The 57050-nt window shown below is 61.0% G+C and carries 55 protein-coding genes and 2 pseudogenes (1 of these 57 running past the window's edge); 28 read left to right on the forward strand and 29 right to left on the reverse strand.

Annotation, left to right across the window (positions count from 1 at the left end; all coding sequences use genetic code 11):
- Positions 1–122: pseudogene (locus tag J9889_RS08605) on the forward strand (IS630 family transposase); the annotation flags it as partial.
- A 136-nt stretch (positions 123–258) separates the two neighbouring features.
- On the forward strand, positions 259–699 hold the full coding sequence (locus J9889_RS08610) for a TM2 domain-containing protein (protein ID WP_033131364.1): 441 nt from the start codon (positions 259–261) through the stop codon (positions 697–699).
- A gap of 169 nt (positions 700–868) precedes the next feature.
- Here J9889_RS08610 and J9889_RS08615 read toward each other — a convergent pair whose 3' ends face one another.
- From J9889_RS08615 to J9889_RS08630, 4 genes are all read right to left on the reverse strand, one after another.
- Entirely contained in the window at positions 869–1834 is a 966-nt protein-coding gene (locus J9889_RS08615) for an ABC transporter permease (protein WP_010672471.1), read from the reverse strand.
- A 114-nt stretch (positions 1835–1948) separates the two neighbouring features.
- Positions 1949–3067 carry an ABC transporter permease gene (locus tag J9889_RS08620; protein ID WP_042864622.1) on the reverse strand — a complete coding sequence of 373 codons (1119 nt, stop codon included), beginning with the start codon at positions 3065–3067 and terminating at the stop codon, positions 1949–1951.
- Positions 3068–3146: 79 nt separating this feature from the next.
- Positions 3147–4724 carry an ABC transporter ATP-binding protein gene (locus tag J9889_RS08625; RefSeq protein ID WP_043153609.1) on the reverse strand — a complete coding sequence of 526 codons (1578 nt, stop codon included), beginning with the start codon at positions 4722–4724 and terminating at the stop codon, positions 3147–3149.
- Positions 4725–4821: 97 nt separating this feature from the next.
- Positions 4822–5820 carry a BMP family ABC transporter substrate-binding protein gene (locus tag J9889_RS08630; protein ID WP_041212138.1) on the reverse strand — a complete coding sequence of 333 codons (999 nt, stop codon included), beginning with the start codon at positions 5818–5820 and terminating at the stop codon, positions 4822–4824.
- 567 nt (positions 5821–6387) lie between these two features.
- On the opposite strand from J9889_RS08630, the gene J9889_RS08635 reads away from it, so the two are divergent.
- The 3 genes from J9889_RS08635 to uvrD all read left to right on the forward strand — a co-directional run bounded on the left by J9889_RS08635 (position 6388) and on the right by uvrD (position 11022).
- The gene (locus J9889_RS08635) at positions 6388–8316 is read left to right on the forward strand and encodes a hypothetical protein (RefSeq protein ID WP_210556393.1); all 1929 of its coding nucleotides are present in this window, start codon (positions 6388–6390) and stop codon (positions 8314–8316) included.
- 4 nt (positions 8317–8320) lie between these two features.
- Positions 8321–8782: a hypothetical protein gene (locus tag J9889_RS08640; protein WP_146054082.1), complete on the forward strand. Its 462-nt coding sequence runs from the start codon at positions 8321–8323 to the stop codon at positions 8780–8782.
- Between the two features lie 68 nt (positions 8783–8850).
- Positions 8851–11022: a DNA helicase II gene (gene uvrD / locus J9889_RS08645; RefSeq protein ID WP_210556395.1), complete on the forward strand. Its 2172-nt coding sequence runs from the start codon at positions 8851–8853 to the stop codon at positions 11020–11022.
- Positions 11023–11487: 465 nt separating this feature from the next.
- Here uvrD and J9889_RS08650 read toward each other — a convergent pair whose 3' ends face one another.
- From J9889_RS08650 to J9889_RS08665, 4 genes are all read right to left on the reverse strand, one after another.
- Complete coding sequence (locus J9889_RS08650) at positions 11488–11634, reverse strand: hypothetical protein (protein ID WP_158656235.1); 147 nt, start codon at positions 11632–11634, stop codon at positions 11488–11490.
- Positions 11635–12051: 417 nt separating this feature from the next.
- Positions 12052–12582 (reverse strand): transposase, encoded by a 531-nt coding sequence (locus tag J9889_RS08655; RefSeq protein WP_210556397.1) that lies wholly within the window; start codon positions 12580–12582, stop codon positions 12052–12054.
- A 235-nt stretch (positions 12583–12817) separates the two neighbouring features.
- Positions 12818–13711 (reverse strand): LysR family transcriptional regulator, encoded by an 894-nt coding sequence (locus tag J9889_RS08660; RefSeq protein ID WP_104452050.1) that lies wholly within the window; start codon positions 13709–13711, stop codon positions 12818–12820.
- Positions 13712–13988: 277 nt separating this feature from the next.
- Positions 13989–14774: a hypothetical protein gene (locus J9889_RS08665; protein ID WP_104452049.1), complete on the reverse strand. Its 786-nt coding sequence runs from the start codon at positions 14772–14774 to the stop codon at positions 13989–13991.
- 237 nt (positions 14775–15011) lie between these two features.
- On the opposite strand from J9889_RS08665, the gene J9889_RS08670 reads away from it, so the two are divergent.
- Complete coding sequence (locus J9889_RS08670) at positions 15012–15353, forward strand: SH3 domain-containing protein (protein ID WP_042864616.1); 342 nt, start codon at positions 15012–15014, stop codon at positions 15351–15353.
- Between the two features lie 104 nt (positions 15354–15457).
- Here J9889_RS08670 and ydfZ read toward each other — a convergent pair whose 3' ends face one another.
- Complete coding sequence (gene ydfZ, locus J9889_RS08675) at positions 15458–15655, reverse strand: putative selenium delivery protein YdfZ (protein ID WP_010672483.1); 198 nt, start codon at positions 15653–15655, stop codon at positions 15458–15460.
- A 290-nt stretch (positions 15656–15945) separates the two neighbouring features.
- Here ydfZ and J9889_RS08680 point away from each other — a divergent pair, with 290 nt between their 5' ends.
- Entirely contained in the window at positions 15946–16446 is a 501-nt protein-coding gene (locus tag J9889_RS08680) for a DUF1993 domain-containing protein (protein WP_039039533.1), read from the forward strand.
- 60 nt (positions 16447–16506) lie between these two features.
- On the opposite strand, the pseudogene J9889_RS08685 reads toward J9889_RS08680, so the two are convergent.
- Together J9889_RS08685 and J9889_RS08690 are read right to left on the reverse strand one after the other, a co-directional pair.
- Positions 16507–16821, reverse strand: a pseudogene (locus tag J9889_RS08685) (DUF3313 family protein); the annotation flags it as partial.
- 171 nt (positions 16822–16992) lie between these two features.
- Positions 16993–17436: an SRPBCC family protein gene (locus J9889_RS08690; protein WP_210556399.1), complete on the reverse strand. Its 444-nt coding sequence runs from the start codon at positions 17434–17436 to the stop codon at positions 16993–16995.
- Between the two features lie 198 nt (positions 17437–17634).
- Here J9889_RS08690 and J9889_RS08695 point away from each other — a divergent pair, with 198 nt between their 5' ends.
- Positions 17635–18300 (forward strand): chromophore lyase CpcT/CpeT, encoded by a 666-nt coding sequence (locus J9889_RS08695; RefSeq protein WP_182976170.1) that lies wholly within the window; start codon positions 17635–17637, stop codon positions 18298–18300.
- Positions 18301–18353: 53 nt separating this feature from the next.
- Here J9889_RS08695 and J9889_RS08700 read toward each other — a convergent pair whose 3' ends face one another.
- The 6 genes from J9889_RS08700 to J9889_RS08725 all read right to left on the reverse strand — a co-directional run bounded on the left by J9889_RS08700 (position 18354) and on the right by J9889_RS08725 (position 23539).
- Positions 18354–18992: a LysE family transporter gene (locus J9889_RS08700; protein ID WP_103244062.1), complete on the reverse strand. Its 639-nt coding sequence runs from the start codon at positions 18990–18992 to the stop codon at positions 18354–18356.
- Between the two features lie 85 nt (positions 18993–19077).
- A complete protein-coding gene (locus J9889_RS08705) occupies positions 19078–19881 on the reverse strand; it encodes an AraC family transcriptional regulator (RefSeq protein ID WP_210556401.1) in 804 nt (267 codons plus the stop codon).
- Between the two features lie 56 nt (positions 19882–19937).
- The gene (gene rarD / locus J9889_RS08710; protein WP_010672490.1) at positions 19938–20834 is read right to left on the reverse strand and encodes an EamA family transporter RarD; all 897 of its coding nucleotides are present in this window, start codon (positions 20832–20834) and stop codon (positions 19938–19940) included.
- Between the two features lie 122 nt (positions 20835–20956).
- The gene (locus J9889_RS08715; RefSeq protein WP_010672491.1) at positions 20957–21130 is read right to left on the reverse strand and encodes a hypothetical protein; all 174 of its coding nucleotides are present in this window, start codon (positions 21128–21130) and stop codon (positions 20957–20959) included.
- Positions 21131–21254: 124 nt separating this feature from the next.
- Positions 21255–22751 carry an aldehyde dehydrogenase gene (locus J9889_RS08720; protein ID WP_210556403.1) on the reverse strand — a complete coding sequence of 499 codons (1497 nt, stop codon included), beginning with the start codon at positions 22749–22751 and terminating at the stop codon, positions 21255–21257.
- Positions 22752–22996: 245 nt separating this feature from the next.
- Positions 22997–23539 carry a cupin domain-containing protein gene (locus tag J9889_RS08725; protein ID WP_041212150.1) on the reverse strand — a complete coding sequence of 181 codons (543 nt, stop codon included), beginning with the start codon at positions 23537–23539 and terminating at the stop codon, positions 22997–22999.
- A 171-nt stretch (positions 23540–23710) separates the two neighbouring features.
- Here J9889_RS08725 and J9889_RS08730 point away from each other — a divergent pair, with 171 nt between their 5' ends.
- The 6 genes from J9889_RS08730 (at position 23711) to J9889_RS08755 (ending at position 30199) form a co-directional block, all read left to right on the forward strand.
- Positions 23711–25039, forward strand: coding sequence for an aspartate aminotransferase family protein (locus tag J9889_RS08730; protein WP_210556405.1), 1329 nt, complete (start codon positions 23711–23713; stop codon positions 25037–25039).
- Positions 25040–25137: 98 nt separating this feature from the next.
- Complete coding sequence (locus tag J9889_RS08735) at positions 25138–26634, forward strand: CoA-acylating methylmalonate-semialdehyde dehydrogenase (protein ID WP_039039524.1); 1497 nt, start codon at positions 25138–25140, stop codon at positions 26632–26634.
- Between the two features lie 83 nt (positions 26635–26717).
- A complete protein-coding gene (locus J9889_RS08740; protein ID WP_042882239.1) occupies positions 26718–27446 on the forward strand; it encodes a glutamine amidotransferase in 729 nt (242 codons plus the stop codon).
- Positions 27447–27599: 153 nt separating this feature from the next.
- Positions 27600–28571: a LysR substrate-binding domain-containing protein gene (locus J9889_RS08745; protein WP_029313477.1), complete on the forward strand. Its 972-nt coding sequence runs from the start codon at positions 27600–27602 to the stop codon at positions 28569–28571.
- A 60-nt stretch (positions 28572–28631) separates the two neighbouring features.
- On the forward strand, positions 28632–29462 hold the full coding sequence (locus tag J9889_RS08750) for a PfkB family carbohydrate kinase (protein ID WP_210556407.1): 831 nt from the start codon (positions 28632–28634) through the stop codon (positions 29460–29462).
- A 284-nt stretch (positions 29463–29746) separates the two neighbouring features.
- Positions 29747–30199: an Rrf2 family transcriptional regulator gene (locus J9889_RS08755; RefSeq protein WP_010672499.1), complete on the forward strand. Its 453-nt coding sequence runs from the start codon at positions 29747–29749 to the stop codon at positions 30197–30199.
- A gap of 52 nt (positions 30200–30251) precedes the next feature.
- Here the strand turns inward: J9889_RS08755 and J9889_RS08760 are convergent, their stop codons facing one another.
- On the reverse strand, positions 30252–30764 hold the full coding sequence (locus J9889_RS08760) for a ferredoxin-type protein NapF (protein WP_210556409.1): 513 nt from the start codon (positions 30762–30764) through the stop codon (positions 30252–30254).
- Between the two features lie 137 nt (positions 30765–30901).
- On the opposite strand from J9889_RS08760, the gene J9889_RS08765 reads away from it, so the two are divergent.
- Positions 30902–31117: a hypothetical protein gene (locus tag J9889_RS08765; RefSeq protein WP_010672501.1), complete on the forward strand. Its 216-nt coding sequence runs from the start codon at positions 30902–30904 to the stop codon at positions 31115–31117.
- A complete protein-coding gene (gene rmuC, locus J9889_RS08770) occupies positions 31114–32445 on the forward strand; it encodes a DNA recombination protein RmuC (protein ID WP_049636719.1) in 1332 nt (443 codons plus the stop codon). Before J9889_RS08765 ends, rmuC begins: the two co-directional genes overlap by 4 nt.
- 82 nt (positions 32446–32527) lie before the next feature.
- Here the strand turns inward: rmuC and J9889_RS08775 are convergent, their stop codons facing one another.
- The 5 genes from J9889_RS08775 to def form a co-directional block, all read right to left on the reverse strand.
- Positions 32528–33970, reverse strand: a complete 1443-nt coding sequence (locus tag J9889_RS08775; RefSeq protein WP_010672503.1) for a TrkH family potassium uptake protein — start codon at positions 33968–33970, stop codon at positions 32528–32530.
- A 93-nt stretch (positions 33971–34063) separates the two neighbouring features.
- Positions 34064–35440 (reverse strand): Trk system potassium transporter TrkA, encoded by a 1377-nt coding sequence (gene trkA, locus J9889_RS08780; protein WP_010672504.1) that lies wholly within the window; start codon positions 35438–35440, stop codon positions 34064–34066.
- Between the two features lie 74 nt (positions 35441–35514).
- Positions 35515–36807 carry a 16S rRNA (cytosine(967)-C(5))-methyltransferase RsmB gene (gene rsmB, locus J9889_RS08785; RefSeq protein ID WP_104452042.1) on the reverse strand — a complete coding sequence of 431 codons (1293 nt, stop codon included), beginning with the start codon at positions 36805–36807 and terminating at the stop codon, positions 35515–35517.
- Positions 36808–36867: 60 nt separating this feature from the next.
- Positions 36868–37812, reverse strand: a complete 945-nt coding sequence (gene fmt / locus J9889_RS08790) for a methionyl-tRNA formyltransferase (protein ID WP_042015233.1) — start codon at positions 37810–37812, stop codon at positions 36868–36870.
- 12 nt (positions 37813–37824) lie between these two features.
- Positions 37825–38337: a peptide deformylase gene (gene def / locus J9889_RS08795; RefSeq protein ID WP_010672507.1), complete on the reverse strand. Its 513-nt coding sequence runs from the start codon at positions 38335–38337 to the stop codon at positions 37825–37827.
- Between the two features lie 108 nt (positions 38338–38445).
- Here def and J9889_RS08800 point away from each other — a divergent pair, with 108 nt between their 5' ends.
- From J9889_RS08800 to aroE, 7 genes are all read left to right on the forward strand, one after another.
- Positions 38446–39534: a LysM peptidoglycan-binding domain-containing protein gene (locus J9889_RS08800; RefSeq protein ID WP_210556411.1), complete on the forward strand. Its 1089-nt coding sequence runs from the start codon at positions 38446–38448 to the stop codon at positions 39532–39534.
- A 1-nt stretch (position 39535) separates the two neighbouring features.
- Complete coding sequence (gene dprA / locus J9889_RS08805; protein WP_069652934.1) at positions 39536–40651, forward strand: DNA-processing protein DprA; 1116 nt, start codon at positions 39536–39538, stop codon at positions 40649–40651.
- Positions 40644–41117 carry a DUF494 family protein gene (locus J9889_RS08810; RefSeq protein WP_010672510.1) on the forward strand — a complete coding sequence of 158 codons (474 nt, stop codon included), beginning with the start codon at positions 40644–40646 and terminating at the stop codon, positions 41115–41117. The genes dprA and J9889_RS08810 overlap by 8 nt, the downstream gene beginning before the upstream one ends.
- 55 nt (positions 41118–41172) lie before the next feature.
- Positions 41173–41730 carry a topoisomerase DNA-binding C4 zinc finger domain-containing protein gene (locus J9889_RS08815; protein ID WP_042015238.1) on the forward strand — a complete coding sequence of 186 codons (558 nt, stop codon included), beginning with the start codon at positions 41173–41175 and terminating at the stop codon, positions 41728–41730.
- Between the two features lie 278 nt (positions 41731–42008).
- Complete coding sequence (locus J9889_RS08820) at positions 42009–42569, forward strand: Sua5/YciO/YrdC/YwlC family protein (protein WP_160837008.1); 561 nt, start codon at positions 42009–42011, stop codon at positions 42567–42569.
- 100 nt (positions 42570–42669) lie between these two features.
- Positions 42670–43578, forward strand: a complete 909-nt coding sequence (gene hemF, locus J9889_RS08825) for an oxygen-dependent coproporphyrinogen oxidase (RefSeq protein WP_210556413.1) — start codon at positions 42670–42672, stop codon at positions 43576–43578.
- A 102-nt stretch (positions 43579–43680) separates the two neighbouring features.
- Positions 43681–44502: a shikimate dehydrogenase gene (gene aroE / locus J9889_RS08830; protein WP_069652936.1), complete on the forward strand. Its 822-nt coding sequence runs from the start codon at positions 43681–43683 to the stop codon at positions 44500–44502.
- Between the two features lie 980 nt (positions 44503–45482).
- On the opposite strand, the gene yihA is transcribed toward aroE, so the two are convergent.
- On the reverse strand, positions 45483–46136 hold the full coding sequence (yihA, locus tag J9889_RS08835) for a ribosome biogenesis GTP-binding protein YihA/YsxC (protein ID WP_119197051.1): 654 nt from the start codon (positions 46134–46136) through the stop codon (positions 45483–45485).
- Positions 46137–46279: 143 nt separating this feature from the next.
- Here yihA and J9889_RS08840 point away from each other — a divergent pair, with 143 nt between their 5' ends.
- The 4 genes from J9889_RS08840 (at position 46280) to hemN (ending at position 50131) form a co-directional block, all read left to right on the forward strand.
- Positions 46280–46897: a c-type cytochrome gene (locus tag J9889_RS08840; protein WP_042882257.1), complete on the forward strand. Its 618-nt coding sequence runs from the start codon at positions 46280–46282 to the stop codon at positions 46895–46897.
- Between the two features lie 798 nt (positions 46898–47695).
- Positions 47696–48277 (forward strand): Der GTPase-activating protein YihI, encoded by a 582-nt coding sequence (gene yihI / locus J9889_RS08845; protein WP_039039515.1) that lies wholly within the window; start codon positions 47696–47698, stop codon positions 48275–48277.
- Between the two features lie 11 nt (positions 48278–48288).
- Positions 48289–48729: a DUF2489 domain-containing protein gene (locus tag J9889_RS08850; protein ID WP_039039514.1), complete on the forward strand. Its 441-nt coding sequence runs from the start codon at positions 48289–48291 to the stop codon at positions 48727–48729.
- Positions 48730–48757: 28 nt separating this feature from the next.
- Positions 48758–50131 carry an oxygen-independent coproporphyrinogen III oxidase gene (gene hemN / locus J9889_RS08855; RefSeq protein WP_080767919.1) on the forward strand — a complete coding sequence of 458 codons (1374 nt, stop codon included), beginning with the start codon at positions 48758–48760 and terminating at the stop codon, positions 50129–50131.
- Between the two features lie 68 nt (positions 50132–50199).
- On the opposite strand, the gene add is transcribed toward hemN, so the two are convergent.
- The 5 genes from add to glnA all read right to left on the reverse strand — a co-directional run bounded on the left by add (position 50200) and on the right by glnA (position 56083).
- Positions 50200–51201: an adenosine deaminase gene (gene add / locus J9889_RS08860; protein ID WP_167826427.1), complete on the reverse strand. Its 1002-nt coding sequence runs from the start codon at positions 51199–51201 to the stop codon at positions 50200–50202.
- 141 nt (positions 51202–51342) lie between these two features.
- Complete coding sequence (gene glnG / locus J9889_RS08865) at positions 51343–52761, reverse strand: nitrogen regulation protein NR(I) (protein ID WP_010672523.1); 1419 nt, start codon at positions 52759–52761, stop codon at positions 51343–51345.
- Positions 52762–52770: 9 nt separating this feature from the next.
- Complete coding sequence (gene glnL / locus J9889_RS08870) at positions 52771–53826, reverse strand: nitrogen regulation protein NR(II) (protein WP_103858173.1); 1056 nt, start codon at positions 53824–53826, stop codon at positions 52771–52773.
- A gap of 86 nt (positions 53827–53912) precedes the next feature.
- The gene (locus J9889_RS08875) at positions 53913–54482 is read right to left on the reverse strand and encodes a DUF4124 domain-containing protein (RefSeq protein ID WP_119197046.1); all 570 of its coding nucleotides are present in this window, start codon (positions 54480–54482) and stop codon (positions 53913–53915) included.
- 191 nt (positions 54483–54673) lie between these two features.
- Positions 54674–56083, reverse strand: a complete 1410-nt coding sequence (glnA, locus tag J9889_RS08880) for a glutamate--ammonia ligase (protein ID WP_010672526.1) — start codon at positions 56081–56083, stop codon at positions 54674–54676.
- 350 nt (positions 56084–56433) lie between these two features.
- Between glnA and typA the strand changes: the two genes are divergently transcribed.
- Positions 56434–57050, forward strand: partial view of a translational GTPase TypA gene (gene typA / locus J9889_RS08885; protein ID WP_043153538.1) — the 5' end (the start) only. It continues 1195 nt past the right edge of the window; only the first 617 of its 1812 coding nucleotides appear in the window; the start codon lies at positions 56434–56436; its stop codon lies beyond the right edge, outside the window.

Below are 57050 nucleotides of genomic sequence, written 5' to 3' on the forward strand. Positions count from 1 at the left end.
ATGAAACCATCACGCGCAATCATCAATGCAGAGGGATGGCAAACCTGCTGGCCCGAGTGAAACACTTCATGGATACCGTGTCTCCTTTCCCGGGGAATGGCTATGGCACAGCGAAGGTGTAGCACTATTGGGATCAGTTATTTAGTATTCATAAATGAATTTTTGTTTCAAATGAGCCTTTGTTGTTGTAGCCTGTCAAACGCAATAGACCTGCTCATACCGGGTCTTTATCCTCTTATTGCTAAAGGACAGATAATAATGAAAGGCACGGTTATTGATTTTAATGAATCAGCTCGTACTGGTTTGATTTCTGGGGATGATAGTAATAGATATCAGTTTGACATTATTGAATGGAAAGGGAATCAGCTCCCGAAGAGTGGCTTGAAAGTTGATTTTTCTATTGAAGGCGAGCATGCAAAAGCCATCTATGCCATAGCCTCTAATGCTGGTTCTTCCAAGAAGGTCGCAGCTGCGCTGTTTGCATTTTTCCTGGGCGCTTTCGGTGCTCACAAGTTCTACCTGGGTTACACCAAACAAGGTGTGATCATGCTGCTGATATTTCTGCTTGGTTTCATTCTGCTTGGTTTGCCGTCGGTTGTTATCGGGATCATTGCCTTCATCGAATTTGTTGTTTATATCTCCAAGTCAGATGAAGAATTTGAGCAGACCTATATTATCAATAAGAAAGTATGGTTCTAGCCGATAAATTACCCGGCTAATTACAGGTTTATTGATATGTTGTGCTGATGAAGGAATAACCCGTTCTTTGACAAGGCCGGGTTATTTTTCTATTCAGCCAAGAACATCCTGGATATCTCAAAGAAAAGGCCCGCATGTGCGGGCCTTTTGCATGGCATGAAGGGCGGGGCTATTCCCGCTCCTTGACGTAGGGGGTGCCGAGGGCCTTGGGGGCCACCGCCTTGCCGATGAAACCGGCCAGCAGGAAGACCGTCAGGATGTAGGGCAGCGCCTCGATGGCCTGCACCGGGATCGGGAAATCGCCGATGCTGACCCCTTGCAGCCGGATGGCGACCGCGTCGAGGAAGCCGAACAGCAGACAGGCCGCCATGGCGTTCCAGGGGCGCCACTTGCCGAACACCAGGGCCGCCAGCGCCATGAAGCCCTTGCCCGCGCTCATGTTGGGGATGAACTGGGCGGTCTGGGCCACTGCCAGGTAGGTGCCGCCAATGCCGGCCAGCAGGCCGCCGATGATGAGGGCGGTATAGCGCATCCGCACCACGGAGATACCGGCGGTATCCACCGCCGCCGGTGCCTCGCCCACCGCCCGCAGCCGCAGGCCGAAGCGGGTGCGGAACAGCACCCACCAGGCCAGGGGCACGGCGGCGAACGCCACGTACTCCAGCAGGGAGTGACCGCTCAAGAGCTCGCTGTAGAGCTGGCCGATGACGGGCACGTCATAGAGCTCCTTGGCATAGGGCAGGTCGATGGGGGCAAAGCGCGCCGCGCCGGAGAGCGCCGGGGTCTGGCCCCCCTGATCGAACCAGTAGCGCCCCAGGGTCACGGTGAGACCGGCCGCCAGGATGTTGATGGCCATGCCGCTCACCACCTGATCACCCCGGTGGGTGATGGTGGCGAAGCCGTGCAGCAGGGCGAACAGGATGGAGATCCCCACCCCGACCCCCAGCCCAATCCAGGCGGAACCGGTGACGGCGGCGGCCGCCGCACTGGCGAAGGCGGAGGCCAGCAGCTTGCCCTCCAGGGCGATGTTGACCACCCCGGAGCGTTCACAAAACATCCCGGCCATGGCCGCCAGGATGAGCGGAGGCGCGGTACGAATGGTCGCGTCCAGCATCAGGATCAGCATTTCAAACATGGCTTGGACTCCCTTCGGCTCGCAAAACATCCCCGTCATCCATGGCCGCCAGGATCAGTGGCGGTGCGGTGCGGGTGGTCGCATCCAGCATCAGGATCAGCATTTCGAACATGATCAGGCTCCTTTCACTTGGGCGGCCGGGCGGTTGGCAAAGGTCAGATAGGCCTGCTCGATGCGCGGGCGCAGCATGTGCTCCAGGGCGCCACAGAACAGGATCACCAGACCCTGCAGCACCACGACGATGTTGCGGTCCACCCCGAACTCGAAGCTGAGCTCGGCGCCGCCCTGGTAGAGGAAGCCGAACAGCAGGCTGGCGATGATGACGCCGACCGGGTGGTTGCGGCCCATCAGGGCCACCGCGATGCCGGTGAAGCCGAAGCCTTCCACGAAGTTGAGCTTGATCTGGTGCAGCTCACCCTGCAGCACGTTGAGGGCAAAGAAGCCCGCCAACATGCCGGAGATCACCATGGCCAGGATCACCACCTTGGGGTAGGAAATGCCCGCATAGGCGGAGGCACTCTGGCTGGCGCCCACGGAGCGGATCTCGTAGCCCCAGCGGGTATGCCAGATGAAGACCCACACCAGGGCCGCACAGATCAGCGCCCAGAAGAAGCTGATGTTGAGGGGGCTGTTGGGCATGGCGATGCCGAAACCGGCCGCCAGCTCGCTCATCTTCGGCAGCCAGCTCGCCACGGCGAACACCTTGCTCTCGGTGGCCATGGATCCTGGCGGCTTGAAGACGTCGACCAAGAGGTAGGCCATCAGGGAGGCGGCGATGAAGTTGAACATGATGGTGGTGATGACGATGTGGCTGCCCCGCTTGGCTTGCAGCCAGGCCGGGATGAAGGCCCAGGCCGCGCCGAACAGGCCGCCGGCGATGATGGCGAGCGGCAGCAGCAGGGCGAACGGCAGTACGTCCCCGAGCAGCAGACAGACCAGACCGACCCCGAGGCCGCCGATATAGGCCTGCCCTTCACCGCCGATGTTGAACAGGCCGGCGTGGAAGGCCACCGCCACCGCCAGACCGGTGAAGATGAAACCGGTGGCGTAATAGAGGGTGAAGCCTATCCCCTCGCCGGTGCCGAAGGCGCCGTACCACATGATTTCGGCTGCCTCGATGGGGCTGATGTCGAGGTAATAGAACAGGATGGCCGACACCAGGAAGGCCAGCAGGATATTGACTGCGGGCAGCACGCCCACGGATATCCAGGCAGGAACACGTGCTTGGCTCATGAATGGGCCTCCTTGATATCGTCGGGGACTGGTGTGTTGACCATCATCAGGCCGAATCCGTTACAAGTGGTTGTGACCTTCATGATGTGGCTCCTTGTGATTGGCTTGCCGCCACGTCGTCAGGAACTATGTTCGCCATCATCAGGCCGATGGTGCGTTCATCCGCCCTGGCGCCGTCCAGCTCGCCGACGATGCGGCCATCGGCGATGACCAGAATGCGGTCGGAGAGGCTCATGATCTCGTCCAGCTCCACCGACACCAGCAGCACCGCCTTGCCCTTGTCGCGCATGGCGATGATCTGCTGGTGGATGTACTCGATGGCGCCGATGTCGACGCCCCGGGTCGGCTGGCCGACCAGCAGCACATCCGGGTCCTGCTCCACTTCCCGGGCGATCACCAGCTTCTGCTGGTTGCCGCCGGAGAAGTTGGCGGTCTTGTGCTCCGGGCTCGGCGGGCGCACGTCCCACTTCTCCATCTTGGCCTGGCAATCCTGGCGGATCGCCTCCTTGTCCTGCAGCCAGCCCTTGTTGTACTGGGCACGGCGGTGATAGCCGAGGATGAAGGCCTCTTTCGCCTCGAAGCGGTTGATGAGCCCCATCTTGTGCCTGTCTTCCGGGATGTGGCCGAGGCCGAAGTTGCGCACCTGCTCCGGATCGGCCGGGTGGCTCTGGCTCACCTCGTGGCGCTGCGCCCCGGCGATGGTGAAGCCGCCCTTGCTGGGCTTGAGGATGCCCCCAAGCATGCTGAGCAGCTCGGACTGGCCGTTGCCAGAGACCCCGGCGATGCCGACCACTTCCCCCGCCCGCACTTCGAAGCTGACGGATTTGACCCGTTCCACCCCGGCGTCATCGACGTAAGAGAGGCCCTCGACCTTGAGCTTGGCCTCGCCCGGCTGGGCGGTGCCCTTGTCGACCTTGAGGCGCACCTTGCGGCCCACCATCAGCTCGGCGAGCTGCTCCTTGTCGGTGTCTTTGGTGGCGACGTGAGCCACCATCTCCCCCCGGCGCATGATGGAGACCTGATCCGTGATGGCCAGGATCTCCCGCAGCTTGTGGGTGATGAGGATGACGGTCGCCCCCTGATCCCGCAGCTTTTTCAGCACCTCGAACAGGTGATCCGCCTCTTGCGGGGTCAGCACCCCGGTGGGCTCGTCGAGGATCAGGATGCGGGCACCGCGATAGAGCGCCTTGAGGATCTCGACCCGCTGTTGCAGGCCCACCGGCAGATCCTCGACCTTCTCGTGCAGCGGCACCTCGAGACCATAGTCCCGTGCCAGCTCGCCCAGCAGTTTCTCGGCGGCCGCCAGGCTCTTGCCCAGGCGCCAGCCGTTCTCGGCCCCCAGGATGACGTTTTCCAATACGGTAAAGTTGTTCACCAGCATGAAGTGCTGGTGCACCATGCCCACCCCGGCGGCAATCGCATCTTGGGAGCCATGGGGTTTGAACGGATTCCCGTCGATCAGCATCTCGCCTCTGTCGGCGTGGTAGAAACCGTAAATGATGCTCATCAGGGTCGACTTGCCGGCGCCATTTTCGCCGACGATGCCGTGAATGCTGCCTTTACGAACCTGAAGGTCGATCTGCTTGTTGGCGTACACGTCGCCGAACCGCTTATCGATACCCCTTAATTCGATGGCATAGCGATCTGTCTGGTCCATGATGCAGTCCTTGCGGGTCATGAAGTAGAGACTAAAAACCGGCCCGTACGGGCCGGTCTGGATTGAGAGTCGTAGCAGAGACTCAGTACTTGCAGGGTCAGTACTTACAGGAGTTGTCGCTCATGTAGTCGTGCACCTTGATCTTGCCGGCGATGATGTCGGCCTTGATGCTCTCGACCTTGGCTTTCATTTCCGGGGTGATCAGCTTGGCGTTGTTCTCGTCCAGCGCCCAGTCAACCCCGCCTTCGGCCAGACCCAGGGACTGGATGCCCGGCTTCCAGCTGCCCTTGGCGGCGTCATCCCAGCTCTTGTACGCGGCCAGACCCACGGACTTGACCATGGAGGTCAGCATGGTGCCCGGTTGCAGGTGGTTCTGGTTGGAATCCACACCGATGGCCAGCTTGCCTTCGTCCTTGGCAGCCTGATAGACACCGATACCGGTGCCACCGGCGGCGGCATAGACCACGTCGGCGCCCTTGGCGAACTGGGACTTGGCCAGTTCTGCACCCTTGGCGGGGTCAGCAAAGGCTGCCGGGGTGGAGCCGGTCATGTTCTGATAGACGTCGATCTTCGGATTGATGTACTTGGCGCCTTGCTCATAGCCGCACTGGAACTTGCGGATCAGCGGGATGTCCATGCCGCCCACGAAGCCGACCTTGCCGGTCTTGGAGGCGATGGCCGCCAGGGCACCCACCAGGAAGGAACCTTCATGCTCCTTGAAGATGAGGGACTGGACGTTCGGCTTGTCGACCACCATGTCGATGATGGTGAACTGGGTGTTCGGGAACTCGGTGGCAACCTTCTCTACTGCGGAACCCATGTTGAAGCCGACGGCGACGATGGGGCCGTTGCCACGGCTGGCCAGACGACGCAGGCCCTGCTCGCGCTGGGCTTCGTTCTGGGGTTCGAACTCCTTGACCTTGACGCCTTTGTCCTTGTTGTAGACTTCGACGCCGTTGCGGAACACGGCTTCGTTGAAGGACTTGTCGAATTTGCCTGCGGTGTCATAGATGACGGCGGGCTCGGAGGCTGCCTGGGCGGACAGGGCAGCGAGGGTGAGGGCGGCCACGGTGGCCAGCTTGAGCACTTTAGTCACGATCGTATCCTTGATTGTTATGTGAGGGTCCACAACCTGTCTTGGCAGGTCATAAAGCACGCTGGCTAACTGTAAGTGAGCCAGCCCGTTGGTCAAGGGGATCATAGAGGAAAAACGTTTGCGTTAACGGTTTGAAATATAAGCAAATTGCCTTATAAGTGTTTGTTTTATGGTGTTTTTGCAGAATTAAATTCCGGGATTGATAGGGCTCGATCGACATTTGTGTTTAGATTCATGATGTTAGGCGCAACCGTTTTCCTCCCCTGATGAAAAAACTGGCTTCCATCGGCACCAGCCCTGCGGCCTCATCGACGCCACGCTGGCGGGCGGGCTGGCTGATCGCCAGGAGATCCGCCCCGGGTGTGACAGCCCAAGATGGGTGGCTATTTCCCCTCCCTGGACCGTCGTCTGTGGCCGTTTTTCGTGCTCGTTCGGGGCCTGCGTGATGGCAAGCACGTTCATATGGAAATGTATTGGTGTTTGTCATATGGGTACGCTAGGTTATACCCGGGTTAACTTGGCCCCCGGGATGGGGGCGTATTTTTTACATTTGTTCGGGTGATAAAAATGAAAAAGAACGTGCTGAGTATGGCAGTGGCTTGTGTGTTGTCCGGTGTCATGTTGACCGCTTGCGGGGGCGGTGGTGACGATAACGGGGGCGGCAGCAATGGTGGCAACAATGGCGGTGGCACCGACACCGGCAGCAAGCCTCTTCACACTGCCGTCTTCCTGGATTCCGTCGTGGATGGCCTCGACTATTGGTGCAACGATTACACCGGTGTCACCAATGCCAAGGGTGAATTCCTGTTTGATGATGGCGACACCTGCGAATTCGCATTGGGTAACCAACGCCTGGGGGCGGTGACCCTCAAGGCGGGCAACTCGCTGGTGACCCCTTACACCCTGGCGGGTGACGACAAGGAGAAAGCGATCCGCATTGCGGCATTGCTGCAGACGCTCGACAGCGACAGCAATCCGGAGAACGGCATCGCCCTCGACAAGGCGCAGGTCGCGCAACTGGGGATCGTCGAACTGGGTAGCGATGACGCCTTCAACACCTCCCTGGTCGAGGCGCTGAAAACAGCGGGCCTCACCAAGGCCGTCGTCTCTCTGGCTGCGGCGAAAGCCCACCTCTCCGCCACCCTGGCTGGCGTCAATGGCCGCTCCGTGGCGGTCGACAAGGTGCTGAGCGATCTGCAGGGACTGACCGATCTGAAAAACCTGGACGTCGAGAGCAAGTTCAAGGAGTACAAGGAGACCCTGCAGGCCGAGACCGGTGAGAGCGGCAAGGCCGATCGCCAGATCGTGCTGGCCATGCTGACTATGCTGGAGGTGACCAACAACCCCGTGGTGGCTGAACGCCTGGCCTTCACCTCGTCCGCCATTGGCAGTGGTTACAGCACCAGCCTGGCCAAGGTGATGGATGTCATCATCCATACCCCCGGCACCGCCTCCGTGGCGCTCAAAGGTGGCAAGGGATATACCCGTGACGTGGCCAAGCTGATGGGCGCCTATGCCGACAGCCTGGAAAACGTCGCGGCTGCCCTGGCCGATATCCAGGATCCGGATTACAGCGCCACCTATGGCGATGACGATACCGTCACCCTCAACCTCGACGGTGCCAAGGCACTGCGGGCGTCTGCGATGGCGATGGCATCGGCCCTCAACATCGCCGCCTCCTACCAGTACGGTCCGGACAGCGCCTATGTCACCCAGCAGGAAGAAGTGACCTTGCCGCGTATGCACATCAAGGACACCTGGGGCATGCAGCCGACCACCACCTATGAAGAGAGCAGCAGCACCTTCGAGACCCAGTTCAGTCAGCAGGAAATAGAGCCGGATGCGCTGGTGGCGCACGCCGATTTCTTCCGTTTGACCGACGATGCCAAGGCACGGTTGGCCAAGGCCAAGTCGCAGTTGAAGGATGCGGTGAGCCTCGCTCTGACCATCGATCAGAGCAAGCTGGACGAATCGTTGACCCAGGATGAGATCGAGGCCAATGCCGCGACTCTCAAGGAGCTGGCGAACCACTTTGCAGGCACTGTGCCCACTATCCAGTGGGAAAGCGTCGAGACCCGATACGTCAATACCGGCATGGGCTGGCAGCCTCAAGAGGTGGGGGTGAAGTACAACATCAATGTGCTGCCGTTCTTCGATGAGATGCTGGATCGCAGTGACATGACCATCAAGGTGACCGGCGGCTGTGATGGCGCCGTGGGGGCGCGGGATGCCGAGCTGTCCAAGGCCATGGGAGAGCCCATGTGTCTCATCACGAGCGACGAGTTCAAGGCACTTGCCCAGAGCGATCGCGGCGCACTGAAGTACATCGGCTGGATGCAGGAAGATCAGGAGAGCCACACCGCCATCTATGCCAAGGGGGTGGGTTATGACTGGTCAACCCAGATGACGCCGGTGGCCGGGTCGACCTTTGACAAGGTCTTCGTCTCCTGTACCGACCTGGATGACAACAAGGTCAACTGTGCCGATCAGCTGTAAACCAGTGGGAGCGCTCCTGACGGGGGCGCTCCTGTTGTGGATGCCGGTGGCACAGGCTGCCGGCATGCTGACGCGCTACACCGATTATCGGGAGCGAGTCTTCGATCGTCAGGGTCAGTTGCAATATCAATTGACCACCCACGAATACTTGCAGCGGATGCCCAGCGGGCGTCCGTCATTGTCCAGTCTGTTTGCGTTGCGAGAGATGCAACGAGCATCACTGCAGCTCAAGCAGGGCACCTTGATGGTGAATGACGTCATCGTGCGCTTCGAGCATGGGCATTATCAGGACGGCATGCTGGTGATGGGGAAAACGGAAGTGACCCTGCCTGAGGGCCGTATGCTGGCCGCTTCACTTCGATTTGATCCCGTCCAGCAGATGCTGGATGCCCCCCGCGCCCGGTTGCTCAGCTTTTCCGGTGAGGTACTGGGCCAATACCGGGACTATCACCGCCCCCTTCGTTGATCCTGCCGGTTGGTCTCTGGCGGCTCAGGCCGTATAATCCCCGCCTGTATAAATAAACAGGAGTGGTGATGGACGTTTCAACCCTGCTCGACGGGCTCAATGACAAGCAAAGAGACGCGGTGGCGGCCCCCCGTTGCAACCTGCTGGTGCTGGCCGGTGCCGGTTCGGGCAAGACCCGGGTGCTGGTGCACCGTATCGCCTGGCTGATGCAGGTGGAACGCTGTTCACCCTTCTCCATCATCGCGGTCACCTTTACCAACAAGGCGGCGGCCGAGATGCGCGGCCGGGTCGAGAAGGTGATCGGTGACGGCGTGCGCGGCATGTGGATCGGCACCTTCCACGGCATCGCCCACCGCCTGCTGCGGGCCCACCATCTGGATGCAGGGCTGCCGCAGGATTTCCAGATCCTCGACTCCGACGACCAGTACCGCCTCATTCGCCGGGTGCTCAAGGCGCTCAACCTCGACGAGAAGCACTGGGCCCCGCGCGCCGTGATGGGCTACATCAACGGCAAGAAGGACGAGGGGCTGCGCCCCGGCGATATCGATCTTTACGGCGACCCCGTCACCCGCACCTATCAGCAGATCTACAAGACCTATCAGGAGACCTGCGATCGCTCCGGGCTGGTGGATTTTGCCGAGCTCCTGCTGCGCGCCCACGAGCTGTGGCTGAACAAGCCCCACATCCTCGAGCACTACCGCGACCGCTTCCAGAACATCCTGGTGGACGAGTTCCAGGACACCAACGGCATCCAGTACGCCTGGCTGCGGATGCTGGCCGGCGACACCGGCAAGGTGATGATCGTCGGCGACGATGACCAGTCCATCTATGGCTGGCGCGGCGCCAAGATTGAGAACATCCAGCGCTTCCTGACCGACTATCAGGGCGCCGAGACCATCCGCCTCGAGCAGAACTACCGCTCCACCGCCAACATCCTCAAAGCCGCCAACAGCGTCATCGCCAACAACTCGGAGCGCCTTGGCAAGGAGCTGTGGACCGAAGGGGCCGAGGGTGAGCCGATTTCGCTGTACGCCGCCTTCAACGAGGTGGACGAGGCGCGCTTCGTGGTCGGCCGCCTCAAGGACTGGAAAGAGAAAGGCGGCCTCCTGGCCGATTGCGCCATCCTCTATCGCTCCAACGCCCAGTCACGGGTGCTGGAAGAGGCGCTGATGCAGGACGCCATGCCGTATCGCATCTATGGCGGCCTGCGCTTCTTCGAGCGCCAGGAAATCAAAGACGCCATGGCCTACCTGCGCCTTATCAACAACCGTGGCGACGACGCCAGCTTCGAGCGGGTGGTCAACACCCCGACCCGGGGCATCGGCGATCGCACCCTCGAGATCTTGCGCAACAACGCTCGCGATCAGGGCCAGAACCTGTGGCAATCGGCCAAGGCACTGCTCAATGACAAGGTGCTGACCGGTCGCGCCGGCAACGCGGTGCGCGGCTTTGTGGAGTTGATCGACGCGCTGGAGGAGCAGGTTTCCCTGCTGCCACTGCACCAGCAGGCGGACATCGCCATCCAGCACTCCGGCCTCAAGGCGATGTATCTGGCGGAAAAGGGCGAGAAATCCCAGGCGCGGGTAGAGAACCTGGACGAACTGGTTACCGCCTGCCGTCAGTACCAGCGCCCGGACGAGCTGGAGGACATGAGCGATCTCTCCGCCTTCCTCGCCCACGCGGCGCTGGAATCCGGCGAGAATCAGGCGGACGAATATGCCGACGCGGTGCAACTCATGACATTGCACAGCGCCAAGGGGCTGGAATATCCCCTGGTGCTGCTGGTCGGTGTGGAAGAGGGCATGTTCCCCAGCCAGCAATCCACAGAGGAGTCGGGGCGGCTGGAGGAGGAGCGTCGCCTCTGTTACGTCGGTATGACCCGCGCCATGGAGAAGCTCTACATCTGTTATGCGGAGAGCCGCCGCATCTATGGCCGCGAGATGTTCCACAAGCCGAGCCGCTTTATCCGCGAGATGCCCGCCGAGTGTCTGGAGGAGATCCGGCTGCGCACCCAGGTCAGCAGACCCACCCAGTACGGCCGCTTCAGCCAGAACGAGGTGCAGCAGAGCTTCGACGCCAGCGGCATCAAGCTCGGCCAGCGGGTGCTCCATCCGAAATTCGGCGAAGGAATCGTGCTCAACTTCGAAGGGGTCGGCCAGCAGAGCCGGGTGCAGATCCAGTTCGACGACGTCGGCGCCAAGTGGCTGGTGACGGCGTATGCCAGATTGGAAGCGCTCTGATTTTTTCCGCTTTTTGAAACAACCAACCCGGCTTAGGCCGGGTTGATTTTTATATTCGTTATCGCGACAACGTTAAATACGCGATTGTCCGAATACGCTTCGCTATTCGAACCTACAGCTGTGTTTAAGCTGTGGAAGAACAATATTTTCCCCATATTGGACAAGGTATATTCAACTTAAGTTTGCTATTAAAAAAGCACCCTTTTCGCAAGCAAAAAAAGTTATTTAAATTTTCCATCCTTGATCGGGAGACTTGTATTTAGCGGAGCGGACGAATGAAAGCCCGCTCAGTGTGAGTGGATACTAACAGACAGAGTGGGACTCACAATTTATCCACAGCGCGCCAGTTATCCACACATTGCAACTATGTCTCTGCACCATTATCTTGTGTTACGAAGCAACAGGAGCACCACATATAGTGGTTTTACATCAACTGAGGAGCAACTCATGGTGATAAACGAAGTATCAAAATCCATTCCGGGCAAAACTGTGCTCATCCCATGGCAAATGATGGAGGTTATCCATGCCAAAAAGACCACGACGTTCACGTCGTTCAACACCAAAGGCTACAAATGATAAAGCCACCCTTCCAAAATGGATCAGGTGGCTCATATCAGGGTTCCTAGACGCTTTAAGACAAAAGCTTGTAGGATTTGTGTTTTTACTTCTGCTTAGTGTAGTCCCGCACGATTTCAACGATTACTTTTGGTCTCGCACACCAGAAGCAACCAAAGTGCAGTATTACCAGATCTAACCAGGGGCCTTCGGGCCCTTTTTTACACCCTTAACTTACAATTTGTGAGTCAAATGTGTAACCGGAATCATGGACAATCATGACCTAGCCGTCAATGAAAATATATCACTATTTGTGATATCCCAACGTTCAGTGAAGCACAAAACTATAATACATTCATATGGTTAAATGACACTGACTTGATCTTGAGTTCTGCGTTTATCAAGGGACCGTAGGTTCGATTAGCGAAGCGTAATCGAACGATCGCGTAATCGGACGTTTAACCCTTGAGAGGTTTACTCCAATCCCCCTAACAGCCCATCCACCGACCCACACCAATCCGGCGGATAGGCGCCACTCGCCACGTAACGATGGAAGGTGGAGTAGGGCCAATCGGCCACCCGCGTAACATGACCATGCTTGAGCGGGTTGATATGGACGTAATCCATATGGCGGCGGTAATCCTGCTCATCCCGGATCAGGTGTTCCCAATAATGGCGTTGCCAGATGCCCCGCTCCCCGTGGCGTAACCGGGTCTGACTGCGCCGTTCGATCATCGGCAAAGCTCGAGAAAAGTGGCTTTTGATCAGCCGCCAACGCAGGGGGAAATCGGTGTCCTCCTCCGGCAAAGAGAGAATGCAGTGGAGATGGTCGGGCAGCACCACCCAGGCGTGAATGGTGAAGGGGTGAGCCTGTTGCACCTTGGCAACGCTGTGGCGCAGCAGGTCAATCTGCTCCACCAGCAGTCGGTTGTTGCGCCGCTCCAGCAGGTTGACGGTAAAGAACCAGGTTCCTCCGGGCCACCATGCCCGCCGCCAGTTGGCCATCCTCTTTCCCTTGTTGAGACCGAAAAGCCAAGCATAGCCTTGCCGCCCGGCGAGCCGCTCGTGGGCCCCATCGCGCGGTTGTCAGATGATGGGATGGACCGGTGACGCGATCGTTCGATTGTCCGATGACGCGATCGTCCGATTACGCTTTGCTAATCGAACCTACACGCCGCATAAGATGGGTTATCGGTATCGTGGCCGAGAGGCACAAACCCCAAGCTCCCGCCTGTCTGACTTACCTCGGCTGAAACGCCTTGACGAGAAATTCGATAAAGAGCCGCACGTTGCGGGACTGCTCCTTGTGGAAGGGGTAGACGGCGAACAGGGCGTGGGGGTCGGGTTGCCAGTCGGGGAGCAATCTGACTAGGGTGCCGTCCGACAGGTCGTTCGACACGAACTCATCCGGTACCAGGATCACCCCGAGCCCCTGCACCGCCGCCTGTTTCAGGGCGATGCCGTTGTTGGCGCAGAAGCTGGCGGGGGGCAGCTCCACTGCCACGCTCTCCGCGTCCCGGGTGAAGAACCACTTGTTGGGGGAGGAGGAGAGGCTGTAGCGCAGGCAGTTGTGGCCCTTGAGATCCGCCGGGTGGGCGGGTTGGCCCGCCTCCTTCAGGTAATCGGGGGCGGCGCAGAGCACCCGCTGCACCTCGCACAGGGGTTTGGCGCGCAGGGTGGAGTCCTCCAGGGTGCCTGCCCCCCGGATCACCACGTCCAGCCCCTGATCCACCAGATCCATGTAGGCGTCGCTCAGGATCACCTCGATGCCGATCTCCGGATAGCGGCGCTGGAATTCGCAGACAAGGGGGTTGAGGCGGATCAGCCCGTAGGACATGGGCATGCCGATCCTCAGCCTGCCCCTGGGGGTGAAGGAGGCGGCCATGATGGACTGGTCGGCGGCCTCCAGGCTGTCCAGCACGGCGCATATCTGGCCGTAATAGGCCATGCCCGATTCGGTGACGCTCAGCCGCCTTGTGGTGCGGTTGATCAACGCAATGCCGAGAAAGGCTTCCAGCTCGTTGATGTTCTTGCTGACCGCCGCCTGTGAGAGGCGCAGGTCGTCCGCCGCCGCCCTGAAGGTGCCCATTTCCACCACCCGGCGAAAGACGTTCAGCGCCGTGATCTTGTTCATCCTGCCCCCGTTAATTCACTACTGGTAAATGATGGCGCCATCATTGCGCACTTTTATCACAATAGTGCGGATCCCCGGGGTGTCCACCCCCCATCCCCCCCAGACAGAGAGTGGCCCGTGGCAGACCGGCCCGGATCATGGCCCTGCGGCCCGTGACGGGCCCGGCAGAGACGCAGGTGAAAGAGAGGCGATGAGCCCCGGGCACCCCGGCCCGTGACGGCAGGCATAAAAGCAGGCGGCAGGGCCCGGGCCCCGCCGCCAGATGGCACGCACCGGCTTACTGCACCTTGCCGGGGGCGGGGGGCAGGGTGATGCCGACATCGGCCCAGGGGTTGGTGCCAAGCAGCTGGGCGTGGGGCACGTCCGCCTGGTAGCGCATGGTGAATGCCCTGGGGCCGTGGGCGAAGGCCACCAACAGCCCCTGTTTTGCATCCATCAACCCGGCGTGCATGCCGAGCCCGTGATAGCTGATCCGCACGGCCTTGTCCTCCAGGCCCACCTTGTCTATCTGGAAGCGGGCGATGCTGCCGTCTTTGAGGGTAAAGCCCCAGCGGAACGGGCCGCCGCTGACCACCGTCATCACCTCGTCGATGTCGGTGCCGTCCTCGGCGGAGTTGACGTGCATGCGGCCATATTTGCCGAGCACGGCGCTGCGGGTGCGCTCGTCCAGCGCCATCAGGTCATAGACCTTGGGGTAGGGGCCGACGCCGGTCTCCTCGGTGGCGACGCCGCCCCCTTGCACCGCAGGCTCGCGCCCTGCGAGCCTGGCCTGCTCCAGCAGCTCCCCCTGACTCAGGTTGAAGGCCGCAATCAGGGCGCCGTGCTCCGCTTTGGTCAACGCGCGGCGGTGGGAGGCTTCAAGCAGCGGCCTGGCGGCCTCGGGAATGTCGACGGTGACCACGTTGACGCCGATGGGGTTGAGTGCGTTGTTGACCGCCTCGACCCCGGTCACGGCGGGGCGGCCATCGCTGAACTGCACCGAGACCAGGTCACCGGCGAAGGTGTTGAAAGAGAAGGCCGAGGCGAGGGTGCCGGCCAGCAACGGGATATGGGTGAGTTTCATACAAGACTCCTCGTTAAGGTTCGAGAAGCAGTCTAGGGCGGTGATGTGTTCACTGAAATGACACTCGGATGATATGAAAATTCACTGATAGTAATGAATCGTGGGGATCAGGGTCGTCGGCCCGCCCCGGGGGAGAGCACCCTCTGCCAGAGGGTGTGAGCCCGGTTGACGCAACGGGGCCCGGGTTGTGGTATGACTCGGGGCGTCATCAAACAGAACCTGTCGGAGGACGAGACAATGCTGGCGTTGATCACCACGGCGCACCACACCTGCTACCCCAATCCCATCGCCTTTCGGGCCGGAGAGCGGGTGCGCATCGGCCACGAGGACGACGAGTTTCCGGGCTGGGTGCGCACCTTTACCGCAGACGGCAACGAGGGGTGGGCGCCCCTGTCCCTGCTGACCCCGATCGGCGCCGGGGAGGCGCAGGCGCGCCAGGACTATACCGCCCGGGAGCTGGATGTGGCGGTGGGGGAGCGGGTACGGGTGGATCGGGAGCTGGCAGGCTGGCTCTGGGTTCACAACGAAGCGGGGCAATCAGGCTGGATACCGGCAAGCTGCATCGCCTCGCCCTCATAAGGTGGCAGCGGCTCGGAGAAGGAGTAGAGCGGAGAGAGAAACCCGGCCAGCGACGGGGCGTGCGGCCGGGTGAATTGTAAAGAGTAGGGTGACGGAAAACGGGATCAGCCTAGTCTAATCAACTCGATGGGGGCGTAGCGCTCCTGGCTGTTCGTCAGCAGCACGCACTTCTCATGTTCCGCCTCATAGGGGGTCAGGTTGTCGGTGTGCGCCTCCTTGAGGGTGTCGACCGCGCCGGTGGCGGCAATCATTACCCGTTGGCCCAGGGTCAGCACATTGCGGTTTCGATCGTAGATCTTCATGGCATTCTCCTTGTGGGATGGGTGCCCCGGCCCGTGCCGGGGCAACGGGCTCCAGACTACGCCCCTCGAAAAACGAGATGCCTGTCACAGATCAAAAAAAGGGGAAAGAGGGACTCGGGGCGGCGACGGGGCGCGGCGTTCTGGTCTCGCTGCCCGCCGGTGATCGCCACTGCCTGTCGCAGGGCAAGGAGGACGCCCTCGCTTTTCATCCCCTCGGGCTCGAACTGCAAGGGGGATGCGCTATAGTGGAGCCGCTCGTTTTACTGCCTTCAACCAACCGAGAGTGCATTATGAATCGTGATATCGCAGCCCAGTTCATCAAGATGCTGACCAACCTGGACCAGTGTCTGGCCAAGGCCGAGGCCCACGCCGAGGCAAAGAAATTCAACGTGGACAACTTCTTCAATGAGCGCCTCATCGTCGACATGCTGCCCCTGAGCAAGCAGGTGCTGATCTGCTGTGACAGCGCCCGCGCCGTGGTGGCCACCGCCAGCCTGAGCGAGCCGCCGGTGCTGGGGGATGATCCCAAGACCATGGCGGATCTGCGCGCCCACGTGGCCAAGACCATCGCCTACCTGCAAGGCAAGCTGGAGGCGGATTTCAGCCAGTATGCGAGCGGCCACTACTACCCCTACTGGGCCGGTGGCAAGGGGATGGACGGCCATAGCTGCGTGCATGAGTACGGCATCCCGAACTTCTACTTCCACCTCACCATGACCTATGCCCTGCTGCGCCAGGCCGGGGTGGATCTGGGCAAGCGGGATTACCTGGGCGGTCTGAACCTGCAATAAACCGCGCTTCAGCGACAACAAAGCCTGCCCCCTGGCAGGCTTTGTCGTTTTCGGCCCGGCTCAGCGCCCCAGGTTGTCGGCCAGTTGTTTGGCGCGGCTTGCGGCCCACTGATCGATCATTTTCTCCATCTCCAGGGCGGTGATGGGGGAATCCTTGTGGGTGGTGTCCGGGCTCTCGCGAGCGTCCATCACCCGCACCAGCAGCTTGCCGCTCTGGGCGTCGAGCAACTGTGCCATGCTGCCCACCTTGAGCAGATAGGGCTCCTTGCCTATTACCTCGCGGGTGACGTTGATGGCGATCTTGGCGGGCAGCAGATCCCGCAGCTTGGGGTCGGGCCGGGTCAGGTCGAAGTTGGTGATGGCCGCCTGCACCCGCCCAGCAGGGCGGCGGCCATGGTCATCATCAAGACTCGTTTCATGGGGGCTCCTGGCGGTGGATGGTCGCTGCAAGAGCGCAGCCCGCCCTGCCCACAGAGATACCTGATCAGGCCCCTCTCTCACAAGGGGTATCTATGTGGGGGCCACCGGGGGAGCCCCCGTGTCGGGTCACTCGGCGGGGATCTCGGGCTCTACCAGGGTGGCGAGCTGCATCAGGGACTCCTGCCAGCCGAGGTAGCACATCTCCACCGGGATGACCGCCGGAATACCCGCCTGTTCGATGGCGAGATCGGTGCCGCACAGCACCTGGGTGAGGGTGATGGTGACCTGCATCTCCCCCGGCAGGTTGGGGTCGTCGAAGCGGTCGGTGTAGCGGATGCGCTTGCCCGGCTCCAGCGCGAGATACTCGCCGCCGAAGGAGTGGGTGTGGCCGCTGGCGAAGTGGGTGAACGACATCCTGAACTGGCCGCCGACCCGGGCATCCAGCGCCGCCACCTTGCAGGTGAAGCCATGGGGCGGCAGCCATTTGGCCAGGGCGTCCGGCTCGATAAAGGCTCTGTATACCCGCATCGGCGGGGCCTTGAGTACGCGATGCAGAGTGACTGTGTTCATGGGGGACTCCTCTTGGCGGCAACAGGGACGGGTCGCAGCAAGGATAGCCGTCATCCCCGTGGCCTGCGGGGGTGCGTCGCCTCCTTTCGCCTGCAGAGAGGATTTTTCGTTTTCTCTTCAAGGAGTTGATCAAGATAGAGGTTATTGTCACCGTTCGCTCATATAATCGCCGCCATGCAAGCGACTCGGAAGGACTCGATGACACAGCTGATGGCGGCCCTACTGGGGCTGTTTTACGCCAGCCTGATCTGGGCGGCGCCCGTCCCCTTCGTGACGGCCCCCGGCCCCCATGCCACGCAGGCAAGGCTGGAGCCCCTGCTCTCCTGGTTCTCGGGGGAGTTTTCCAGCCAGGAGCAGGCCACCTTCGATGCCCGCTTCACCAGTGCCGAGCTGCGGCTGGTGGAGATCTGGCCCGGGGAGGGCCCCTTTCGCTGGGTCTATGCGGAGCAGTTTCTGACCGAGCGGGCGCAGCGGCCGTTTCGCCAGCGCATCTACCGCTTCTCCTCCCTGCCCGATGGCCGCATCCTGATGGCCGAACTGACCATGCCGAGGGCCACGGATTTTGCCGGCGCCTGGCGTCGGCCCGAGCTGCTCGACTCCCTCACCCCGCAGCAACTCTCCCTGCGCGAAGGGTGCGAGATCTGGCTGACCCGCCAGCCGGGCGGGGAGTACAAGGGACAGACCCGGGTCGGGCATTGCGCCACCGATTTTGGCGGTGCCACCACCCTGGTGCAGTACCTCTGGATCGGCCCGGACAGTGTCCGGCTGCTGGACAGGGCCTATGACAACGGCGCCCATCAGCGCTGGGGCAGCCCGGGGGAGGGTTACGTCTACCTGCGCAAGGGGATGCGGCGCGGGGAGTAGTCACGCCGTCCGTCAAGGCCCCTCCCTGCTTGCCGCCTTAAAGGACGTGCCGGTCAGGTCGCTGGCCAGTGCCCCTGCAGATCCACCAGGATGGAGAGGCTGACCGCGCCAAACAGCAGGCCCGTCATCAGGTTGAGCGGGCGCTGGATGCGGCCGAGCAGGTGCTGGGCGCGGGGGGTGGAGAGGCTCCAGGCCAGGGCGCTGAACCAGACGAGGGAGAGCAGGAACAGCTCCAGGATCAGCAAGCCCCGGGTCAGGCCATCCACCTGGGGCGTCACCATGGCGGCCAGCAGCCCCATGAAGAACAGCATCGCCTTGGGGTTGAGCAGATTGGTGGCCAGCCCGCTCTTCACCCCCTTGCGCCAGCCCGGCCGCTCGCCTCCGGCGCGCAGCGCCAGATCCCCGCTTCCCTGCCAGGCCGCCTTCAGCGCCCCCCAGCCCAGCCAGCCCAGATAGAGGGCACCCACCAGTTTCACGGCGAGAAAGAGCCAGGGCTGGCTTGCGATCAGCAGGCTGATGCCGGTCAGGCTCAGGGTGGCGTGGAGCAGGATGGCGAGGGCGATGCCAAGGGCCGCTCCGAGGGCGGTGGGCCTGTGCAGGCTGGTGCGCAGGATGAGTGCGAAATCCGGGCCCGGGCTCGCCAGGGCGACGAGGTGGACGAGACCCAGGGTCAGAAACAGGCTGGTGAACATAAAAGACCTCCGACAGCGGTATGGAGGCGACAGCATGGGGCAGGACGGGGGACGGGAGATTGTAAAAGATTGCAGCGGCGGTGATTCAGGCGGGCAGCATCTGCTGGCGATACTCCGCCGGGGTGAGCCCGAAGGCTTGACGAAAACCGTGGTGGAAGTGGCTCTGATCGAAGAAGCCCACCGCCAGTGCCACCTCGCTCACCGGCAGACCGCTGCCGAGCAGGCGCTTGCCCTGTTCGAGGCGCAGCCGCTTGAGCCAGGCATAGGGGGTCATGCCGGTCTTCTTCTTGAACTGACGGAGGAAGGCGAAGCGATCCAGCCCGAACAGGGCGGCCAGGTCCTCCAGGGTGTGGCGCTCGTCCAGCCGGGCCAGCAGATGGTCGCGCAGGAACCTGAGCTGGGGATCCGCCAGGGCGTGGCGCTCGGGGGCGAGCCGGAACAGTTCACCCAGCAGGGCCAGCAACTGGCTCTCCGCCAGCAGGCCGTCGGGGGCGGGGCCGTCCAGGTGCATGTGCAGGCGGGCAAAGCCCTGATAGAGGTCGGGGCGGCTCTGCAATCCCTGGTGGAAAAAGGGCTCGGGGTGTTCCGGCAGCCAGCGGGCCAGCTGCTCGGGGGCGATGGAGAAGACCCGCACCTCGTACCCTTTCGGCAGCAAGCTGAGGCCGTCGTGCATCTCGTCCGGGTTGACGGTGGAGAGTTCGCCGCGCACCAGGTTGTGGCTGTTCCCCTTGTGGATGAACTTCTGGCCGCCCCGCTGCACCAGACCGATGTGGTAGTCCAGATGCACGTGGCGGCCATAGCTGAACTCCCTGTGGTGGGAGTGGGAGAGTTCAACCCCCGGCAGCAGCCGGGATTGCCAGTAGTGGATGCGGGATTGGGGTGCGTTCATCCCCTATTGATACCCCGAAAGCGGCCCCTTGGCTTGTAGATTATTGCGCCGGCGCCTCAGCCGGCCTCCTGGCGCCGCTTGCCGCTGCGCAGGCCATCCAGGCTGAACAGCACCAGGGCGCTCCAGATGCAGCCGAAGGTGATCATCTTGTCCAGCGCCAGCGCCTCCCCGTACAGGGTCACCGCCAGGATGAACATCAGGCTGGGGCCTATGTACTGGAAGAAGCCCAGGGTGGAGAGCTTGAGCCGGGTGGCCGCCGCGGTGAAGCAGAGCAGGGGCGCCGTGGTGACGGCACCGGCGGCGATGAGCAGCAGGTTCAGGTGCCAGTCGTTTTGCGTGAGGTGGCTGGTGGGGCTGTCGGCGATGCCCCACAGATAGAAGGCGGCCGGCGGCAGCATGATCAGGGTCTCGATGAGCAGGCCGGTCAGCGCGTCCAGGGCCAGCTTCTTGCGAATGAGGCCATAGATGGCGAAGCTCGAGGCCAGCACCAGGGCTATCCAGGGCAGGGAGCCGAAGGCGATGAGCTGGACGGCAACACCGACAAAGGCGAGCCCCACCGCCCACCACTGCAGGCGGCGCAGCTTCTCGCTCAGAAACACCATGCCGAGCAGCACGTTGAACAGGGGGTTGATGTAGTAGCCCAGGCTCGCATCCAGCATGTGGCCATTGTTGATGGCCCAGATGAACAGCAGCCAGTTGCCGCCGACGGTGACGGAGGTGAAGGCCAGGGTGAGCAGCACCTTGGGCTGGCGCAGCACCGCCTGCACCTTGTGCCACTGGCGTCCGAGCAGCACCAGCACCATCAGCAGGGCGCAGGACCAGATCATGCGGTGGGTCAGGATCTCGGCGGCCGGCACGGCGGAGAGGGACTTGAAGTAGATGGGTGCCAGGCCCCAAAGGGTGTAGGCGCCGAGGGCATAGAGGACGCCCTGGCGCTGGATCTGTTGTTGCATGCGGATAACCTTCACTGGAGTGCTGATGTCGGGAAACATCGCAAAAAGTCAGTGTAGCGATCCTTTTGCAGGGAAAGAAGACAATAAATGGGTCTGACGGGATTTTAACAGCAGGAGCGACTTCAGCGACCGCCCCCGCGGCGGATCTTCTCCACGTCCATCAGCAGCCACAGCATGAGGGCGATGGCGGAGATCCAGGGGCCCCAGGTGACATAGGCTTCCCCCTGACCCAGCACGAAGAACAACAGCGGCAGTCCCACCACCAGAAACAGTACACTTCCCAGAAAAAACAGCATTTTTATCTTTAAATTTAATGGCTTGCTATTTGACGATTATATCGATTGAGCGAGGGGATAAAAGAGTAAAAATGAGAAAGGGGGATTTCTCCCCCTGTTTTGTTGATAAGCGTCATTTATGACGTTATTCGAGCTGGATCCAGGTGCTTTTCAGCTCGGTGTACTTCTCCAGGGCGTGCAGGGACTTGTCGCGCCCGTTGCCGGACTGCTTGAAACCGCCAAACGGCATGGTCATGTCGCCGCCATCCCAGTTGTTGACGAAGACGGTGCCGGCGCGCAGGGCGCGCGACCCTTTCACCGCCTGGTTGAGATCCGCCGTCCAGATGGCGGCCGCCAGGCCGTAGTCGGTGTCGTTGCCCAGCGCAATGGCCTCTTCCAGGGTGTCGAAGCCGGTCACCGCCAGCACGGGGCCGAATATCTCCTCGCGGAAGATGCGCATCGTCGGGGTCACGTCGTCAAAGATGGTGGGTTCGATGTAGTAGCCGCCCTCCTCGGGCTGGGTGCGCTTGCCTCCCAGCAGCAGCTTGGCGCCCTCCTGCTGGCCGATGGCGATGTAGTTGAGCACCTGCTCCATCTGGATGTGGTCCACCATGGCACCGATGCGGGTGGTGGGGTCGAGCGGGTTGGCCGAGATCCATTCGCGGGCGTGGGCCAGCAGCCGCTCCATGAACTGGGGCTTGATGCTGTTTTGCACCAGCAGGCGGGAGGCGGCGGTACACACCTCGCCCTGGTTGTAGAAGATGGCGCCGACGGCGCTTCTGGCGGCGGCATCCAGATCCGGTGCATCCGCCAGCACGATGTTGGGGCTCTTGCCGCCGCACTCCATAAAAGCGCGCTTGAGGTTGGACTTGCCGGAGCACTGCACCAGATGCTTGCCGATCTTGGTGGAGCCGGTGAAGGTGATGCAGTCGACGTCCATGTGCATGGCCAGCGCCTCGCCCACGGTGTGACCAAAGCCCGGCAGCACGTTGAACACGCCGTCGGGGATGCCCGCCTCCTTCGCCAGACCCGCGATGCGCAGGGCGGTGAGGGGGGATTTCTCGGAGGGTTTGAGGATCACCGAGTTGCCGGTGGCGAGCGCCGGGCCCAGCTTCCAGCAGGCCATCACCAGGGGGAAGTTCCAGGGCACGATGGCAGCCACGACACCGAGGGGCTCGCGGGTCACCAGGGCCAGGGCGGACTCTTCCACCGGGGCGACCTGATCGTAGATCTTGTCTATCGCCTCGGCGTTCCAGGCGATGCAGTTCGCGGCGGCGGGGGCGTCATACCCCATGGCGTCGCCGATGGGCTTGCCCATATCCAGCGACTCCAGCAGTGCCAGCTCCACCAGGTTCAGGCGCATCAGTTCGGCGAAGCGCTGCATGATGAGCTTGCGCTGCTTGGGAGAGAGGCCGCACCAGCGCTTGTCGTCGAAGGCGACACGGGCCGCCTTGACCGCCAGCTCGGCATCGGCGGCGTCGCAGGAGGCGACCCTGGTCAGCAGTTGGCCGTTGGCCGGATTGATGCAATCGAAGGTGGCGCCGTTGACGGCATCCCGGTAGGTGCCGTCGATAAAGGCTTGCGAGGGCAGGGTCAGATGGGCGGCCTTGTGTTGCCACTGGGCCAGGGTCAGGTCACTCATGTTCACTCCTTGAACCGGCAGAAAGTCAGTCTCCGCGTATCAATATGCTAAACATCCTGCCGCTTGTAAATCCATCTTGTAACAATTCATTAAACACTGACCCCGAACAACCCGGGCCAACGGCGAGGCAAACCGGGCGCCCTGGCTTGTGGTGTCGGGGGCCGTGCGGCGTGGCGGGAGCCCGTGTCGCTGGCCTGATCCCCGGGCAGGGGGGAGCCCGGCGGGCTGTTCCGGGAGAAGGCCCGTCAGAAGCTGGCGGGCGTGTTGGCCGAGATCAGCACGCACTCCTGATCCCCCACGTTGCGAAAACGGTGGGGAGTGCGGCTGTCGAAGTAGTAGCCATCCCCCGGTGCCAGCAGGTGAACCTGCTCGCCTACCGTGACTTCCACCTGACCCCGGATGACGATGCCGCACTCTTCCCCTTCGTGACTCAGCATGTCATCACCGGTGTCGGCGCCCGGGGGCAGTATCTCCTGCATCATGCCGATGGCGCGGTTGGCGCGGCTGTGACCCACCAGACGGTAGCTGATGGGGTGGGTGCCGAGATCCGGCATGTCGTCCGCACGGAAGATCACCTCGGAATCCATCTCCGTCTCGTCGGTGAAGAAGCTGGCCAATGACATGGGGATGCCTTCCAGCACCTTGCGCAGGGAGGCCACCGAGGGGCTCACCTGATTTTTCTCGATCTGGGAGATAAAGCCGTTGGTCACACCGGAGCGTTTTGCCAGCTCGCGCTGGGAGAGGGCCGCCTTGGTGCGAACCGTTTTGAGGCGGTGACCGATATCCATCGATAGACACTCCTTGACTGTTTACTATTATTAAAATTGTGTTAAATATCTTATACCACCCCTGAGGGGTGACACCAAGCCGGGCGATAAAAGCCCTTTTTTATGGATTCAGGTGTTTAATTTAATAGGCATGAGCCGGGTGTTACTAAACGCCTTAAGGATGAGGTGACCATGAAACCTGTCAGCGACATCAATACCCCCGACATGTCCGCATTCTGGATGCCGTTCACCGCCAACCAGCAATTCAAGGCGGCGCCGCGCATCCTGAAGTCGGCAGAGGGGATGTATTATCACTCAGAGGATGGCCGCAAGATACTGGATGGCACTGCCGGACTCTGGTGTTGCAACGCAGGCCATGGTCGGCGCGAGATCGCCGAGGCGGTCTCCCAGCAGATCTCCCACCTCGATTTTGCCCCCACCTTCCAGATGGGCCACCCCCTGCCGTTCGAGCTGGCCAACCGGCTGGTGGAGATCGCCCCCAAGGGATTCGGTCACGTCTTCTATACCAACTCCGGATCGGAGTCCGTGGACACCGCGCTCAAGATTGCGCTGGCCTGGCAGCGGGCTCGCGGCCAGGGGACCCGTACCCGGCTCATCGGCCGCGAGCGCGGCTACCACGGGGTGGGTTTTGGCGGCATCTCGGTGGGGGGCATTCCCGGCAACCGCAAGTGGTTCGGCTCCCTGCTGACCGGGGTGGATCATCTGCCCCACACCCTCGACATCGCCAGGAATGCCTTCACCAAGGGGCTGCCGGAGGAGGATCTCCGCCTGGCCGACGAGCTGGAGAAGATCGTCTTCCTGCACGACGCCAGCAACATCGCGGCGGTCATCGTCGAGCCCATCGCCGGCAGCACCGGGGTCATCATGCCCCCCAAGGGCTATCTCAAGCGGCTGCGGGAGATCTGTACCAAACACGGCATCCTGCTGATTTTTGACGAGGTGATCACCGGTTTCGGCCGCCTCGGTTCCCCCTTCGCCGCCCAAGAGTTCGACGTCATCCCCGACATGATCACCTGCGCCAAGGGGCTCACCAACGGCGCCATCCCCATGGGGGCCGTGCTGGTGCAGAACCATATCTATGACGACATGATGGCGGCGGGCAAGGGGGCCATCGAGCTGTTCCACGGCTACACCTACTCCGGCCACCCGGTGGCGGCGGCGGCGGGTCTGGCGACCCTCGAGATCTACCGTAACGAAAATCTGCTGACCCGGGCGGCCGATCTGGCGGGCTACTGGGAGGAGGCGGCCCATTCCCTCAAGGGCTGCAAGCACGTGAAAGACGTGCGCAACTACGGCCTGGTGGCGGGCATCGAACTCGAATCCATGCCGGATGCACCGGGCAAGCGGGCCTACGAGGTGTTCGTGCGCTGTTTCGAGAAGGGGGCGCTTATCCGGGTGACCGGCGACATCATCGCCCTGTCGCCTCCCCTCATCATCGAGCGCAGCCAGATCGACGATCTCTTCACCCTGCTGCAGGACGCCCTGCAGGCCCAGGACTGACCCCCACATCACACAGGATGGCGCTCGTCCCGGGCGTCATCCCCCTGTGCTGCCCCGGCGCGGCGAGGGGAGGACGGATGACCCATCACGGAGGATTTATGAGTTACAGGATCGACAACTTCATTGACGGCGAGACGACCGAGAGTCGCAGCGAGCGTTTCGGTGCCATCTTCAATCCGGCCACCGGCCAGCAGCAGGGCTCCGTCGTTCTCAGCACGGCCGATGAGTGTGCCGAGGCGATTGCCTGCGCCGAACGCGCCTTTGGGGAGTGGTCCCAGACCCCGCCGCTGGTGCGGGCCCGGGTGCTGTTTCGCTTCAAGGAGCTGATGGAGCAGCACAGGGATGAGCTGGCCCAGCTCATCAGCCGCGAGCACGGCAAGGTCTTCTCCGACGCCCAGGGGGAGCTGACTCGGGGGCTGGAGGTGGTGGAGTTTGCCTGCGGCATTCCCCACCTGCTCAAGGGGGAGCACTCCCTCAACGTGGGCCGCGGGGTGGACAGTCACTCCATGATGCAGCCGGTGGGGGTCTGCGCCGGCATCACCCCGTTCAACTTCCCAGCCATGGTGCCGCTCTGGATGTTCCCGGTGGCCCTGGCCTGCGGCAACACCTTCATCCTCAAGCCCTCGGAGAAGGATCCGTCCCTCTCCCTGCGCATGGCCGAACTGCTCAAGCAGGCGGGCCTGCCGGACGGGGTGCTCAACGTGGTCAACGGCGACAAGGAGGTGGTGGACGTGCTGCTGACCGACCCGAGGGTCGGTGCCGTGTCGTTTGTCGGCTCCACCCCCATCGCCCAGTACATCTATGCCACCGCCTCGGCCCACGGCAAGCGTGTGCAGGCCCTGGGCGGCGCCAAGAACCACATGGTGGTCATGCCGGATGCCAATCTGGATCAGGCGGTTTCCGCCCTGATGGGGGCCGCCTATGGCGCGGCGGGCGAGCGTTGCATGGCGATCTCGGTGGCCGTGGTGGTGGGTGACGAGACCGCCGATGCCCTGGTGGCGAAGCTCTCGCCCTTGGTGGCGGCCCTGCGGGTCGGCCCCGGCCTCGGCCAGAGTCCGGAGAACGAGATGGGGCCCCTCATCAGCCGGGAACACCTGGCCAAGGTGCGCGGCTACGTGGATCAGGGGGTGGCCGAGGGGGCCGAGCTGGTGGTGGATGGCCGGGGCCTGAGCCATGGCGAGGGCTACTTCATCGGGGGCAGCCTGTTCGATCGGGTCGGCCCCGAGATGCGCATCTACCGGGAGGAGATCTTCGGCCCCGTGCTCGCCATCGTGCGGGCCCCGGACTACGAGACGGCCCTGCGCCTCATCAACGAACACGAGTACGGCAACGGCACCGCCATCTTCACCGGTGACGGAGATACCGCAAGGGACTTCACCACGCGGGTTCAGGTCGGTATGGTAGGGGTGAACGTTCCCATTCCGGTGCCCATGGCGTTTCACAGCTTCGGTGGCTGGAAACGGTCCATCTTCGGGCCGCTCAACATGCACGGGCCGGATGGGGTGCGCTTCTACACCCGGATGAAGACGGTGACCGCCCGCTGGCCCCAGAGCCTGCGCGCCGGCGCCGAGTTCTCCATGCCGACCATGAAGTGAGCCACCGGCTCGCTGCCATGGCTTTAATCTCTTGCCCCCGCAGGCCGCCGGTTTGCGGGGGCGCTTCTGTCAAGGAGTAACAGATGCGACTGGGTATTCTCGATTGTGACCGGCTGGACCCCGATTTGGTGGGGGATTTTGGTCCCGTTTACTCCGAGATGTTTATCAAGGGTTTCCGGGCGTTGGCCCCCGAGCTGGAATTTCGGGTCTGGTCCGCCCTCGACGGCGATCTGCCCCCGGATCTGACCGAATGCGATGCCTGGCTCATTACCGGCTCGCGTCACGATGCCTACAGTGACATCCCCTGGATCCTGGCGCTGCGCGACTGGATCCGCCGGGCCCACGATGCCAACGTCAAGCTGGCCGGGGTCTGCTTCGGCCATCAGGTGATCGCCCAGGCGCTGGGAGGGGAGGTGATGAAGTCCACCAAGGGGTGGGGGCTGGGGGTGTCGGTCCATGCCATGCAGACGACAAAACCCTGGATGGCGCCGGGTCTGGACACCATCCGCATCCTGGCAAGCCACCAGGATCAGGTGGAGCAGCTTCCGCCGGGGGCGACCCTGCTTGCGGGCAACGACTTCTGCCCCAACTTCATGTTCCTGCAGGGGGATCACATCGTCGCCATCCAGGGGCACCCGGAATTCTCGGTGGCGTACAACCGGGCCCTGATCGAGCGGCGACGGGACAGGCTGCCCGATGCACATTACCAGAGCAGTCTCTCTTCCCTGGAAGGGGAGGTGGATTCCGCCACCATGATGCAGTGGCTGCTGCAGTTCCTCGGCATCCTGCCGATCGGGGCCGACGTGCGCTGAACCCCGTTTGTCATATCCACCGCGCTGATGCTAGATTTTGTAGCAAAATGAAGGATCAAGCGGCGATATGCCCAGTCCGGATGATACACTGGCCGCCATTTTTGGCGGCCTGGTCCATCGACGAGCGCCGCGTCAGTCTGTGAGGGGGCAACCTTGAAACTACAGCAGTTGAAGTATCTGATCGCGGTGCGGGACCACAATCTCAACGTCTCCGTTGCCTCCGATGCGCTCTATACCAGCCAGCCTGGGGTGAGCAAGCAGATCGGCTTGCTGGAGAGCGAGCTGGGGGTGCGCATCTTCGAGCGCCGCGGCAAGCACCTGCACCGGATCACCCCGGTGGGGGAGGAGATCATCAAGTGTGCCGAGGCCATGCTCAATATCGAGAGCAAGATCAAGGCCATCTCCCGGGAGTACCTGGATCCGACCGTGGGCACCCTCAACATCCACACCACCCACACCATCGCCCGCTACCTGCTGCCGAAAAGCGTCACCTACTTCACCAAAAAGTACCCCAAGATCTCGTTCCACCTGCATCCTGTGATGTCCGCCACCAAGGAGCAGATCAGCAAGGGATACTCGGATTTTTCCATCGTGGCCCACGAGATAGGCTTCGACAAGGAGCTGATCGCACTGCCCGCCTACCTCTGGACCCTCTCCCTGGTGGTGCCCCAGGAGCACCCCCTGGCCAAGGTGAAGAAGCCGACCCTGGAGCAGCTCTGCCAGTATCCCATCCTGAGCTACGAGAGCGGCGCCACCGGGCGTCAGGTGCAGGACAAGGTGTTCCAGGCGGCCGGCCTCACTCCCAACTACTACATGACGGTGATGGATGCCGGCGTCATCAAGCGCTACGTGGAGCTGGGCTTTGGCATCGGCATCATCTCCTCCCTGGTTGCCAACGATAGCGATGCCCCCGGCCTCGTGGCCATCAATCTGGAGCACCTGTTCGAGCCTTGCCCGGCCCAGATCTGCTTCAGCAAGAGCATCCTCTTGCAGAACTACATGTATGACTTCATCAGCTCCTTCTCCCCCCATCTCACCAAGGAGATGATCCAGAACGTGATGCAGCAGCCGACCCAGGCACGTATCGACGAGCTGCTGTCAGGGGTGGAGCTGCCCGTCTACTGATCCCGCTTCCGTTTCTGTGCCGGCACCCCGGGGTGCCGGCCTCCTCCCGCCGAGGTTTCCATGTCCCGCATCCTGCTGCTCGCCAATCTCAACTGTGATCATGTGCTCTCCCTGGCCGAACCCCTGGTGGCGGGAGCGCGGCTGCAATACGTGGATCAGGGGCGCAGGCTCGGCGGCGGCGCCGCCAATACCGGCATCGGATTGGTGTGGGCGGGGCACGAGGTGATCATTGCCTCCCGGGTCGGGCTGGACGACACTGGTGACTGGCTGCTGGATCAGGCGGCCTCATACGGCCTGGATTGCAGCCATGTGGAACGCTTTGGCGGCGAGACCGGCGAGCTGCTGGTGCTGGTGGACGCCACCGGTGAGCGCACCATCCTCAGGCGCCCACGTCGCCCGGATCTGCCCGGCGACCTGCCGACCGAAGGGGTGGACTGCCTCTATGTGAACTATCCGGGCACCGCCATCGTGGGCTACATGCGCCAGATGCTCGCCAAGAGTTTCGTGGTGGCCCAGTATCCCAAGGGGGGGCAGGCCCGCCGCCCTTGCCACGTGCTGGTGGCCTCCCGCTCCGATCTCGGCGAGGTGAGCGACCCCTGGCAGCATGCCCGCCAGCTCGCGGGGGATCAGCTCGAATGGCTGGTGCTGACCGAGGGCAAGGCGGGCGCCGTGGCCATTCACGGGGAGGAGCAGGTCAGGGTGGCGGCGCGACCGGTCTCCGTGGTGGATACCACGGGGGCGGGGGATGCCTTCGCGGGCGGCCTCATCCACGGTCTTGCGCGGGGCATGGCCATGGCCGATGCGTTGCAGTGCGCCGTGGACTGGGGCGCCTTCGCGGTGGCTTCCGAGAGCTCCATCCCCTCCCAGGCGCTGCGCAACTGGCTGAAATAGCCCCACTGAACTCGCCGGACAACGGCTCCGGCGATGGCAGAGGAGGTGGGGATTTGTCGACGGAAACCGCCAAAACCCCTCGCCGAGGCGGCAAGTTTGCGATCAATCAAAGAAAGTGTCGATTTATGTACATCTTCGTCGACACCCGCCCGGGCTGCTCTTACCCTTGTGACTTCACGACTCGGTCGAAGAAGCCCATCCCGTGCACACGCATGTGCAGACCCCCTCTTTGGCCACCGGCTGTCGTCCTGATTTCTGGCTTGTAGTAAGAGGCAAGTGCGACCATGCAACTGACACGATTTACCGACTACGCCCTGCGTACCCTGACCTTCCTGGCCATCCAGCCCGGTGATCGCCTGTCGACCATCACGGAAGTGGCCGACACCTTCGCCATCTCCCGCAATCACGTGGTCAAGATAGTGCATCAGCTCGGCATCAAGGGTTACATCGAGACGGTGCGTGGCAAGCATGGGGGCATCCGCCTCGGCCGTGCCGCCGTCTCCATCAACCTGCGCGATGTGGTGATGGACATGGAGCACGTGCTCTGCCCGGTGGACTGCAAGCGCGAAAACTGCCGTCTCTCCGGGGGCTGCCGCATCCAGGGCATTCTACGCCGCGCCATGCACGCCTTCCTGGAGGTGCTGGGGGAGTACACTTTGGCGGATGCGGTGCGGGATCCCACTCGTCTGTGCCACCTTCTCGGTATAGAGCAGGATAATATTCTGACCATGGCATGATGCCACGGTGAATGACAGAGGGGCCTGCGGGCCCCTCTGTCATTGCCGGCGGTCAGAGCTGGGGCACAAGGGTGATGGCTCCGTGCAGACAGGCGAGGCCGCAGGCGCCGCAGCCATCGCAGGCGGCCATGTTGACGGTTACTCCCTCGCTGCCGACCTTGATCGCCTGCTGGGGGCAGGCATCTTCACACAGCAGGCAGTAGTAGCCCTGACGGGCCTGGCAGCTCGCCTCTATCCTGACCCGGGTCTGCACCTGGCGGCCGAGGCAGAGATCCAGTGCGCCCGTGGGGCAGGCTCTGGCGCAGCTGCCGCAATAGCTGCACTGGCCACAGGCGAGATCCAGCACTGGGGTACCGGCGATGGGGCTGCCGTCATATTCGGGGCGATCGACGGGCTTGATGAGGCCGTTGGGACACGCCTTGAAGCAGTCGCCACAACGGGTGCAGAGGGTGAGGAACTGGGACTCGTCGATGGCCCAGGGCGGGCGTGCCTCATGGCAGACCACCTCGGGTCTGCGGGGGCTCCCCCATGCGTGTGCCAGCCAGCGACAGAAAAAATGCGTCATGCCCACCTCTGTACCTATTAGGGGTTAATTTTATCCAGTTTTGGGCCGGCAAGCCAGAGAATAGCGGCGGGCAGGATCGCAAGCCGGGTTGCCCTTGTGTAAGCTAGGCGGGTCTTTTTGCGGGATTGAATGAACTCATGTGGCTATTTCTGTGGCGTGCTTCTCTGCTCTATGTCTTCCCCTTGCTGATGTGGGCCTACTGCCATCTCAAGGGTATCGAGTTCAGTGAACTGGATACCGGGGTCAACAGCCACAAGTGGGTGGTGCTGGCGGCCTATCTGCTCTATGTGCTGATCTGGTTGCTGCTCAACCGCTATCTCGAACTCTTCCTGCGCCAGCGGGGGCGCCGATGACCCCGCTGCTGACCTGGTGGCCTGCCATGCTGGCTGGCGGGCTGGCGCTGCTGTTCGGCTGGTGGTGGGGGCGACGCAGCGGCCGTGAAGAGGCGCTGCTGCTGGAGGAGCGTCATCAGGGGTTGCAGGATCGCTGGGACGCGCTGCAGGACGAGAAGATGCTGGCTCAGCAGAAGCTGGATCAGCAGCAGACCCTGCTGCTCAAGCTCACCGCCCGTCTCAAGGAAGCCGAGGCGACCCTGCGCAGCGAGCGCATCGCCAGCGCCGAGAAGCTGCAACTGCAACAAGAGGCTGAACAGCGCCTCAGCCAGCAGTTCGAGAACCTCGCCAATCGTATTTTTGAACAAAATGCCGGCAACTTCCGCGAACTGAATCAGAACAGCATGGATCTCCTGCTGACTCCACTCAAGGAGCAGTTGGAGGGCTTTCGCCGCCAGGTGGGAGAGACCCACGCCCAGGAGACGGCCCAGCGCCACAACCTCAAGTTCGAGCTGGAGCGCCTTGCCGAGCTCAACGCCCGCATGACCGAAGAGGCAGCGGCGCTGACCCGGGCCCTCAAGGGCGACAGCAAGCAGCAGGGCAACTGGGGGGAGGTGGTGCTGGCGCGGATCCTCTCCGAGTGCGGCCTGCGCGAGGGGCATGAGTACCACACCCAGGTCAACATCGAGGTGGACAAGGGCAAGCGCTACCAGCCCGACGTCATCGTCCACCTGCCCCAGGAGAAGGACATCATCATCGACGCCAAGGTGTCGTTGACCGCCTATGAGCGCTGGTACAACGCCGCTGACGATCTGGAGAAGGCGGTGGCGCTCAAGGAGCACGTCGCCTCGGTGCGCAACCATATCCGCGAGCTGGGCCGCAAGGATTACCAGCAGTTGCCCGGGGTGCGCACCCTGGACTATGTGCTGATGTTCGTGGCGGTGGAGCCTGCCTTCCTCGCTGCCCTGGAAGCAGACCCTTCCCTGGTGCGCTACGGGCTGGAACACAACATCCTGCTGGTGAGCCCTACCAACCTGATGGTGGCGCTGCGCACCATAGAGAACCTGTGGCGCTACGAGCGGCAGAACCAGAACTCGCGCCAGATAGCGGAGCGGGCCGGCCGCCTCTACGAGAAGCTGCGGCTGTTCGTGGAGGAGATGCAGCAGATGGGGGGCAGCCTGCACAAGGCGCAGGAGAGCTACGACAAGGCGATGGGCCGGCTGGTCAACGGTCGTGGCAACCTGATCGCCCAGGCCGAGCGCTTTCGCGAGCTGGGGGTCGAGGTGACCAAGCCCTTGCCGGACGCGCTGGTGGACCGGGCGCTGGAGCGGGAGGAGTCGGCGGACTGAGGGGAGTCGTCATTCGCCGGGACAACGAAAAGGGCAGCCATTGGCTGCCCTTTTCGTTTCATGCAACAGCCTGGACGGCTGCTTATTGCTTCCAGAAGGAGGGGAAGAAGAGCACCGCCACCGTCAGGATCTCGAGGCGTCCCAGCAGCATGCCGAACGACAGTATCCATTTGGCCGCATCCGGCAGGCTGGCGAAGTTGGTGCTGGGACCGATGACAGGCCCCATGCCCGGGCCCACGTTGGCCACGGCGGTGATGGAGCCCGAGATGGCGGTCAGGGGGTCCAGCCCGATGGCGGCGAGCAGGGCGGCGATGAGCAGGATGATGGCGAAGTAGACCAGCACGAAGGAGATCAGGGAGCGGATGATGGCGTCGTTGACCGGACGGCCGTTGTACTTCTGGGGAAACACGGCGGAGGGGTGCATCAGCTGGCGCATCTGTTTCTTGAACAGGGCGAAGGCCACCTGGACCCGGAAGATCTTGAGCCCGCCCGAGGTGGAGCCGGAGCAGGCGCCGAGTGCCAGCAGGATGATGAAGATAATGGTGGTGAGCGGGCCCCAGGTGCCGAAGTCGCCGAGTCCGAAACCCGTGGTGGTGAGCACGGAGACGATATTGAAGCTGCTGATGCGCAAGGCATCCATGAAGCCGTAGATGTCTCTCACCCAGAGATAGAAGGTGACGACCAGGGTCACCCAGACGATCAGCCAGAAGAAGCCCTGCACCTGGGCATCCTTGAACAGGCTGTTGTCACGGCGGGAGAGAGCCTGCACATAGAGCAGGAAGGGCAGACCGCCGAGGAACATGAAGAGGGTGCCTATCCAGTGCGCCGCGTGGGAGAAGTGGGACATGGATTGATCGGAGGTGGAGTAGCCGCCGGTGCTGAGGGTCGTCATGGCGTGGTTGACCGCTTCGAACAGGTTCATGCCACTCACCCAGTAGGCGAGGAAGCAGAGCATGGAGAGTACCAGATAGACCAGCACTATGTTGTTGGCCACCGTTTTGGCGCGGGGGGCGCTCTTGTCGGACCAATCCGAGCTCTCGGTCTGGAACAGCTTCATGCCTCCGACGTTGAGGTAGGGCAGCACCGCCACCGCCATCACGATGAAGCCGACCCCGCCCAGCCACTGCAGGATGGATCGCCACAGCAGGATGCTGTGGGCCATGCCGTCGAGCCCCGACAGCACGGTGGATCCCGTGGTGGTGACCCCCGACATGGTCTCGAAGTAGGCGTCGGCAAAGTCGATATGGGTGATGAAGACGAAGGGCAGGGCCCCGAAGACGCAGGCGACCACCCAGACCGAGGTGGTGAGCAGGAACATCTCCCGCACGCCGAGGTGAAACTCTGCCTTGCGACCGTAATGGAGGCAGAGCAGGGCGGCACCATGGGTGATCAAGACCGACTTGAGAAATTCGACGAAACCTTCCGAACCGGTCAGCAGGGCCAGCAGGGTGGGCAGCCACATGAAGAGCGCCAGCTTGGAGAGCACCAGCCCGAGCGTGAAGACGATGGGATGCAGCTTGATCATGCAAGAAAACCTGGTCGTTGATTGAAAAAAGACCCGGACCTTTCCTGAGAAAAGGGGCCGGGTCCGGATACCGTTGCCAGAGACATGGCCGGCTTACAGGAAGAAGGGACTGGGCTGGAACAGACGCTCCACTTCCGGGATGTACTTCTTGTCCACCAGGAACATCACCACGTGGTCATCCTGCTGTATCTGGGTGCGATCGTGGGCGATCAGCACCTCATCACCCCGCACCACTGCGCCTATGGTGGTGCCCGGGGGCAGCTTGAGCTCGCCCACTGTCTTGCCCACCACCTTGGAGGTGTTCTCGTCCCCGTGGGCGATCGCCTCGATGGCTTCGGCCGCCCCGCGGCGCAGGCTGTAGACGTTGGCGATGTCGGCACGGCGCACATGGGTCAGCAGGGCCGAGATGGTGGCCTGCTGGGGGGAGATGGCGATGTCGATGGAGCCGCCCTGTACCAGGTCCACGTAGGCGCCGCGCTGGATCAGCACCATGGTCTTCTTGGCCCCCATCTTCTTGGCGAGCAGGGCCGACATGATGTTGGCCTCATCCTCGTTGGTCACCGCGATGAAGACGTCGATCTGGTCGATGTGCTCCTCCGCCAGCAGCTCCTGATCCGCCGCATCGCCGCAGAAGACGATGGTGTGTTCCAGGTGTTCTGAGAGCTGCTCCGCCCGCTTCTGGTTGCGCTCGATGAGCTTGACGCTGTAGCGCTTCTCTAGCTGGCGGGCAAGGCCGGCGCCGATGTTGCCGCCGCCGACGATCATGATGCGCCGGTAGGGGCTCTCGAGGCGTTGCAGCTCCGACATCACGGCGCGGATATGGCCCGCCGCGGCCACGAAGAACACCTCGTCATCGGCTTCGATGATGGTGGTGCCCTGGGGGCGGATGGAGCGCCCCTGGCGGAAGATGGCGGCGACCCGGGTTTCGATGTTGGGCATGTGTTCCCGCAGGGTGGAGAGCGCATTGCCCACCAGGGGGCCGCCGTAATAGGCCTTGACCGCCACCAGGCCCACCTTGCCGTCGGCAAAATCCACCACCTGCAACGCCCCCGGATACTCGATCAGGCGACGCACGTAGTCGGTCACCAGCTGCTCGGGGGCGATCAGGTGATCCACGGGGACGGATTCGGGCAGGAACAGGCGATCCCGCTCCACCAGATAGGCGGGGGACCGAATGCGCGCCACCTTATTTGGGGTGTTGAACAGGGAGTAGGCGACCTGGCAGGCGACCATGTTGGTCTCGTCGCTGTTGGTGACGGCGACCAGCATGTCGGCATCCTGGGCGCCGGCTTCGCGCAGCACCCTGGGATGGGCGCCGTGGCCGTTCACCACCCGCAGGTCGAATTTGTCCTGCAGTTCGCGCAGGCGCTCGCTGTCGGTGTCGACGATGGTGATGTCGTTGTTCTCGCCGGCGAGGTTCTCGGCCAGGGTGCCACCCACCTGACCTGCGCCCAGAATGATGATTTTCATAAGGCCATCTTACTCAAGGTTGTTGCTTCGTAATGAGGCGGCCCGTCACCGGGCCTGCCATCCGCCGGTTTGGCCTACAGCTTGATGAGCTTGGCATAGTAGAAGCCGTCCATCTCCGCCTCGCCGGGCAGGAACTGGCGACCCGGACAGGCCGGGGTGTCTTCTGCATGCAACGGTACCAGGCGGGCATTCGGGGTATCGGCCAGGAAGGCGCGGATTTGCTCCCGGTTCTCTTCCGGCAACACGGAGCAGGTGGCGTAGAGCAGGGTGCCGCCCTGCTTCAGCTTGCCCCAGAGGGCATCGAGAATGCGGCGTTGCAGCTCGGCCAGTTCGCGGATGTCCTGATCCCGGCGCAACCACTTGATGTCGGGGTGACGACGGATGACGCCGGTGGCGGAGCAGGGGGCATCCAGCAGGATGCGGTCGAACTGCCCCTGTGGCCACCACAGATCCGGCGTGCTGGCATCACCGTGGATCACTTGGGCCTGAAGGCCGATGCGATCCAGGTTCTCCTGCACCCGCTTGAGGCGGTTGTCGTCGGCGTCGACGGCAACCACGCCGGCAAGGGCCGGCTGGCGTTCCAGCAAATGGGCGGTTTTGCCGCCGGGGGCGGCGCAGGCGTCCAGCACCCACTCGCCTGGCTGGGGATCGAGCAGGGCGGCGGCCTGCTGGGCGGCACCGTCCTGCACCGAGCAGTCACCCTGCTCGAAGCCGGGCAGCTTTGTCACGTCGCAGGGGCGCTCCAGCAGGATGCAATCTTCCCCTTCCACACCGGCCATGGCCGGGATGCCCGCCTCGCTCATGCGGGCCAGCATGGCCTCGCGGCTCTGGCGCTGGCTGTTGTTGCGGATCCACATGGGCGGGCGCTGGTTGTTGGCCTCCATGATGAACTCCCAGTCATCGGGATAGGCCTGACGCAGGCGCTTGGTGAGCCATTCGGGGTGGCCGAGGCGGACGCTGGGAACGCGGTCGATGCGCAGCAGGATCACTTCGGCGCTGCGCTGGAAGTTGCGCAGTACGCCGTTGATGAGGCCGCGCAGGGAAGAACCCTTGAGCAGCTTGACGGCGTTGACGGTCTCGGCCACGGCGGCGTGAGCCGGAATGCGGGTATAGATGAGCTGGTAGAGGCCGACCAGGATGAGGTAGTGGAAGATGCGGCTCTTGTTCTTGAGCGGCTTGTCCATCATCTCGCTGACCGCCGCATCGAGGCGGGGCAGCCAGCGCAGGGTGCCGTAGCAGAGTTCTTGCAGGAGGGCGCGATCGCGCGGCGCGACCTTCTCCTGGGCAGCAGGCAGAACGGCGGAGAGAGATTGACCCTGATCCAGCACCTGTTGAATGACGAGAGCAGCCTGTGCGCGTGTTTTCATAGCGTTACCTTAGATGCACAAGTCGGGGCCAGGGCCCCGCTTGTGTCAATTCAATCCAGATCAAATCAGTTGCGTGCCAGGTTCAAACCAGTCGCGGCGAGAGTTGAGCAAATCCGAAACGGACATGGCCTTCTTGCCGGGAGGTTGCAGGGTGAGCAGGCGCAGCACGCCCTGACCGGTGGCAACCTCGATCCCCTGCTTGTCGGCCTTGAGCAGGGTGCCGGCTGCCTGGCCGTGATCCTGTGCGACGACCTCGGCCTGCCACACCTTGACGGTCTGTCCGGCGACGTCGAACCAGCTGATGGGCCAGGGGTTGAAGGCTCGGATGCAGCGTTCGATGGCAACGGCGTCCATCGACCAGTCGATGCGGGCCTCTTCCTTGGAGAGCTTCTCGGCGTAGTTGGCCAGCGCATCGTCCTGGGGCTCGGCAGCGGTGTCGCCGGCAGCCATGGCGTCCAGGGTATCGACCAGTGCCTGCGGGCCCAGACCGGCCAGCTTGTCATAGAGGCTGGCAGAGGTCTCATCACTGGCGATGGGGCAGGTTACCTTGCGGATCATGGCGCCGGTATCCAGCCCCACATCCATCTGCATGATGGTGACGCCGGTTTCGGCATCCCCTGCCCAGATAGAACGCTGGATGGGAGCGGCACCACGCCAGCGTGGCAGCAGGGAGCCGTGCACATTGATGCAGCCCAGACGCGGCGTATCGAGCACCGCTTTGGGGAGGATGAGGCCATAAGCCACGACGACCATCAGGTCGGCACCCAGAGCGGCCAGTTCGGCCTGCGCCGCTTCATTGCGCAGGGAGGCAGGTTGATAGACCGGCAGATCGTGGGCCAGCGCCAGCTCCTTGACCGGGCTGGCGGTGAGCTTCTGGCCGCGACCGGCGGGCTTGTCCGGCTGGGTATAAACGGCGACGACCTCGTGGCCGGAAGACAACAACGCCGCCAGATGACGGGCGGCGAAGTCGGGGGTACCGGCAAAAATCAGTTTCAGCTTGTTCAATGGAGCGGATCCTCAGAGGACTTTGCGATCTTCACGGGCCATCTTTTCCAGCTTCTGACGAATACGCTGGCGCTTGAGCGGGGACAAGTAATCCACAAACAGCTTGCCGACCAGATGATCCATCTCATGTTGTATGCAGATGGCGAGCAGATCGTCCGCTTCCAGCTCGAAGGTGTTGCCGTGGCGATCTTGCGCCCTGACCTTGACCCACTCGGCGCGCGGAACCAGAGCACGGTTGCCGGGCACGGAGAGGCAGCCCTCTTCGATGCCGGTGCTGCCGGACTGCTCCAGGATCTCCGGATTGATCAACACCAGCTGTTCTTCGCGGTTCTCGGAGACATCGATGACGATGATGCGCTGATGAATGTCGACCTGGGTCGCGGCCAGGCCGATGCCTTCCTCCGCGTACATGGTTTCGAACATATCATCTACAATGTGTTGTAACTCGGGTGTAAAGGCTTCGACAGGGGCCGCGACTGTGCGCAGACGCTCATCGGGGAAACGCAATACATCTAGAATGGCCATAATTTTTTCTTTAGTTTCATATAAACGCAGTCAATATTGACGTAATTCTAGTCATTTACGCCGACAAAAAACAGCAACACTTTGCGTGCAGAAGTAACAGGGAGTGTTATGTATCTGAAGCAAATCGTCGTCGCCTGCCTGGCGACAGCCCTGGCCGGTGGCGCCATGGCACAGCAGTTGACGCTCAAATCCGGTTACCCCGAGACTTATGTGGTGCAAAAAGGGGACACCCTCTGGGACATCTCGGGCCAGTATCTGGCCGAACCCTGGCTCTGGCCACGCCTCTGGAACATCAATCCGCAGATCGCCAATCCCCACTGGATCTATCCCGGTGACGTGCTGCACCTGAGCTGGGTCAATGGTGAGCCTCGGCTCGGCAAAGCCAGTCAGGGTGGCAAGCAGGTCATCCGTCTCTCGCCCAAGAACCGCTATGAAAACAAGGCCAATCCCATACCGACCCTGCCTCTGAGCGAGATAGCGCCCTTCCTGCAGACCGACCACATTCTGGCCAACAGCCAGCAGAGCAAGGACCTGCCCTATGTGCTCGGCAACAATGACAAGCATGTCGGGATGCTGGAGGGCGACATTCTCTATGTGAAAGGAGCCCTGAACCCGGGCCAGAGTTATGGCCTCTATCGCCCGGGGGTGGCATACAAGGACAAGCATACCGGCGAGTCGCTCGGTCAGGAGGCAATTTTTGTCGGCACGGTGCGGGCAGAGGAGTACCTTGCCCACGACACCACCAAAGTGACGCTGGCCCATAACCGGCGTGAGGTGTATCAGGGCGACAAGGTGATGCCGCTGCCGTCGCAGGAGAGCATCTCTGCCGTGTTCATGCCAAAGGCGGCACCTTCCATTTCCCCCGGCTATGTGATCGAGCTGCCGAGCAAGGTACATGGTGGGGGCAAGTTTGATGTGGTACTCATCAACAAGGGGGAGCGTGATCAGGTGGCCCCGGGCGATGTGCTCGAGATCCTGCGCCCGGGAGCCGAGATGGTGGACAAGAATGGCAAGGTGTCATACCGGGAATATTCATCCGTCTATGACAAGGCGTTCTATTCTGCCGGCAAGTCATCGCTGCCTGCCGAGGCCGTTGCCAGAGTCATGCTGTTCAAGGTCTACGACAAATTGAGTTACGGTCTTATCCTGCAGAGTCAGGATCTGGTCGGCTCTGGTTATCAGGTCAGTAATTTCTGACGTGTCCTTGCCACTGGAGCGGTTGTCGCTATGGCTGACGCTGGATGCCGTTACAGGCATAGGCCCGGTCACCGCCGCTCGCCTGTTGGCGCATGTGGGTGGTGACATCACAACTCTGTTTGACTCAGACGATGGCGCCCTGCGAGCTCTTGGTCTGCAGAGTGCCCAGATTCAGCAGATGAGATGGCCTCTTCCTGTCGTGGAGCAGGGATTGAGCTGGGCCGCCGAGCCCGGCAATCACCTCCTCTGTCCCGATGACCCCGCATATCCTGCCCTGCTCAAAGAGATCCCCGGCGCCCCGCTCTTGCTCTACTGCCGCGGGAACGTCTCATCCCTCTCCCTGCCACAGTTGGCGATGGTGGGTACCCGCCACCCCACCTATGCCGGCAAAGACAATGCGACACGTTTGTGTGCCGAGTTGGTGGGCTGTGGTCTGGCGATCACCTCCGGCCTCGCGTTGGGCATCGATGGCGTTTGCCATCAGCAGGCGCTGGCATCGGGCGGAATCACCCTGGCGGTGCTCGGGTCCGGTCTGGATTGTCTCTACCCCAAGCGTCATCAGGGGTTGGCGATGCAGATCCTCGAGCAGGAAGGTCTGCTTGTTTCCGAGTTGGCGCCCCAGCAAGGCCCCCTGGCTGAACACTTCCCTCGCCGCAACCGTATCATCAGTGGCCTGTCGCTGGGGACACTGGTGGTGGAAGCGGCAGAACAGAGTGGTTCGCTCATCACGGCCCGTTATGCGCTGGAGCAGGGCCGCGAGGTCTTTGCCGTTCCCGGCGCTCCGCAAAATGCACAGGCAGCAGGGTGCAACCGTCTGCTTCAACAGGGTGCCAAGCTGGTCTTGAATGCCGCCGATATCCTGGAAGAGTTTCCAAGGCTGGTCTTGCCCCCTGGACCCGCCAACGGTTCTTCCGAGGCGCAGCATAATAGCGAATTGCCTTATGCCGATTTGTTGGATAACGTAGATTATGAGACCACGAGCGTGGATACCGTTGCCGAACGGGCCCGGCTTCCTGTCGATATCGTACTGGGCAGGTTGGTAGAGCTGGAGCTGGTTGGTGCAGTGATGGCGGTAGCCGGTGGATACGTCAGAGCGAGGAGGGCGAATCATGTTTGATGTATTGATGTACCTTTTCGAGACCTACATCCACAGCGATGCAGATGTGATGGTCGAGCAGGATGAACTCACCGACGAACTGAGCCGGGCCGGTTTCGACAAGGACGAGATCGAGAAAGCGCTCAACTGGCTGGAGCGACTGGCCAACCTGCACGACAGCGAGCGGGAAGTCTATGTCACCGCAAGCCAGCAGGGCTCTATGCGGATCTATGCGCCGCAGGAGCTTGTTCGCCTCAGTACTGAATGTCGCGGTTTCCTGCTGTTCCTGGAGCAGGCGCAAGTGCTGAATGCCGAAACCCGTGAAATCTGCATCGAACGGTTGCTCGAGCTGGACAAGCCGGACATCGAGCTGGACGATCTGAAGTGGGTCGTCATGATGGTGCTGTTCAATGTGCCAGGCAGCGAAAACGCCTACCAGCAGATGGAAGAGCTGGTGTTTGACGAGTCGGACGGCGTCATCCACTGACAGCCCGGTGCCGCGCTGGTAGAATTCAGGCCATCTGGATTTCAAGGCGCGGCCCATGTCAAAGATCGATCACCACCTCTTCTCTGCCCACGAACATGCCTTCGAGCGCGAGCCGTGCCCGCAGTGTGGTGCTGAACTGGTGATCCGCCAGGGCAAGCACGGTCCCTTCCTTGGTTGTTCAGCCTATCCCGCTTGCGATTACATTCGCTCCCTCACGCCCTCTGGCCGCGACATAGAGAAAGTGCTCGAGGGGTCGTCCTGTCCGGATTGTGGCCATCCACTGGCCATCAAGAAGGGTCGTTACGGTCTGTTTGTGGGATGTACCCAGTACCCGGCCTGTCAGCATATCGAATCCCTTCAGGAGAGTGACGATACCCAAATCCTCTGCCCGGAGTGTGGCAAAGGTCATCTGGTGAGCCGCACGTCCCGTTATGGCAAACAGTTCTACTCGTGTGACGCCTATCCTCACTGCAAGTATGTGGTGAATGACAAGCCGGTTCCCATGCCCTGTCCCGAGTGTGGCTGGGGCATCATGATCGAGAAGAAGGTGCGGGGAAACCTGCGCTGGGTCTGCCCGCAAAAGAAATGCTCCCACCAGATTGAGCGGGTATAATCTCGCCGCCCATGATCAGGCAGGCGGATTGCTGGTCAGCGTGAGGTTGTGAGCCGATGCACATCGCCCAACTTGCCCTGATCCTGACCTGATCGCCATCTCAAGCTCCCTGCGGTTGCTCGGTTCACTGATGCACTCAAGCGTCTGAACCGAAATGCATGACTGAAGAGGAGCAGGGATATAGCCCATATCGCAGCAGTGATGGCCCCGATGCCGTCATGTCGGTTCAACATACAATCCAGTGATGAGAGGCGGCAGCGTGGCTGTCGCATGTGCTTATGCCAAATGAATTTGAACAAGCGGTTGCCGCCCTTCAAGGAGAAGGGGTTATCGCCTATGCCACCGAAGCCGTGTTTGGTCTGGGGTGTGATCCTGATTCCGAAGCCGCCGTGCAGCGGCTGCTGGCCATCAAGCAGCGGCCGGTGGAGAAGGGATTGATCCTGATCGCGGCAGATCTGGCGCAATTGCAGGACTACATCGACCTGAGCCAGCTCAGCGATGAGCAGCTTGCTCGCGTGCAGGCGAGCTGGCCTGGTCCCTTCACCTGGATCATGCCCGCTCGCGCGACGACGCCGTCCTGGTTGACCGGTCAGTTCGAGACCCTGGCGGTGCGGGTCACAGGCCATCCCCAGGTGCAAGGGCTTTGCCGGGCATTTGGCAAACCGCTGGTGTCCACCAGTGCCAATCTAACCGGTGATGAACCCGCTCGTCGGGTGGCTGATATTGGCGATCTGCTGGCAAGCCAGCTGGCTTACATTCTGCCCGGCGAAGTCGGGGGGCAAGCTAACCCGTCCGAAATCAAGGACGCCCGCACCGGGGCCATTATTCGCCCATCCTGAGTTGGGCACGGCCCTGTTTCATGCAGGTTGTGCGATGAGGTCATGACAATACGAGAAGTGCAGGCAGTGCATGCATGATGCCTGTCTGACAGGAGATAAAATGAGCAAACCGGATGTGGCCCAGGTAAAAGCCTTCCTGCTGCAATTGCAGGATGATATCTGCCGTGGCCTGGAGCAGGCCGATGGATGCGGGCGCTTTGTGGAAGATGCCTGGAGTCGCGAAGGTGGTGGTGGCGGTAGAACACGGGTGCTGCGCCAGGGGGCGGTGATCGAGCAAGGTGGGGTCAACTTCTCCCATGTCTATGGCGATGCCATGCCGGCATCCGCGACCGCACATCGTCCCGAACTGGCTGGCCGCAGGTTTGAGGCCATGGGGGTGTCGCTGGTGATCCACCCGCATAATCCCTATGTACCGACCAGCCATGCGAATGTGCGGTTCTTCATCGCCGAGAAAGAGGGGGAGGAGCCGATCTGGTGGTTTGGTGGCGGCTTCGACCTGACGCCCTTCTATCCGTTCGAAGAGGACGTGAGGCATTGGCACCAGGTCTCCCATGAGCTCTGTCAGCCGTTCGGCACCGACATTTATCCCGAGTTCAAATTCTGGTGCGATCGTTACTTCTTCCTCAAGCATCGGGGCGAGACGCGCGGGGTGGGTGGTCTTTTCTTCGATGACCTGAACCGCTGGCCCTTTGCCGACTGCTTTGCCTTCATGCGTGCAGTGGGTGAGGGTTACCTGGCGGCCTACTTGCCGATTGTCGAGCGACGCAAGGAGCTTGCTTATGGGGAGCGGGAACGGGCGTTCCAGCTTTATCGCCGTGGCCGCTACGTGGAGTTCAATCTGGTCTACGACCGCGGGACCCTGTTCGGACTGCAGACGGGGGGGCGCACCGAATCCATCCTGATGTCGATGCCGCCGCTGGCGCGCTGGGAGTACGACTGGCAGCCGGAGGCTGGCAGCCCGGAGGCATTGCTCTATAGCGACTACCTCAAACCGCGCGAGTGGTTGTGACCAGAGGGGCCATGATGGCCTCTTCTCATTGCCGATATTCGGCTTGTTCCTTCATGAGAAAACCCGTTAAATCGGGATATTGCTCTCAAAAGGAACGCCTTGATGGATCGTTATCTGGTTTTTGGCCACCCCGTGCGCCACAGCAAATCTCCCTTCATTCATACCCTTTTTGCCAGGCAGACCCAGCAAGCGCTGGAGTATGGTCTGGCAGAACCTGCTGTCGATGAGTTTGCCAGCGCTCTGAACCACTTCTTCGCCGAAGGAGGGAAGGGGTGCAACGTGACCGTGCCTTTCAAGGAGCAAGCCTTCGTGCTGGTGGAGCGGCTGAGCCCCAGGGCCAAGCGGGCGGGAGCGGTCAACACCATCAAACTGACTGATGATGGTGTGCTGCTGGGTGACAATACCGACGGCGCCGGGCTGGTCGCCGATCTCAAGGCTCACGGAGTGAACCTTGCCGGTAGCAGGATCCTGCTTCTGGGGGCCGGTGGCGCAGCTCGTGGTGCCCTGGCCCCCCTGCTGGCGGAAGCGCCGGGCGAGATCGTCGTGGTCAACCGTACCCATGCCAAGGCGGAACAGCTGGCTGTGGAGTTCAGGGATCTGGGCAGCATCACTGCTCAATCCTATGAACAGCTGGTGGGGCCGTTCGATCTCATCATCAATTCCACCTCAGCGAGTCTGCAAGGAGAGTTGCCACCTTTGGCGCCAACCCTCATCCACCCGGACATCGCGATCTACGACATGATGTATGGCGCAACGGACACAGCCTTCATCGGCTGGGCCAAACAACATGGCGCGCGCCATACCATGGATGGATTGGGCATGCTGGTCGAGCAGGCTGCTGAGGCCTTTACCGTATGGCGAGGGATCCGGCCCGGCACCAAGCAGGTATTGAGAGAGTTGCAGCGCAATCTGGGCGTCGTGTGAACCAGCTTGTGCGTTCTATTGGGCTGTCGGCAGGTCTGATGTAGAGATTCTGCATCTCTGGATAAGGGCTCCCTCGTGATGCGGCACGGCACGTGTGATGTGAAACGGTCGTTCTGCGGTGGGTGTGTGGCAGAACAGGTGCCATTTTTATAAAACCATTGCATAACAATAAGTTACTTTTACTTTGCCGTCACTCGCAGAATTTTTTTGAGTTTTTTCTCAAAGCAGCGGAACTTCTGTAACGGACTGCTGACTAACTGGATAGTTGAGGAAGTGCTAGCTAGTCACCTTTATAACTCCCCGGTATTCGTACTGGGGATTTTTTTATCTGCATGAAAATTATGAATATTTTTTTTCTTCCCTATCTTTGAAACTAAATTACATAAATTACTTTCACTTTCTGCTGCTTTGCTGTACAGTTGTCGGCGTAGGGTACAGAGGTAAGATGTTCTATCTTTCAGACCTTTTATTTCACGTAATTGAATGTGGCTGAATAGCAGCCCCGATGAGTCATCGTCGGGGCGTTTTTTTATGAGTAACATTTAGAGTAAATGCTTTAATTGTTGCCGTTCTTTGTTAGAATGAAGGCGTTTCTTGAGGAAAACCAATCGTCTTTGTTCTCGAGAACTCGCTTTTTCCCAAATTTTTGAACTCTTTTCTTCAGGCCGGTTTGCAATGGCAAGACCGGCCTCATTTTTATCCCTATATTGGCTCATCGTGTAATTAAATTTCAGTTTCGTTTGTTACAGCCTTCAATTTTGATTTTTTACTCGATATCCATGAAAACGGTATCATGTTGATGATTAGTTAATTCTTTTCGCGTCGAAATAGGCTATCAGTATGATTTAAATATATTTTTTGAGGTTATTCTTCAGAGATGGCGAAGGCGGGGAGGAAGGGCTCGGAGATGGGGGGATCATGAAAGCCTTTCAATCAGCGGAGGTCCAACTCCGCCAATTGCAGCCAGGGAGAGGAGTCGTTTACTCCTCGTTCTGATGATCTTCGTCGTCTGCCTGGGCGTTGTCTGCTTCGGATAGATACCAGCCGCTTAGGGTCTGGGCCAGCTTCTCGACGCCGATATTGGTCAGAGAAGAGAATGCTTCAACCTGGATCTGCGGGCCCAGTTCTGCCACCGCCTGACGAACCTTGATCACCTGGTTGTTGCGGGGCCCCGGGCTTAACTTGTCCGCCTTGGTCAGTAACAGCATCACCGGCAGTTTACGGTGTGAACTCCATTCCAGCATGTTCATGTCGGTTTCCTTGAGCGGATGGCGGATGTCCATCAGGATCACCAGCCCTTTCAGGGACTCCCGTCGCTGCAGGTATTCAGCCAGTGACTTTTGCCACTTGAGCTTCATTTCCAGCGGAACCTGGGCATATCCATAGCCAGGCAAGTCAACCAGGCGTTTGCCCGGCTCCAGCTCAAACAGGTTGATCAGCTGAGTACGGCCAGGGGTCTTACTGGTACGCGCCAGGTTCTTGTGTTTGGTCAAGGTATTCAATGCAGACGATTTGCCAGCGTTGGAACGACCGGCAAACGCAATCTCGACACCCCCATCATTTGGCAGGTGGCGGATGTCGGGTGCGCTGGTCACAAAATGCACCTTATTGAAATTCAGAGTTTGTGTATCCAACGTAAATTCCCCATAGAGATAGAGGGTTATAGAGTTACTTTTTTGTGAAATAGTGTAAAATGGCGTCGCTTGAACGCGTTTATTTTAACATGCCTTCAGCGGCATGGGATCTGGAAGCCTAATAACGAGAAAGTTGGAACGCCATGAAGAACCTAGTCATTACACTTGCTCTGATGGTTGGCGTAACTGGGATGGCACAAGCCAAGGGCGATGCCGCTGCGGGACAAACCAAGGCTGCCGTCTGTGCGGCCTGTCATGGACCGGACGGCAACAGCCCAGTCGACATGTATCCCAAGATTGCTGGTCAGCACGCATCATATATCAAAAAACAATTAGTTGAACTGAAGGCTGCAGCTTCTGGCCAAACTGGTCGGGTTGCGCCCGTCATGGGACCCATGGCGTTGCCGTTGTCCGAGCAGGATATGGACGATCTTGCCGCCTATTTCTCCAGCCAGAAGGTGACGCCGGTTGCCGTGCCCGATGATGTGGTTGCCGCAGGCAAGGCGCTTTATATGGGGGGAGACATGGAGCGAGGCCTGGCCGCCTGTACCGCCTGTCATGGCCCACGGGGTTCCGGCGTCGAGCAAGCGAAGTATCCCAGCCTGTCAGGGCAGCATCCCGCCTATATCAAGGCCCAGCTCACCGCTTTTCGTTCGGCGACCCGCGACAACGATCCCAATGGCATGATGCGGGATGTGGCCAAGAAGCTGACGGATCAGGACATCGAGGCGCTCTCCAAGTATGTGGCGGGGCTTCACTGATATAGCCTGTTAGTTATCTTGTTGAAAAGAACAGGGAACCATTGTGTTCCCTGTTCTTTTTTGAGGTTGTAGCGATCGCCCGTAAACAGCCTGCGTTGCTGTAAGAGATCTTCTATATACGGGGCTGGTCGTGTCGGAAAGATTGCTCACGTATATTTTTTATGTTTTTTTTTCAATGAATTAAGAAATAGAACATCACTTTGTACCAGTTCGAAATGTGCTTTGGTTGATTGAGTCATCCGGCGAAGAAGTTACAGTAGGCAATCAGGATTGGCCGGAGAGAGGGTGCAAGACCCGTCTTCGGTTTGACAGGATGTCGGCTCGGAGCATGCGATGAGCAATAGATGCAAAAAGCCAGGATGGTGACCGCCAGGGATGAACGGGGCTGCGGGAGGCAACCACCCCGATGGGAGGCAGGATGTCGCCGGTTTGGGTTAGACAAACAAACACACGCACACTCAGGACTGGTCAATAAGGATCAGGATGATCCAACGAAATGATGCGCCGTGGTTCGCCCAGGGATAAGGCGATTGGCTACCAGGGAATGGAACTCGCATGATGGAAAAAGGCAGCTTCGGCTGCCTTTTTTCTATTGGGTCATTAACCCGCCAAGACATTCTGTGTCAAAATACCAGCAACATGCCCAGAGGATGCCGATCCTGCGGTGTTCAGCGGCCCAAAGTGGTCGAATTGGTGCGGGATCCCACTCTTGTTCCATATTTACTGTTCCCCGCTTCAGCATCCTCCCCGGACGGCACGCTCCGGGGGTTTCCATTCAGTTATTTGTCGGAGTCATTCATGTCGGCCAAACAACCCAACCGCAAGCCTACCGGCAAGCGCAAAGAATCAGATGCCAGTGCCCAGGAAGGTCGTGAGCGCAAGCGCGCCGCCAAGCGCAAGGGCCTGAAGGCGGGCTCCCGCCAACAGGTCGAGCAGGCGGGCAAAAAGAGCGGCTCCAAGCAGGCCAAGGATCCACGCATCGGCTCTCGCAAGCCCATCGCGCTGATTGCCGACGAGAAGGGCAGCAAGCCGGTGGCGACCAAGCCTGCGAAAGAGAAGCGGGTGGTGATGACCCCCGAGCAGGAGCTGGCGTCCATCGAGAATGATGATCGCCTCAATGCCTTGCTGGATCGTCTGGATGCCGGTGAAACCCTGGAGGCCGCAGAGCAGGCATGGGTCGATCAGCGGGTTGACCGTTATCAGGAGCTGATGGACGAGCTCGGTATCATCGACAACGACGATGACGAAGATGGCGACATGGATTTTGATGATGCCGATTTTGACGAGCCGAGTCAGCCTGCCTCCGAAGAGGAGCTGTGGGAGCGTTTCTCTCAGGCGGACTACCAGCCTGAAGCCAAACCCGAGCCGAAGAAAAAGTGATGAGTGGATGGATGCTGGCCGCCCTGTTGGGTGGCCTGATTTTGCTGGGGCTTGCCGTCTATGCCGGCACCCTGATGGCGCGCCTCAAACGCCAGCAAGAGATGCAGCAGCACGCCATTGCGGCCCGCAACGAGCGGATCCTGGAGAGTGTCAGGGTGATCGCCCACGCGGTACGAGATGGTCAGTGCGACTACTCAGAAGGCGCCATCCGGCTGACCAATCTGCTGGATGCCTTGCAAATAAAGGGGGGCCGCGCCTTTGCCACCGAGTTCCCGGGGCTCTACGGCCTCTATGAGAAGGTGAAGGAAATGCCGACCCATGAGGCGAGGCGGGCACTCAAGCGCAATGAAGTGATGAAGATGGATCTCGAACGCAGCGGCTACGAGGCCGAGCTGGAGGCGCAGATCCTTGAGGATGTCGCCAGACTGAAGGATTTTCAGTTAAGCCGGTGAGCCCATGACAAAGACAGAGGAAGCAAGCGTGCAAGCAGAACAGATTGTGTGGGATCAGGCCCTGATCGAAAAATACAACTACAGTGGTCCGCGTTACACCTCCTATCCCACTGCGCTGGAGTTCAACGAGGGGTTCGGCTATCCGGACTTTGTCCAGGCAGCGGGCCAGTATCCTGCACGCAATCTGTCGCTCTACGTGCATATCCCCTTCTGTCACAAGCTCTGCTACTACTGCGGCTGCAACAAGGTCATTACCCGGCACCAGCACAAGGCAGATCAATACCTCGACTACCTCGAACAGGAGATCAAGGCCCAGGCCCCCCTGTTCAAGGAGAGACTGGTCACCCAGCTGCACTGGGGTGGCGGCACACCCACCTATCTGAGCGAACCCCAGACTCGTCGCCTGATGGCCATGTTGCGGGAGCACTTCCACTTCGCCGAGGAGGGGGAGATCAGCATCGAGGTGGATCCCCGCGAGATCGAATTGTCCATGCTGGATGTGTTGCGGGAGCTCGGTTTCAACCGCATCAGCCTTGGCGTTCAGGACTTCAACAAGGCGGTCCAGGTCGCGGTCAATCGGGAGCAGGACAACGACTTCATCCGCGCCATGCTGGTTCGTGCCCGCGAGCTGGGGTTCCGCTCCACCAATCTGGATCTCATCTACGGTCTGCCGCACCAGAACCGGGAGAGCTTCCATCACACCCTGGAAGAGGTGCTCAAGACCGACCCGGCCCGCCTCTCCATCTTCAACTATGCCCACCTGCCGAGCCGTTTTGCCGCCCAGCACAAGCTGAAAGAAGCGGACATGCCGGCGCCGCAGGAGAAGCTGGCCATGCTGCAGGACACCATTGCCTTCCTGACCGGCCAGGGTTATCAGTTCATCGGCATGGACCACTTTGCCAAGCCCGATGACGAGCTGGCCGTCGCCCAGCGCGAGGGCAAGCTGCATCGCAACTTCCAGGGCTATACCACCCAAGGGGATTGCGATCTGCTGGGGCTGGGGGTCTCTTCCATCAGCATGATGGGGGATGCCTATTCCCAGAACCAGAAGGATCTCAAAACCTACTACGCCCAGGTCGAGTCACTGGGCCATGCCCAGTGGAAGGGGTGCTCCCTCAATCGGGACGATCTGATCCGCCGTGAGGTGATCAAGCGCCTCATCTGCGATTTTTCCCTGAACTTCGCCGCTGTGGAGCAGGCCCACGGCCTGGTGTTCAAGGAGTATTTTGCCGAGGATCTCAAGCTGTTGCAGACCTTCATCGACGACGGTCTGGTGCGCATGACCGAAGAGGGGCTGGAGGTGGTCTCCACCGGTCAGCTGTTGATCCGCAACATCTGCATGTGCTTCGATGTCTACCTGCGCAGCAAGGCGCGCCAGCAGCAGTTCTCCCGGGTGATCTAGGCCGGGCAATGTCGTGGGACAATAAAAAACCGCCTTTCGGCGGTTTTTTTATTGGGTTTTACCCCTGCTCAACGTTGAGCCGCACGGGCACTCAGCTCGGCCTTCTCGGCTTCGCTCAGGAAGGCCAGGATCAGGCCGTTCTGCTGGGCGGTGCGGATTTCGCTCACCGTCATGCCGGCAGCGGGGGCAGCCACCTCGTATTCGTGAGGCAGGTCGATCCCCTCCACCGCCGGATCGTCGGTATTGAGGCAGGCCAGCACGCCAGCTGCCAGGAACTGGCGGATCGGGTGATCGGCCAGACTCGCCACTGTGGTGGTCTGGAGGTTGGAGGTGAGGCAGGACTCGATGCCGATGCGGTGTTCGGCCAGATAGGCCATCAGGGCCGGATCCTGGATGGCCTTGACGCCGTGGCCGATGCGCTCGGCTCCCAGCTCGCGAATGGCCTGCCACATGCTCTCGGGGCCGGCGGCTTCACCGGCGTGCACGGTGACCCGCATGCCTGCATCCCGCACCCGGCGGAAGTGGTCGGTGAAGAGCTCGCCCGGGAAGCCCAGTTCGTCGCCGGCCAGATCGATGGCAACCAGGCGATCACGATGAGCCAGACAGGCATCCAGCTCCTGCTTGCACTGCTCGGTGCCGAATGTTCGGCTCATGATGCCGATGAGATTGGTCTTGATGCCGAAGTCACGGCTGCCTGCGGCCACGCCGTCGATGATGGCTTCGACTACGCCCTGCGGGTGCAGTTTGTGGGTCATCGCCATGTAGGCCGGGCTGAAGCGCAGCTCGGCATAGTCGATCCCGGCACGCAACAGATCTTCCACGTTTTCGTAGGCGACCCGGCGGCAGGCATCGTAGTCGGCCAGCACGGCCACGCCCCAGTCCAGTTTCTTCAGGAAGGCCACCAGACTCGGCTCGTTCTCGACGATCTGCACGTGTGGGCGCAGGGCCTCCAGTTCATCGGCTGGCAGTCGGATGTTGTGCTGACGTCCCAGCTCGAGAATGGTCTGCGGGCGGATGTTGCCATCCAGATGGCGATGCAGGTCGGTCAGGGGGAGGGATCTGTCAATCATGGGGCACCTTCTGCGAGTCGGGTTGGAAAGCCTGCCATTCTAGGCGGGGCGCCTGAAAAAGATACCCCGTTTGCAAGCAAACGGGGTGTGATTGGTCAGGCTTTCCCTCAAGGCGTGATGGGAATCGTTTTTCCCGCAGGCTCAGGGAATGTCGAGCTCCTTGAGCTTGCGGGTCAGGGTATTGCGGCCCCAGCCGAGCAGGCGGGCTGCCTCCTGCTTGTGACCATGGGTGTGATCCAGTGCCGTCTCCAGCATGATCCGTTCGAACTGGGGCATGGCATCCGCCAGGATATCGGTCTCCCCCAGCGCCAGCTTGGCGGCCACCCAGTCCTGCAACTGCTGCTGCCAGCCACCGGTCAGGGCTGGCTGGCCCGGCTCGGCGGTGCTAGTGATGGGAGTCAGCAGCTCGGTGGGCAGATCGCCTACCAGCACCTCCTGGCCCGAGGCCATCACCGTCAGCCAGCGGCAGACGTTCTCCAGCTGGCGCACGTTGCCCGGCCAGGGCAGGCGGCTGATGTAGGTCTGGGTATCCGGGTGCAGGCTCTTGGCCTCCACGTTCAGCTCCTTGGCGGCTCGCAGCAGGAAGTGCTGGGCCAGCTGGGGGATGTCCTCCCGGCGCTCCTTGAGGGCCGGGATATGGATGCGGATGACGTTGAGGCGGTGGAACAGGTCTTCCCGAAACTCGCCGTCGGCGACCCGTTTCTCCAGATTCTGGTGGGTGGCGGCAATGATCCGCACATCCACCTGCACCGGTTGGTGGCCACCAACCCGGTAGAACTGCCCGTCCGCCAGAACCCGCAGCAACCGGGTCTGCACGTCCAGCGGCATGTCGCCTATTTCGTCGAGAAACAGGGTGCCACCATCGGCCTGTTCGAAGCGGCCGTGACGAATGTTGTTGGCGCCGGTGAAGGCTCCCTTCTCATGACCGAACAGCTCGGATTCGATGAGATCTTTCGGGATGGCCGCCATGTTGAGGGCGATGAAGTTCTTGTGGGCCCGGGGGCTGTGCTTGTGCAGGGCATGGGCAACCAGCTCCTTGCCGGTACCGCTTTGACCGTTGATGAGCACCGAGATGCTGGAGCGCGACAGCCGGCCGATGGCGCGGAACACCTCCTGCATGGCAGGGGCTTCGCCGATGATCTCCGGGGTGGTGGTGGCTTCCTGTTGGCGAGCCTTGCGCTTGGTCCGCTGCTCCTTGAGGTGGTTCTCGGCCCGGCGTACCAGGGTGACCGCCTCGTCGATGTCGAACGGCTTGGGCAGGTATTCGAAGGCGCCGCGCTGGTAGGCGTTGACCGCGGAGTCGAGGTCCGAGTGGGCCGTCATGATGATGATGGGCAGATCGGCTTGGCGGCGATGGATCTGCTCCAGCAGGCTCAGGCCGTCGATGCCCGGCATGCGAATATCCGAGAGGATCACGTCCGGTGAGCGCATCTCCAGTGAACTCAGCAGGGCTTCGCCGTCGGCGAAACTTTCGCATTCGAAGCCTTCGCTGCCAAGGGTGCGCTCCAGAACCCACCGGATGGAGCTGTCGTCATCGACGATCCACACTTTTGCTGTCATGAGGTTCCCTTACTTGCGAAGTGGTAAATAAATGGTGAATTCGGTGTGGCCCGGCCAGCTGATGCAGTCGATGCGCCCCTTGTGCTGATCGATCAGGTTCTGGGCGATGGAGAGGCCCAGGCCTGTTCCCCCGTCCTTGCCGGTGATCATGGGATAGAAGAGGGTGTCGCGAATGGCGTCGGGAATGCCGGGGCCGTTGTCGATGATCTTGATTTCGGCCGCCAGGCGATAGCGCTGGCCATGGATGGTGATCTGGAAGGCGGTGCGCGTCTTGATGCGGATGAGGCCGTCCTGATCCCCAAGGGCCTCGGCGGCGTTGCGCACTATGTTCAGGAACGCCTGTTGCAGCTGGTCCGATTCCATCTCGAATTCGGGGATGCTGGGGTCGTAGTCCCGCTCGATGCGGATCTGCGGCGGCAGCTCCAGGTCCACCAGACGGCGCACCTGCTCCAGCACGGAGTGAACATTGTGCATCTGGTGACGGCCGGGACGCTGGGGACCGAGCAACCTGTCGACCAGCACCCGCAGGCGATCGGCCTGCTCGATGATGATGCCGGTGTATTCACGCAAGGCCGGGTCGGGCAACTCCTTTTGCAGCAGTTGGGCCGCGCCGCGCAATCCCCCCAGGGGGTTCTTGATCTCGTGCGCCAGGCCGCGCACCAGCTCCTTGGCGGCCTGCTGCTGGGCGTGTTGCTGCAGCTCCTGGCTGATCTTCTTCTGCTGATCGATCTTGCGCAGTTCTACCACCATCAGTCGCTGTTCATGATCGGCCATGGGGCTGACGCTGATCTCTACCAGCCTGGGCTCCCCCTCCACCACCAGGGTGACTTCGCTGTCGGTGAAGCCCTGCCCCGAAATGAGGCACTGTTTGAAACGCTGCAGATCGAGAGAGATGTGTTCCAGCAGGTGGGGCAGTTCGATGCCGATCAGTCGTCGTTCGCTGAGGGAAAGCAGCTGCTCTGCCGCCGGGTTGACGAATTGAATGCAGAGACGTTCATCCATGAGAATGACGGCGGTCAGCAGGTTGTCCAAGAGTGTCTTGGCGTTGTCCGAGCGGGTTGGCACAGGTTTCTCCCTAAAACGGTGCTGTACACCTAGAATGCACCAATATAGTGCATCAAGTTTACCCGCATCGGTGCGTCACATCACCCCTAATTGGCCTTGGGGGAGGCTCTGGGAGCCTGATTCACCGACGCCCTGTGCAGGTAAAAGGTGGTTGGCTTAGATTTAGCAAGGATCGTACCGTCTTTGGCGAGCAACTCGAGCCGTGCCTCATAGGCGCCCCTATCGAGGTTTTCCACCCGTATGGCCAGGCTGTTGTGAACCAGGGGCACCGCCTTGCCGTTCAGGATCAGACGCACATCGTATTGCACCGGGACCTGGGGAGAGATCTCGCCCTGGAAGACGATGTTGCCGGTATTGTCGCGCAATGTGCTGCCCGGTTCCGGAGAGATGAGGTCGATCTCCAGGGGAGCGGCTTCCAGGGCTTTCCTGGCATCGACACCGGTCAGGCTGTTGAAGTTGTCCACCTGGACCGAGTGGGGGGCTGTGCCGATGAGCGGCGAGACCCGCAGGTCCACCTCTTTTGCGCTCTTGCCGGGAGGGGGGGCATCGGTGTAGTGGGTCACCCCCTGGGGATCGACCCAGGAGTAGACGCGGGCGGCCTGTGCGGAACAGGAGGCCATCAGCAGGAGGCTCAGCAGCCAGGGTACAGTGTTCATCCATCTCTCCTTGACGGGGTTCACCTTAATCCTATCAGAGAAAAACCACGGGGTCGGGGTGTGAACAGCCGAGGGTGGTACGGCTCCGTGAACGGGATCATCTTTCTGTACGATCGTGCCCGTTTGGCGGTATTTCCGTTGCCAGAATGAAAAAAACCCGCCAGATGGCGGGTTTATCATGGGAAAGCGGATTAGACGGAGTAGTACAGCTCGAACTCCAGCGGGTGCGGAGTCATGCGCACGCGGTCAACATCCTGCTGTTTCAGTTCCAGGTAGGAGTTGATGAAGTCATCGCTGAACACGCCACCACGGGTCAGGAACTCACGGTCTGCATCCAGTGCGGACAGCGCTTCGTCCAGGGAACCGGCAACGGTCGGCACTTCAGCGGCTTCTTCCGGCGGCAGATCGTACAGGTTCTTGTCCATGGCATCGCCCGGATGGATCTTGTTGATGATGCCGTCCAGACCGGCCATCAGCTGGGCAGCGAAGGCCAGGTACGGGTTGGCAGCCGGATCCGGGAAGCGTACTTCGATGCGGCGGGCTTTCGGGCTCGGCACGACCGGGATACGGATGGAGGCAGAACGGTTGCGGGCGGAGTAGGCCAGCATGACCGGTGCTTCATAGCCCGGCACCAGACGCTTGTAGGAGTTGGTGGTCGGGTTGGCGAAGGCGTTGATGGCCTTGGCGTGCTTGATGATGCCGCCGATGTAGTGCAGTGCCATCTCGGACAGACCGCCGTACAGGTCGCCTGCGAACAGGTTGACGCCATCTTTGGCCAGGGACTGGTGGCAGTGCATGCCGGAGCCGTTGTCACCGAACATGGGTTTCGGCATGAAGGTGACGGTCTTGTTGTAGGCGTGGGCCACGTTGTGGATCACGTACTTCAGGACCTGTACTTCGTCAGCCTTCAGGGTGAGGGTGTTGAAGCGGGTTGCGATCTCGTTCTGACCGGCGGTCGCCACTTCGTGGTGGTGAGCTTCGACGACCTGGCCCATCTCTTCCAGCACCAGGCACATGGCAGCACGGATGTCCTGGGAGGAGTCAACCGGGGCAACCGGGAAGTAACCACCCTTGACGAACGGACGGTGACCCTTGTTGCCGTGCTCGTAGTCGGTACCGGAGTTCCAGGCAGCTTCTTCGGATTCGATCTTCACGAAGCTGTGGCCCATGGTGTTGGAGAAGGTGATGTTGTCGAACATGAAGAATTCCGGCTCCGGCCCGAACAGCACGGTGTCAGCGATGCCGCTGGACTTCAGGAAATCTTCGGCACGCTTGGCGATGGAGCGCGGATCGCGGTCATAGCCTTGCATGGTGGCGGGTTCAAGCACGTCACAGACGATGTTCAGAGTGGTCTCTTCGGTGAACGGGTCCAGTTTGGCGGAAGCCGGGTCCGGCATCAGCACCATGTCAGACTCGTTGATGCCCTTCCAGCCGCCGATGGAGGAACCATCGAACATCTTGCCGTCTTCGAAGAAGTCTTCGTCAACCTGGTGGGAAGGGATGGATACGTGCTGCTCTTTACCCTTGGTGTCGGTAAAACGCAGATCAACAAACTTGACTTCGTGTTCCTGGATCAGGGCCAAAACGTTCTGGGCTGACATGCTAAGTAACCTCCGGTGTTAAAACTCTTTGGGTGAATGCGTCGTCACATTCACATAAGCCAGTATCGTGCCAAGTTTGTGACAGCTTGATTTCAGGGCACTTGCACCGTTTCAGGCTGTCGAGAAACCCGTTCTCATGCCGGTTGCTGCATTAAAGTGGTGCAACCTTGGATCGTTTTGGTGCGCCGAGATGGTGCACCAGCGTATCCAGGCCATCTAAGCAGCCTTTTGCTGCGGGGTCCATGATCCTGATCCTTTGTTGTGTGTGAATGTGTTGCAATTCTGCTAGGCAGATCACAAAGGCGAGAGTACAATTAGCGCCCAATTTTACCCGGTGATTTGAGGCGAGAATGTTAGAGAATTTACGCAATATTGCGATTATTGCGCACGTTGACCACGGCAAAACGACTCTGGTTGATAAGCTGCTGCAGCAATCCGGCACTCTGGATCGCACCAGCGAAGGTCAGGAACGGATCATGGACTCCAATGATCTGGAACGGGAACGTGGCATCACCATTCTCGCCAAGAATACTGCGATCCGCTGGAACGACTACCGCATCAACATCGTGGATACCCCGGGTCACGCCGACTTCGGTGGTGAAGTTGAGCGCGTGCTCTCCATGGTTGACTCCGTGCTGCTGCTGGTCGACGCCGTTGACGGCCCGATGCCGCAGACCCGTTTCGTGACCCAGAAGGCGTTCGCCCAGGGTCTGAAGCCCATCGTGGTCATCAACAAGATCGACCGTCCGGGTGCTCGTCCTGACTGGGTAATGGATCAGGTCTTCGATCTGTTCGACAACCTGGGTGCCACCGATGAGCAACTGGACTTCAAGGTTGTTTACGCCTCTGCACTGAACGGTTGGGCCACCCTGGATCAGGACGTCCCGTCCGAGAACATGGAACCCCTGTTCCAGGCCATCGTCGACAACGTGGAAGCCCCGAAGGGCGACGTTGACGGTGCCTTCCA

Origin of the sequence: Aeromonas sp. PrichA-15 (genome assembly GCF_017939245.1) — a bacterium.
GTDB lineage: Bacteria > Pseudomonadota > Gammaproteobacteria > Enterobacterales > Aeromonadaceae > Aeromonas > Aeromonas caviae.

Coding starts and splice junctions, on each gene's coding strand:
- J9889_RS08610 (WP_033131364.1), top strand. CDS start 259: ATGAAAGGCACGGTTATTGATTTTAATGAATCAGCTCGTACTGGTTTG.
- J9889_RS08615 (WP_010672471.1), bottom strand. CDS start 1,834: ATGTTTGAAATGCTGATCCTGATGCTGGACGCGACCATTCGTACCGCG.
- J9889_RS08620 (WP_042864622.1), bottom strand. CDS start 3,067: ATGAGCCAAGCACGTGTTCCTGCCTGGATATCCGTGGGCGTGCTGCCC.
- J9889_RS08625 (WP_043153609.1), bottom strand. CDS start 4,724: ATGGACCAGACAGATCGCTATGCCATCGAATTAAGGGGTATCGATAAG.
- J9889_RS08635 (WP_210556393.1), top strand. CDS start 6,388: ATGAAAAAGAACGTGCTGAGTATGGCAGTGGCTTGTGTGTTGTCCGGT.
- uvrD (WP_210556395.1), top strand. CDS start 8,851: ATGGACGTTTCAACCCTGCTCGACGGGCTCAATGACAAGCAAAGAGAC.
- J9889_RS08650 (WP_158656235.1), bottom strand. CDS start 11,634: ATGAGCCACCTGATCCATTTTGGAAGGGTGGCTTTATCATTTGTAGCC.
- J9889_RS08655 (WP_210556397.1), bottom strand. CDS start 12,582: ATGGCCAACTGGCGGCGGGCATGGTGGCCCGGAGGAACCTGGTTCTTT.
- J9889_RS08660 (WP_104452050.1), bottom strand. CDS start 13,711: ATGAACAAGATCACGGCGCTGAACGTCTTTCGCCGGGTGGTGGAAATG.
- J9889_RS08665 (WP_104452049.1), bottom strand. CDS start 14,774: ATGAAACTCACCCATATCCCGTTGCTGGCCGGCACCCTCGCCTCGGCC.
- J9889_RS08670 (WP_042864616.1), top strand. CDS start 15,012: ATGCTGGCGTTGATCACCACGGCGCACCACACCTGCTACCCCAATCCC.
- ydfZ (WP_010672483.1), bottom strand. CDS start 15,655: ATGAAGATCTACGATCGAAACCGCAATGTGCTGACCCTGGGCCAACGG.
- J9889_RS08680 (WP_039039533.1), top strand. CDS start 15,946: ATGAATCGTGATATCGCAGCCCAGTTCATCAAGATGCTGACCAACCTG.
- J9889_RS08690 (WP_210556399.1), bottom strand. CDS start 17,436: ATGAACACAGTCACTCTGCATCGCGTACTCAAGGCCCCGCCGATGCGG.
- J9889_RS08695 (WP_182976170.1), top strand. CDS start 17,635: ATGACACAGCTGATGGCGGCCCTACTGGGGCTGTTTTACGCCAGCCTG.
- J9889_RS08700 (WP_103244062.1), bottom strand. CDS start 18,992: ATGTTCACCAGCCTGTTTCTGACCCTGGGTCTCGTCCACCTCGTCGCC.
- J9889_RS08705 (WP_210556401.1), bottom strand. CDS start 19,881: ATGAACGCACCCCAATCCCGCATCCACTACTGGCAATCCCGGCTGCTG.
- rarD (WP_010672490.1), bottom strand. CDS start 20,834: ATGCAACAACAGATCCAGCGCCAGGGCGTCCTCTATGCCCTCGGCGCC.
- J9889_RS08715 (WP_010672491.1), bottom strand. CDS start 21,130: ATGCTGTTTTTTCTGGGAAGTGTACTGTTTCTGGTGGTGGGACTGCCG.
- J9889_RS08720 (WP_210556403.1), bottom strand. CDS start 22,751: ATGAGTGACCTGACCCTGGCCCAGTGGCAACACAAGGCCGCCCATCTG.
- J9889_RS08725 (WP_041212150.1), bottom strand. CDS start 23,539: ATGGATATCGGTCACCGCCTCAAAACGGTTCGCACCAAGGCGGCCCTC.
- J9889_RS08730 (WP_210556405.1), top strand. CDS start 23,711: ATGAAACCTGTCAGCGACATCAATACCCCCGACATGTCCGCATTCTGG.
- J9889_RS08735 (WP_039039524.1), top strand. CDS start 25,138: ATGAGTTACAGGATCGACAACTTCATTGACGGCGAGACGACCGAGAGT.
- J9889_RS08740 (WP_042882239.1), top strand. CDS start 26,718: ATGCGACTGGGTATTCTCGATTGTGACCGGCTGGACCCCGATTTGGTG.
- J9889_RS08750 (WP_210556407.1), top strand. CDS start 28,632: ATGTCCCGCATCCTGCTGCTCGCCAATCTCAACTGTGATCATGTGCTC.
- J9889_RS08755 (WP_010672499.1), top strand. CDS start 29,747: ATGCAACTGACACGATTTACCGACTACGCCCTGCGTACCCTGACCTTC.
- J9889_RS08760 (WP_210556409.1), bottom strand. CDS start 30,764: ATGACGCATTTTTTCTGTCGCTGGCTGGCACACGCATGGGGGAGCCCC.
- J9889_RS08765 (WP_010672501.1), top strand. CDS start 30,902: ATGTGGCTATTTCTGTGGCGTGCTTCTCTGCTCTATGTCTTCCCCTTG.
- rmuC (WP_049636719.1), top strand. CDS start 31,114: ATGACCCCGCTGCTGACCTGGTGGCCTGCCATGCTGGCTGGCGGGCTG.
- J9889_RS08775 (WP_010672503.1), bottom strand. CDS start 33,970: ATGATCAAGCTGCATCCCATCGTCTTCACGCTCGGGCTGGTGCTCTCC.
- trkA (WP_010672504.1), bottom strand. CDS start 35,440: ATGAAAATCATCATTCTGGGCGCAGGTCAGGTGGGTGGCACCCTGGCC.
- rsmB (WP_104452042.1), bottom strand. CDS start 36,807: ATGAAAACACGCGCACAGGCTGCTCTCGTCATTCAACAGGTGCTGGAT.
- def (WP_010672507.1), bottom strand. CDS start 38,337: ATGGCCATTCTAGATGTATTGCGTTTCCCCGATGAGCGTCTGCGCACA.
- J9889_RS08800 (WP_210556411.1), top strand. CDS start 38,446: ATGTATCTGAAGCAAATCGTCGTCGCCTGCCTGGCGACAGCCCTGGCC.
- J9889_RS08810 (WP_010672510.1), top strand. CDS start 40,644: ATGTTTGATGTATTGATGTACCTTTTCGAGACCTACATCCACAGCGAT.
- J9889_RS08815 (WP_042015238.1), top strand. CDS start 41,173: ATGTCAAAGATCGATCACCACCTCTTCTCTGCCCACGAACATGCCTTC.
- J9889_RS08820 (WP_160837008.1), top strand. CDS start 42,009: ATGCCAAATGAATTTGAACAAGCGGTTGCCGCCCTTCAAGGAGAAGGG.
- hemF (WP_210556413.1), top strand. CDS start 42,670: ATGAGCAAACCGGATGTGGCCCAGGTAAAAGCCTTCCTGCTGCAATTG.
- aroE (WP_069652936.1), top strand. CDS start 43,681: ATGGATCGTTATCTGGTTTTTGGCCACCCCGTGCGCCACAGCAAATCT.
- J9889_RS08840 (WP_042882257.1), top strand. CDS start 46,280: ATGAAGAACCTAGTCATTACACTTGCTCTGATGGTTGGCGTAACTGGG.
- yihI (WP_039039515.1), top strand. CDS start 47,696: ATGTCGGCCAAACAACCCAACCGCAAGCCTACCGGCAAGCGCAAAGAA.
- J9889_RS08850 (WP_039039514.1), top strand. CDS start 48,289: ATGCTGGCCGCCCTGTTGGGTGGCCTGATTTTGCTGGGGCTTGCCGTC.
- add (WP_167826427.1), bottom strand. CDS start 51,201: ATGATTGACAGATCCCTCCCCCTGACCGACCTGCATCGCCATCTGGAT.
- glnG (WP_010672523.1), bottom strand. CDS start 52,761: ATGACAGCAAAAGTGTGGATCGTCGATGACGACAGCTCCATCCGGTGG.
- J9889_RS08875 (WP_119197046.1), bottom strand. CDS start 54,482: ATGAACACTGTACCCTGGCTGCTGAGCCTCCTGCTGATGGCCTCCTGT.
- glnA (WP_010672526.1), bottom strand. CDS start 56,083: ATGTCAGCCCAGAACGTTTTGGCCCTGATCCAGGAACACGAAGTCAAG.